The organism is Ruegeria sp. HKCCA4633 (assembly GCF_013034605.1).
Taxonomy (GTDB): domain Bacteria; phylum Pseudomonadota; class Alphaproteobacteria; order Rhodobacterales; family Rhodobacteraceae; genus Ruegeria.
The window spans coordinates 1-54,373 of record NZ_WQGJ01000009.1; the positions used below are offsets into that span (position 1 = coordinate 1).

Below are 54,373 nucleotides of genomic sequence, written 5' to 3' on the forward strand. Positions count from 1 at the left end.
CAATCGTGCCGATGTTGACGTGCGGTTTTGTACGCTCAAACTTTTCCTTTGCCATTCCTCAGGCGCCCTTTTGCGATTTGGGGGACCCTTGGTCCCGTGGTTACATCTGCGCGCGCGAGATATTTGGTTCACGGGGGAAAATCAAGCACATCCTGAAGGAAATGCGGCAATCACGCAGGATTTTGCGTGACCTCGGTGGATTCCAGCGGTTGGATCAGGCTCGGACGCTTGTCGAACCAGCCATTCTCTTCATGTTCTTCGGCCAACCATTCTTCGACTCGGTCCGCGACCTTCAGGGCCAGACCGCTCATCTGTTCTTCTTTGGTTCGGGTATTGCCTGAGCCAGTAAGGGCACTTTCACCGGTCGTGTCTTCCAGCACTTGAAACTGTTTCCCCTTGGCCAGAAACTCTTTTTTCTTAACGTCATACACGTTGACCAGCACAATCGCGGTGCTTTTGGGATTGTAAATCACAGGTATCCCAGGGGGTGCCAGCATATACCCCTCAAGGCTGATGCCGATGTCATATTCCTGCGCGCCTTCGTAACGGCCTAATCGAATATCAACCGCGTTCTGAATGGCTTTGGTCCATTCATCTGGTGTGGCGTCGCGCGACACCGGACCCTGCACGGCTTTGTCCGCAAAGGCATAGTTTACGCGCAGTTTGAATTCCCCCAACGACTCAGGCGGTTCATAAACCTGGGTCTGCGTACATGCGCCCATCAGGGCCAATCCGGTAATCAGGGTCAGAATTCGCAACATGTGTCTCTTCTCGATAGGCCTGTTTTACGGGATGTAGCGCACCAACACGGCCTGTGCAAAGTCGTATCAGCAGAAATTGATCGCAGTGGCAGCAGAGTCACGAAAACTTATAGTCCCGAGGGAAGCCGTAAGGTGGTTTTTTCCCAACGCTCGCGCGCTTGGCCAACCATTGGGACATGTCCGCCTCGTGTCGGGTCTTCTCACCGCCCATGGACCATTTCAGCCCTTCTTCCCAGTTGAAGGTGGTGATGTCCGACAACCCGCCATCCAGTTCCAGCGTGCCCTGCCGTCCACGCGCCATGTTGTACTTCTGCAGGCGCACACCCTTGCCACGGGTCATTTCAGGCAGTTCTTCTGTCGGGAAAACCAAGAACTTACCGTTCTGGGATACAACGGCCACGTGGTCGCCATCGACCGGCTTACAGATCATCGCCGTCTCGTCGCCTTTGACGTTCAGCACCTGTTTTCCGTTGCGGGTCTGGGCCAGCACGTCATCTTCGGGAACCATAAACCCATTGCCTGCATCCGAGGCCACCAGCAATTTACGCCCCGGCTTGTGGATTAGGATGTCGATGATCTGGGCCTCGTTCGGCAGATCAACCATCAGGCGCAGCGGCTCGCCCATTCCCCGTCCACCGGGCAGATTGGCCGCACTGACAGTGTAGAATCGCCCATTCGAAGCAAACACCAGTAGGCGATCCGTAGTTTCCGCGTGGAAAATGAAACGCGGGCCGTCGCCATCTTTAAACTTCAGCTCTCGTTTCAGGTCGATATGGCCGGTCATGGCGCGAATCCAGCCCATCTGAGAGCAGACAACCGTGATCGGCTCCTTATCGATCATTGCCTCAAGCGGAACTTCTTCGACTTGTCCGGCCTCGGCGAACTGCGTGCGACGCGCGCCGCCGTCGTAGTCTTTGCCGAAGGTCTTCTTCGTCTCTTTCAACTGCTCGGCTATTTTCGCCCATTGCAGGGCCGGATCGGCCAGCAGGTCTTCGAGATTGGCGCGCTCCAGCATCAACTCGTCACGTTCGCGGACCAACTCCATCTCTTCCAGACGGCGCAAGCTGCGCAGGCGCATGTTCAGAATGGCGTCGACCTGAACCTCGGACAGTTCGCCCTCACCCGGCTTGGGCGTGACGTAATCAGACTCGTCGGTGGCACGAACGTGGTCGATGCCCCAATCCTCGCGCATAAGCGCGGCTTTGGGGTCGTCGTCATAGCGGATGATGTCGATCACACGATCAAGGTTCAGGAAGGCGACGATAAAGCCCTCCAAGACCTCCAACCGATGGTCGATCTTCGCCATACGGTGACGCGAGCGTCGGATCAGCACCTCTTGCCGGTGATCGAGGAAGGCGCGCAGCACTTCCTTCATCGAACAGACCTTGGGCGTTACCCCATCGATCAGCACGTTCATGTTCAGGCTGAACCGCACTTCAAGGTCCGAGTTGCGATAGAGCATGCCCATCAACACCTCGGGATCCACGTTTTTAGATCGAGGTTCAAGAATCAGTCGGATGTCATCGGCGGATTCGTCGCGCACATCGGCGAGAATCGGGATTTTCTTGGTCTGGATCAGTTCCGCAATCTTTTCGATCAGCTTGGATTTCTGAACCTGATACGGAATTTCGGTGACAATGATCTGCCACTGGCCACGGCCCAGATCTTCGACCTTATATTTACAACGCAACCGGAACGAACCGCGCCCAGTGCGGTAAGCTTGAGCGATATTCTCCGCCGGCTCGACAATCACGCCGCCGGTTGGGAAATCGGGGCCGGGCACATAATTCAGCAGCGTATCGTCGCGGGCATCCGGCGTCTTGATCAGATGCAGGCAGGCATCGCACAGCTCGGCGATATTGTGCGGCGGAATGTTCGTCGCCATACCCACAGCGATACCGCTGGCACCATTGGCCAGCAGGTTCGGGAATTGCGCAGGCAGCACCACCGGCTCGGTTAGTGTGCCGTCATAGTTGTCGCGGAAATCGACAGCGTCCTCGTTCAGGCCCTCAAGCAGCGCCTCGGCCACGATGGTCATCCGCGCCTCAGTGTAACGAGAGGCAGCAGGGTTATCGCCATCGATATTGCCGAAGTTCCCTTGCCCGTCGACCAACGGGTAACGGACGTTGAAGTCCTGCGCCAATCGCGCCATCGCGTCGTAAATAGCGGCGTCACCGTGCGGGTGATAGTTACCCATCACATCGCCCGAGATCTTGGCGGACTTTCGAAAACCTCCGGTTGCACTGAGTCGCAGTTCCCTCATCGCATAGAGGATTCGCCGGTGTACCGGCTTCAACCCGTCCCGCGCATCAGGCAGAGCACGGTGCATGATGGTGGACAGCGCATAGGTCAGATAGCGCTCACCTATCGCGCGGCGCAGTGGTTCAGCAACCTCGCCCCCATTGTCAGGGGCCTCCATATTGGGGTCGTCGATCGTGTCATTCATACATGATGTGATACGACGCTAGGCTGCCCGGGTAAAGCAAGCAGAGTACATTTTACTGGGGACAAGTCGCGCTTTTTGCAACAGGGGGAGGCAAGTGAGTGTTTTCCCCGAATTTTCGACTCGGCCTCACAATTATGCTACCATTCCAACAATTGAATGATTGCTGCCTATTATTGTTGTTACGATTACCTTGGGGGATGGCCTCTATGCGCCTGATACTTGTTACTTTCGCCGCTCTCGGCTGGACGTTTTACGTGATGAGCGGAGGTCCCGACTTTGAACCGCGCGGTGTGCGCGACGCTAAGCCGGAACGCGTTGCTGTTGCAGCCAAACCGGCGACACCGGTCGTCGAACCCACACCAATTGTCAAACCTGAACCGGTTGAGAAACTGGTGATACGGACCTCTGCCGCGTCAGAAAAAGTGGTGCCGACGCCCGTCGAATCCGATGCTCAGCTGGGCGAAGAGGAGACCAAAGCCTTGCTTTCGCAAGTGGCTGCGGGCCTCAAGGCAAACCCGTCGCTGTTCAGCGACGAAAACGTCACTCTGACCCTGGCGTCGCTTGAGCAAGGTTTGGGGTCACTGGAACAAGTCGCAACGGATGCCGAACTGCCAACGGTTGATCTGGCTGCACCAGTTGAACCACCCAAAGATATCCGCGAAATTTCGGGTACCCGTGTCAATATGCGCGACGGGCCCGGAACCATTTATCCAATCATCGGCAAGGCCCGCATTGGCCAACAGGTCGAAGTCTTAAGCGAATCGGGCACAGGCTGGTTGCGCCTGCGCGTGTTGCCGGGGCAACAGGTTGGATGGATTTCGGCATCACTTGTCCGGAAAACAACAAACTGACGCCGGAGCGTCATTGCCCTGCCGCAAACCCCGCCATAGCTATTGGCGGGGTTCATGTTCGGAAGGCTCATGCAGAAATCGATACTCATTACGGGATGCTCTTCGGGTATAGGCCTGGATGCAGCACACGGTATGCGTGCACGCGGCTGGCGTGTTTTTGCATCCTGCCGCCAGCAACGCGATTGCGACCGTCTGCGCGCACAAGGCTTTGAAAGCCCCAAAATCGACTATACCGACACCAAGAGCATTACGTCGGGATTATCTTCTGTGCTCGAGGCAACGGGCGGCACTCTGGATGCCTTGTTCAACAACGGCGCCCATGGACTGCCTGGCGCGGTCGAGGACGTGCCTACGGACGGATTACGCCATATCTTTGAAACCAATGTCTTCGGATGGCATGAGCTGACACGCCAGGTGATTCCCGTTATGCGGGAACAGGGTTATGGACGAATAGTTCAGTGTTCTTCGGTTCTGGGCCTTGTCGCCTTCCCCTGGCGTGGGGCCTATGTCGCCACCAAATACGCCATCGAGGGTTTGACCGACACAATGCGGCTTGAACTGCGGGATACCGGAATTCACGTTGTTCTGATCGAACCCGGACCAATCACCTCGAAACTCAGGGAAAAAGCGATCCCGATGTTCGAAAGATTCATTGATTGGGAAAGCTCGGCGTTACGAGAAAAATATGAAGCCTCGCTGTTGAAAAGGCTTTATGAAAGCAGCGGCCCGGATCGTTTCGAACTGCCAGCTTCGGCTGTGACCGACAAACTCGCCCACGCGGCTGAAGCGCGGCGGCCGAAGGCGCGATACTATGTGACGACGCCCACATATGTGGCCGGGATATTGCGCCGAATCTTGCCCACAAAAGCGACCGATCGCATCCTGTCGGACATCTGAGGCGAAATTTCCCGTTCGCTTTTTGACGTCCCAACGCTAGATGGGTCATAATCGAAAAAACCGGACGGTGACTTGAAATGGACCTTTTAATGGTCGTTCTGCTTTTGGCCATGGCGGCAGTTGTCGTAGTGCTGACCCTTGGCATTGCGAATTTCGGCAAAAGCGGCATGGAAGCTGCAAAGAAAAGCAACAAGATGATGCGGCTTCGCATCCTCTTTCAGTTCATTGCCGTGGTGCTGATCGTGCTATTCGTTTACCTGCGCGGACAAGGGGTGCAATAAATGGTCGTTCTCAACAAGATTTACACACGCACAGGTGACGACGGCAAAACCGCTCTGGGCAATGGCGAACGCGTGGCCAAATACGCGGGGCGCGTTGCCGCGTACGGAACGGTAGATGAGTTGAACGCATTTGTCGGTGTGGCCCGAACCGAGGCCCAAGGTGAAACAGATGCAGCATTGTCGCGCATTCAGAATGACCTTTTCGACCTGGGCGCAGATTTTTGTCGCCCCGATATGGATAAGGATTCCGAGGCCGACTATCCACCCCTGCGTATCGTACCCTCTCAGATCGACCGTCTTGAAGCCGAGATTGATGCGATGAACGAAAATCTGGAACCACTGCGCAGTTTCATCCTACCCGGTGGATCACGTCTGGCAGCGCATCTGCACGTGTGTCGTACGGTGTCTCGTCGGGCAGAACGGCTGGCGGTCGAATTGACGAATATGGAGCCGGTCAACGATGTGGCTGTCAAATACCTCAACCGGCTCAGCGACTGGTTCTTTGTCGCGGCTCGCTGCGCGAACGCCAACGGCAAAGACGACGTTTTGTGGGTTCCGGGCGCGAACCGCTGAAAGCGGCGCGGTGGGAAGGCGGCTGTCAAATTTGTGCGCGCCGCAGTCCTTAAAATGCAGAGGCTTCAAACGGCAATCTTTCGCCCTTGTTTGAAAAAAACCGCAAAACGCGACGTCCCGACGCTATGACGTGACGATTTTGCTCTGTTGTGCCACTGCTGCAGGCGCTATCTAGTCCGTCGAGAGCATTGGCAGAGTCGCCTTCGCGGCTTGCCGTTTTTTTGAGGAGCGTACGCAAAAATGAAGGTACTGGTGCCTGTCAAACGCGTGATTGACTACAACGTTAAGGTTCGCGTGAAAGCGGATGGAAGCGGTGTTGATCTCGCCAATGTCAAAATGTCGATGAACCCGTTCGACGAAATTGCTGTTGAAGAGGCGATCCGTCTGAAAGAAGCTGGCAAGGCCGACGAAGTTGTCGCCGTTTCGATCGGCGTCAAGCAGGCGCAGGAAACCCTGCGGACTGCGCTGGCCATGGGCGCCGACCGCGCGATCCTTGTTGTGGCGGCAGACGACGTTCACACCGACATTGAGCCGCTGGCCGTTGCAAAGATCTTGGCCAAAGTGGTCGAGGAAGAGCAGCCTGGCATCGTTCTGGCGGGCAAACAGGCAATCGACAATGACATGAACGCCACCGGCCAAATGTTGTCGGCCCTGCTGGGCTGGTCGCAGGGTACCTTTGCCTCGGAACTGGACATCGAAGGCGACAGCGCCAAGATCACCCGTGAAGTGGACGGCGGCCTGCAGACCATCAGCGTCAAGATGCCGACCATCGTGACAGTTGACCTGCGCCTGAACGAACCGCGTTACGCGTCACTGCCCAATATCATGAAGGCGAAGAAAAAGCCGCTGGATGAGAAAACCGCCGCCGATTACGGCGTGGATGTCAGCCCGCGTCTGGAGATTGTCAAAACCGACGAGCCGCCAGCGCGCGCCGCTGGTATCGTTGTAGGCTCGGTCGACGAGCTGGTCGAGAAACTTAAAGAAGCGGGGGCTGTGTAATGGCTGTACTTCTGCTTGCCGAAGTCAACAATGGTGAACTGGCGCTGGACGCGACTGCAAAAGCCGTCAACGCTGCAAAAACTCTGGGCGATGTGACCGTTCTTGCCGCAGGTGGGTCTGCCGCCGCTGCTGGTGAGGCTGCTGCAAAGATCGACGGCGTGTCCAAGGTTCTGGTTGCCGAAGATGCCTCGCTGGGTCACCGCCTGGCGGAAACGACCGCGGCGCTGATCGTGTCGCTGGCCGACGGGTACGAGCACATCGTTGCCCCTGCAACCACCGACGCCAAAAACGTGATGCCGCGCGTTGCTGCGCTGCTGGACGTGATGGTGATCTCGGATGCGTCCGGTGTAGTTGACGGCTCGACCTTCGAGCGTCCGATCTATGCGGGCAACGCGATCCAGACCGTGAAATCGAACGACGCCAAGAAAGTTGTCACCCTGCGGACCGCCAGCTTTGATGCTGCGGGCGAAGGTGGCTCGGCCCCGGTTGAGACCATTTCTGTCGGTGAAAACCCCGGTCTGTCGTCGTGGGTCGAGGACAAGGTTGCCGAGAGCGACCGTCCGGAACTGACCTCGGCAGGCGTTGTTGTCTCCGGTGGCCGTGGCGTCGGCTCGGAAGAGGACTTCAAACTGATCGAAACCCTGGCCGACAAGCTGGGCGCTGCAGTTGGCGCGTCGCGCGCCGCCGTTGACTCGGGCTATGCCCCGAACGACTGGCAGGTGGGTCAGACCGGTAAAGTTGTTGCCCCCGATCTGTATGTCGCTGTCGGCATCTCGGGCGCGATCCAGCACCTGGCCGGTATGAAAGACTCCAAGGTCATCGTTGCGATCAACAAGGACGAAGAAGCCCCGATCTTCCAAGTCGCCGACTTCGGACTGGTCGCAGACCTGTTCCAGGCCGTACCAGAACTGACCGAAAAACTCGGCTGATCAAACAGCGTAAGTTTTCGTCGAAAAACCTTACTGGGCCCGCCTTCTGGCGGGCCTTTTCAGTTTTGGTCCCGCAAAACAGGTAGCAATTTCCCGGCAATCTCACGGTGCGCAGATGGGCCTATCACATGCTCTGCCATTGGCTGTTGCAAGGTTCCAAACAACACATCTTCCAAAGATTCCGATTGCCCTGTCACGCGCACCGAACATTCAACGATACCCGTACACAAGGGCCGAAGCTGATTGATCATTTCGACATTTGGCAAAACGAGGTCGCTGTGCATCCCCTCCTGCCTGTGCACCTCTAGCCAAAGCAAAATGACCGGCGGTTTGATTTGGCGTAGAACCTTGGACGTAGTGCGCACCCAAGCCTCGCGCAGTTCTTGAGCAATGACTTCAAATCGCGCGTCTTGCACTGCGTGCAGCCGCGTTAGCAGATGCCGTACGAAATGGATTTCCGTGAAGTCGACCTCGGGAAAAAGCTGTTCCAGATCGTGCGAAGGGGCCAGAAACCGATCATTGCGGCGCGGATGAACCCGGTAAAACCTGTTCGACAAGCACGGCAAGTCGGGTGTTTGCAACACGCAAATTTCGGCCCTGTTTGCCAACTCTAACACTGCCGGATCAGCAAGTAACGCGTCAGCACCACAAAAAAGGCTACCAAAATTGACACAAGGTCGTCCCAAAAGTTTGGTAAGCTCGGCAGGAAAAGGCTGTTCCACAAAACGGCCAAAGGTCTCCTCTCCGCCCAAACACGCAACGAAAGGGTCGCTCAGGTCACTCGGCGGGCCGCGAAACCAGAGTTTGGAGCCCTTGTATTGACAGACGGAGTCCCCGCCCCTGTTCATCTCATGAAAGCTCATCCCAAGCCCCCCACATTTCACCCGGTTGCCATCTTGCGGCCTCAGATGTTGAGAAATTCCTAATGCGCGCATTTGAAGCAAAATTGACTGGTTCGATCCCCTTGCCGCATGCCCCGGTCTGCCGATACTGTCGCGGTATCCTTCAGGGCAAAGGCAGCTGTACATGGAAGTAAAATCAGTCGGAGTGATTGGCGCAGGTCAGATGGGCAATGGGATTGCCCATGTTCTGGCATTGGCGGAATACGAGGTCTTGCTGAACGATGTCAGCCAGGACGCACTGAATAACGCTGTGTCCACAATTGAAGGGAACATGGCGCGCCAAGCCTCTCGCGGGAAGATCACCGACGCAGAGATGCAGGCCGCGTTGAACCGGATCTCGACCACTTTGGAGTTGCCCCGCCTTGGACAGACCGATCTGGTGATCGAGGCTGCGACCGAACGGGAAACGATCAAGCAGGCGATTTTCGAAGACCTGCAACCACATCTTCTGCCGCATACGATTTTGACGTCCAACACATCGTCTATCTCGATCACACGTCTGGCCAGCCGCACCGACCGGCCAGAGCGTTTCATGGGGTTTCATTTCATGAACCCAGTGCCGGTCATGCAGCTGGTGGAACTGATCCGGGGCATTGCGACGGACGAAGACACATTCAGCGCCTGCAAAGCTGTTGTCGACCGCCTGGGCAAAACGGCTGCTAGTGCCGAAGATTTCCCGGCCTTCATCGTTAACCGCATCCTGATGCCGATGATCAACGAGGCCGTGTACACGCTGTATGAAGGCGTCGGCAGCGTTCAATCCATCGACCAGTCGATGAAGCTGGGCGCGAATCATCCGATGGGCCCGCTGGAATTGGCGGACTTCATCGGGCTGGACACCTGTCTGGCAATCATGAATGTCTTGCACGACGGTCTGGCAGACACCAAGTACCGCCCCTGCCCGCTGTTGACTAAATATGTCGAGGCTGGCTGGCTGGGTCGCAAGACCGAGCGCGGGTTCTATGACTATCGCGGAGAGGTTCCGGTACCGACACGATAAAAGGGGGCCAGCCCCCTCGCCCGGATTTCATCCGGGCTCACCCCCGAGGTACTTTTGGCCAGATGAATACGCGGATTAGGCTTTGTTTGATTGGCCCAAGGACATTGTGCGATCCCGTAGCCATGCCATGAAGCCGCGCGGGTCGCGCTCGAGCAGTTCCATGTCTTCATCGCCGATCGGCTCGCCGATAACCGGCGACTGCGGTTTGTTGCAGGATCGTACGATCTCGTGCAGCAGCAAACCCTGACGCAGAATCGGCGACAGTTTATTGGCAATCTGGTACCAGCGCGAGTTGCTGCCCGGGAAGAAAATCGGCAGCACCTGCGCACCCGAGCGGCGGATCATCTTGGCCGTGAAAACGTTCCATTCCCGCTCGATAGCTGGACCAAACCAGTCGTCCGAAGACATCACCACGCCTGACGGGAACAGTGCAACAACGCCGCCGTTCTTTAGGTGCTCCATCGCCTTGCCACGCATCTCGAGCATTTTGGCCTGCGCCTCGGGGTCGTGCGGGAAGGGCACCGGGATCATGAAAGATGTCGCCGCCTCATCAAGTCCGGTCAGGACCGAGCGAGTCAGAATGCGGTAATCGCTGCGGACCCGTCCAATCAGCTCGGCCAGGATCATACCATCGACCATACCGTGCGGATGGTTGGCGACCACAACGACGGGACCGGTTTTGGGAATCCGGGCAATCTGTTCCTGCGGTGTGGTCAGGTCGATACCCATAGTCGTAAGGGCACCACCCCAGAACCTCTGGCCGCGATAGTATTCGTTCTTTTTCTCGAATTTGTTGACCATTCGCAAAATGGTCAGCTTGCCGGTGCACCATTCGATGGCCCGAATGGCGGTTGAGGTCCAGGCATCATCGAACGAGTTCGCATATGTCAGGGTTCTACGGTCGTAGATTTCGCCCTCATCCGCGGTCCCATCCACCACTGGGCTTGTCTTGGTCTCGTGCGTCGTTTCCGCCAATTCCTGGTCTTCCCGTTTTCATGTCGCGGCGGGGCGGATTAAAACCCCTCTCCGAACTTGTCGTTCACAAGCGCTTCCAGAGCTTCCGCCAATGCCTCAGCATCCGGCCCGGACGTCTCGACGTCAATAGTTGTTCCGCGCGAGGCTGCCAACATCAAAAGACCCATAATACTGTCACCTGAAGCAGAAAGTCCGTCTTTTGACACCTCGGCACGGGCATCGAACCCTTCCACGACCTCGACCAGCTTTGCCGAGGCGCGGGCGTGAAGGCCCTTTTCATTGATAATTTTAAGGCTTCGGTTGGTCATAGTCGTCAATCCGGTTTTATTCTAATGTCACATTTTGTGCATTTATGTATTTCCGTCCAGCCTCCATCGCCTGACGCACAGCATCGCCGATGGGCAGGTGGCGGCTTTTGGCCAATTTGATCAACATAGGCAGATTGGCACCATAAAGAATCCGCCGATCCTGAGGTGCGCAGGCTCTTAAGCTGAGATTCGATGGGCTTCCGCCAAACAAATCTGTGACGACCACGACGCCATCGCCCATGTCTACGCTGTCGGCCGCCTGGCAGATCTCGGCTTGTTTCTTGTCGCGGTCGTGTTCAGCTTCGATCGCAATAGCCACCAGGCCGGGTTGCGGCCCGACCACATGCTGTGTGGCGGCCAGATATTCCTGAGCCAACCCCCCATGCGCAACGATCACAATCCCGATCAATCCGACCTCACATTCAACGTCCGGCGTTCCATCTCGCGATGCCTAATTGCCACTTGCTGACCGCCTTCGGCAAGGGCCTTTGCGACTGCTTCGGCCATTGCAACGGATCGGTGTTGCCCCCCAGTACACCCAAAGGCCACGGACAGGTGCGCTTTGCCTTCTGCCCGAAATGCGGGCAGCAGCAAAGTAAGCAGGTCCATGACTCGTTCAAAAAACGGCAAATAGGTCGTGTCCGATTGCACGTAGTGCGCGACATCAGGATGTCGACCATCGGCCGCCCGCAATTCGGGACGCCAATACGGGTTGGCAAGAAACCGGCAGTCGAACACCATGTCCAACCCGCGCGGTAGCCCGCGTTTATACGAGAAAGACTCGATCGATACCGCAAGGTGCCGCCCGCCTTTAGGCGCAAACCAGGTCTCGACCTCTTCGCGCAGCTGATGGACGTTGAGAAGACTGGTGTCGATCAGGGTATCCGCAATCTCGCGGATCGGGGCCAACAGTTCTTTTTCACGCTGGATGCCCGTTTCGGGGCTGGCATTTCTGGCAACGGGGTGACGGCGGCGGGTTTCCGAAAACCGACGCAACAGAACGTCATCGCTGCAATCCAGGTACAATACCGTTAGATCGACCTGCGCCATTCGGCCCAGCTTTTCTGCAAGCTCGATAAACCTGATTGTCGAAAAGTCCCGATTGCGAGCATCAACACCCAACGCCATCGGGCGGTCGCTGTCCGCGCTATCGAGCAGGCGCATCAGCAGCCCCATGGGCAGATTGTCGATGGCTTCAAAACCAAGGTCTTCGAGAACATGAATTGCGGTAGACCGACCAGCCCCCGAAGGGCCTGTGACCAATACGATCCGCCGTTGTGAAATCATGTGTTCGGCCATTCCGGATTTACACGCCCATTTTTTAGCAGCTGCATCAACGCTGCAGCCAAATTGGGGACGCCGGCACCGCGAAGCAAGGGAACAGTTTGCCTCAGGACCTGAACAGTGAATTGTTCGGGTAGGCGTTGTGGTTCGCTCTGGTCCAGATCGACGACGTAATCGATCGGAACTGGCCCGGTTGCTTCGGCCCTGAGCAGGCCGATGTAACGCGCCTCGATCAAGTTACGGATTTGTGAAACAGCGGACGCAACGATCTGTTCATCGTGCATCTGTAGAATCACACGGTCATCTGCAACCAGGTCAGCCCCATAGGCCATCAGCTGCAACGCCAACTCAGATTTCCCAGCACCAGAAGCCCCGATGATCAACACGCCACGCTGTTCTACCGATACACAAGACGCATGAACGCACGCCCTGTCACGGTTGTTGGCCTCTGACAGTAAGAAGATTTGCATTTCTCAAACAGGCAGCCCCACGACAAATCGTGCGCCCAGCGGATCAGAGGTGATGTCTGCCTCGGTCGGGCGTATGTTTTCGGCCCAGATCACGCCGCCATGGGCTTCTATAATCTGCTTTGAGATCGCCAGCCCAAGACCTGAGTTATTGCCAAAGTGCTCTGCAGGACGCTGCGAATAGAATCGCTTGAACACTTTCGTTAGCGCTTGTTCGGGGATGCCTGGGCCCGTGTCCTCGACCACAACCAGCACTCGGTTGTCGCGCTGACGGACCCAAACACGAATAGCATCGTTTTCTTCGCAGAATGAAATCGCGTTTGTGATGAGGTTTACAAATACCTGCGCCAACCTTGCTTCGAGCCCGTTGATGACAATGGGTTCGGACGGCAGGTCAGTTATATAGTCGATACCTTTGGACCGGGCGTCCTCACCCAAGTATTGGCCAAGGTTGCCCAGCAGTTTGAGCAGATCAAATGGCTGCTCTGCTTCTTTTACCAATTCCGCGTCCAGACGCGATGCGTTCGAGATATCGCTGACCAGGCGATCCAGACGACGGACATCGTGTTCGATCACATCCAGCAGCTTGTCGCGCTGATCCTCTCTTTTAACCATACGCAATGTGCCGACAGCGGATTGCAGACTGGCCAGAGGGTTCTTGATTTCGTGGGCAACATCGGCCGCGAACTGCTCGTTTGCGTCGATCCGATTATAAAGTGCGGTCACCATGCCACGCAGGGCGCGGCTGAGCCGTCCGATTTCGTCCGGCCGAGCGCTAAGGTCCGGGATACGGATACGACCGGGATTAACCCCTGTGCCACGATCCTTGCCCATTTCAGCCGCTGCCGCCAAATCCGCCAATGGGTTGGCGATGGTTGAGGCCAGAACCAAACTTAGCCCTACAGAGACAAGCAGGGCCACCACAAACATCTGAAGGATGCGCTCTTGTTCGCGGCGGGCAAGCGCGTCAATTTCCCCTGCCGGACCTGTGATGGCAACCGCGCCCGCTGGGTTGCCTTCGTACAGGATCGGAGCAGCGGCAACAATCACTGTGTCACCCGCGCTATCCTGCACCGCCTGAACCTGTGTTTGCCCGGTAAGAGCCTGCGGAATAATTGTTTGGACTCGCTGCGCCAAGGTCGGAGATTCAGTTTCGGTCGACCAGTTGAATATGTTCGACAGCCCAATCCAAACCGCATTCAATGTGTCGCTGATGACGGTGCCGCCAGTCTGTACTTCGGTGCTTGTACGCAGAAGCACGGGCATATCGGACGCTTGTGGCACGCCGCGTGTCCACCCGATCAAGGTGCCGCTGGCGTCGTACACAAAAACCTCGCCGCCTTCGGGCAGCGTCAGCCCTGAAAGCGTGTCCTTGACGTCCAGGTTTCCGGCATTTTGCGCAGATATCTGCGCCCCCTGCCGCAGCTGGGTTTCAAAAACGTTGCTGACCAGCTGCGCATCACCCAGCAGATTGCGGGCGGTTTGCTGCACCTTTTCTTTGCGCGAATCGTCCAGATACAGCAGCCCTGTGACCAAAATCACCAAGGCGATCAGGTTGAAAGTGATAATTTTGCGCGCCAAGGGTGAACCGCGCAGAGAAAACAGGTTTCTCCGGGACCGCTTCTCTCTCAGCTCGGCGGATTCGAAATCCTGTGGGATGACCCAGTCATCCCCAAGAACGACATCACCGTCGCGCAGTTCTCTGGTTTCTTCGGTGTCGCGCACGAGAGCCCATTACCTCTTGCAGGCGTCGCGCCTATTCTTCGTTGTAACGATAACCGATACCATACAGGGTTTCGATCGCCGAGAACTCTGGGTCGGCTGCGCGCATTTTCTTACGTAGGCGTTTAATGTGGCTGTCGATTGTCCGATCGTCCACATAAACCTGATCATCATAAGCCACATCCATCAACTGATCGCGGCTTTTGACAAATCCCGGACGCTGGGCAAGCGCTTGCAACAACAAGAACTCGGTCACAGTGAGGGATACATCATTCCCCTTCCAGCTTACAGCATGGCGCAACGGATCCATCCGCAAGTCGCCGCGCTCCATAACCTTCGTGTCAGCGCTGTTGGCGGCGACTGCATCTCCGCTTGTCGCCTCTTGTCGGCGCAACAAAGCACGGATGCGTTCAACCAGCAAACGTTGCGAAAAAGGCTTTTTCACGTAGTCATCTGCGCCCATGCGCAGACCCAGAACCTCGTCGATCTCGTCATCTTTCGAGGTCAGGAAAATCACCGGCATCTGCGTTTTCTGGCGCAGCCGCTGCAGCAGATCCATGCCGTCCATACGCGGCATTTTTATATCGAGCACAGCCATATCCGGCAGCTTTTTGTTGAACGCATCCAACGCGGCCTGGCCATCATTATAAGTTTCAACCTCGAAACCTTCGGCTTCAAGTGTCATGGATACGGACGTTAGAATGTTTCTATCGTCATCCACCAGTGCAATCTTTGACATCGGGCTCACCCCTATTCCTGCTCACTCGCGCAATAATTCGCTTATTTGTAAGGCATTGTTGGCGGTTTTAAGACGCCGAATCAATCCGTAACCGCGAATCGTGCCTTTGTTGCGGCAGGTCTGCGGCAAATTTGCCTTGATGCCCGCAAAAATCTGCCCGCTTTTCGAACATTGAATTGGTGGTGGCGCTAAACTCGGACTTGGTTGCGCTAACTGCGTCAACCCGCCTGTTCATGTCCCAAACGACCGTGATAAGAGGCGCCCAGCCGCCGGTTTTTACCGGCTCACTGCCCCAATGGCGCACACGGCCAAAGCCTTCGCGCCGCCACAGGAGAAGACAAACATGACATCTGGACGGGTTAACCCGCAATTCCGCCTCGAAGATCAGGGCATCGAGGGTCTGGGCAATGTCTATTACAACTTCATGGAACCAGCGTTGATCGAAGAAGCGCTGAAGCGCGGCGAAGGTACACTTGGCAACGGTGGTGCGTTTCTGGTCACCACCGGTAAGTTCACTGGTCGCTCGCCGAAGGACAAGCACGTCGTTAAAACAGATAGTGTGGCGGACACCATCTGGTGGGAAAACAACGCCGAAATGAGCCCCGAAGGCTTTGACGCGCTGTACGAAGACATGCTGGCCCATATGAAAGGTCGCGACTATTTCGTTCAGGATCTCGTTGGCGGCGCTGACCCCGCATACGCGATCAACGTGCGCATGGTCACCGAGCTGGCATGGCACAATCTGTTCATCCGCCACCTGCTGCGCCGACCGGATCGCGAGGATCTGGATGACTTCACAGCCGACTTTACCATTATCAACTGCCCGAGTTTCCAGGCCGACCCGGCCAAGCACGGCTGCCGCAGCGAGACTGTGATCGCGCTGAACTTTGATCGTAAACTGATTTTGATCGGCGGAACTGAATACGCAGGTGAGAACAAGAAGTCCGTCTTCACACTGCTGAACTACATGCTGCCGGAAAAAGGCGTGATGCCGATGCACTGCTCGGCCAACCACGCTGTTGGCAACCCGGTCGACACCGCCGTGTTCTTCGGCCTGTCGGGGACCGGCAAAACAACTCTGTCCGCTGACCCCGCCCGAGTGTTGATCGGCGACGACGAACATGGCTGGTCGGATCGCGGCACCTTCAACTTTGAAGGCGGTTGTTATGCCAAAACAATCAACCTGAACGCCGAGGCCGAGCCAGAAATCTACGCGACCACCAGCAAGTTCGGCACCGTGATTGAGAACATGGTATTCGACCCCGAAACCAAAGAGCTGGATTTCGACGACGATTCGCTGACCGCAAATATGCGCTGTGCCTACCCGCTGGAGTACATATCCAACGCCTCCAACAGCGCCTTGGGGGGCCATCCCAAGAACATTATTATGCTGACCTGCGATGCGTTTGGCGTGCTTCCTCCGATCGCGCGACTGACCCCGGCGCAGGCGATGTATCACTTCCTGTCTGGTTTCACGTCGAAAGTTGCAGGTACGGAACGCGGCGTCACCGAACCCCAGCCCACATTCTCGACCTGCTTTGGCGCGCCTTTCATGCCGCGTCGGCCGGAAGAATACGGCAACCTTCTGCGCGACAAGATAGCCCAGCATGGCGCGACCTGCTGGCTGGTGAACACCGGCTGGACCGGCGGCGCTTATGGCGTAGGCAGCCGGATGCCCATCAAGGCGACCCGCGCTCTGTTGACTGCGGCCCTGGATGGGTCACTGCGCGATGCTGAATTCCGCAAGGATGCCAATTTCGGTTTTGACGTGCCTGTCTCGGTGCCGGGAGTGGCCGAGGTTCTGCTGGACCCGCGCCGCACATGGGACGATCAGGCGGCGTTCGACAAACAGGCGGAAAAACTGGTTCAGATGTTTGCCGAGAACTTCGAGCAGTACCTGCCGTTCATCGATGACGACATCAAAGCCGTTGCAATCGGCTAGCAAGTAAAGGGGCCTACGGGCCCCTTTTTCTTGCGCGGCGTCATTCTTTGATATCAACCTTTGATTGTATGTCACAAAAAGCACATACAAGTGCGTTGTTTCAAATTGCGATCTGCGGTACCCATAGGGTTCGAAGGGACGAAAAAGCCCGGCACGTCAGCGCCGGGCATTGACTGAAAGGACTTTGTGGCAGCTCAAACGCGCACACTCACAATGCAGAATTGAGCAACCTAATCAGGTGCCTAGTCTATGTAAATGGGGATGAGTGTCAATATGGGACTACCTGGTTTGTATTGAAACCGGGGTGTCCCAAATGGTCGCAGACTGGCGATCGTTGGCACAGGAAATTGCAGGTAAGAACATGACAGAAATCTCGAAACTCACCGAACTTCGCAAACTGATGCAAAGCATGGAGCGGACGCTGGGTCTGGAAAAACTATCTCCGGTTGAGCGCGACATCTATTACGCCGCAGAAGAGCTTTCCAAGTCCGATCAGGAAGTGCGCACGTTTGGTTTGATCGAGCATACATTGGTTCAAAGCGTATCGCGCCCGACTTTTTTCCGCGCCCTGAAATCCTTGGTGGAAAAAGGCTATCTTTCACAAAGCGGCAGCGCCAACCGGGGGCGGTATATCGTTAATGCTCCCAGATGACGCCTGCAACATATGCGCGATGCGGTGATCGCAGTGCGCGCCTGGGCGATTGATACGTTTGCGGCCTCATTGGCCTATGTCGTGGCGTCATTCCTGACCTTCGCCGTTCTGATGCCGCTCCAGAACATGTATTTTCCCGAATACCCAAGCCGGGCCAGCCTGCTGTTTTTGCCACATGGCGTGCGGGTTCTTTCTGCTTGGCTACTAGGGTGGCGCGCGATTTTTGCCTTGTTGCCAGGCGTCTTCATCGTTTTTGCTTATTTGGGGGGTACGGACGTTTTCCTGTCCAGTCGCCTGCTGGCCATTGCCATTGCAGTCACCACGGTTCCAGCAGTGTTTTATCTGTTAAAGGCTGTGGGGTGGGATTTGTTCCCGCGCCCTGATCGCAAACCATGTTGGGTTTGCATCATGGGAGTGGGTGTAATCACGTCCTTTCTTGTCTCAGGGCTGACAAATCTGGCCTTTGGCAGTGAAACCGTCGAATATATTGCCTTTTTGATCGGGGATATCTCGGGCTTGTTCTTCTTAATGCTGGGGCTCTATTTCGCATTCCGCTTTGCCGATAGACGTACGGGTTGAGACATCACCCCAACAGACCGCGCCGCAGCAGGTTCAACCCAGCCACCAGCAATACAAGTAAAGTCGCTTTGCGAAAGCTGGCCTGGTCAATCCGGTCCTACAGTTTGAAGCCGACCCACATTCCAGCCATAGCCGGTAAGATCAGTATCGCGGAAAACGAAATTGTTTCCGTCCGCAAGATGCCGGATCCTAAATGAGCGGCTACAAGTAGCAGCGCACCTAGTCCATAAATAACACCCTGAATGCGGATCTGTTCCGACTTGGGTGTATTCAAGGCCATCAGGTAAGCCACTGTTGGCGGCCCCCAAACACCAGACATACCGCCCGCAAAACCCGCTTACCCTCTCATGGCAGCCTCAATTCTAGGCGACGGTTGGTTCAGTACCAGACGGACCCCCAGAACTTGAAACAGGCAGAAAACGGAAACAAGACCGCCAATCAAAAGCAACGAAACGGAACTGGGCACCATGGTGACTAGTTGCGCGCTCAGAACCAACATGAGGCCACCGACGATCAGGAACACGCGAAAGTTCAAGACCGAGGAATAAGCGGCGACCGCGCCTCCGCGCAATGCCTGAAGTCCATTCGTCACAAGCGTTGGCAGGATAAGCCCAGCCAAGGTCAACTCCGGGGTAAGAAAAGAATTCAACCCGGACACCATGACCATGGGCATGGCGAAACCAACAATACCCTTTATCCACCCCGCGGCAAAAGCAATGGCCATGGCAAGCATCAGGTCCTGCGGGGAAAGAATGGAAAACAAGGTCATTCCCCCTAGATACCATCTGGAATTTCTTCTGCATTGCAAAAATGATCAGGTAATTTTTGAACTTTTTCGCAGCGTAATAAGTATTTTTGTTGCGCTGCACGTGCAGCATGATATGACCAGACGACCCAGGAAAGGACGCGATTCATGGCCCACGACGGACAGGATATGACCGAGATGACAACTGCTGCAGTTTTGCCCGATCTTCTGGATTTAACCCGAGCCGCTGTGCCTGCGGTGGAGGCAGTATTTGAAAAAGCCCGCGAGTCTGTGCGCGGCATGGTCACTGCGGATGGCCGCGTGTCTGGCTCCCTTATTGAAGCGAACCAGACTGCTGCGCACGGCTTGGCTTGGCTCGCCACTTACACCCAATCGCTGCAACAGATGCAACGTTGGGCAGAAGCGCTGCAAGCCGAGGGAAAATTCGGCGAGCTTGAGCAGCTGCTGCACCAGATCGCCTTTGGCGAATATCTGCATCAGGTCGCAGGTGGCATCCCGATGAATCAAGGCGAAGTCGTCCGCCTTCAGGATATGGGCCTTGGCTGGGACGCGCTGTCGGGCTTTCAGTCTAGCGAAGTTCAAACTCTGATGGCGCAGGCCAACTCTCAGGCGGCGCGCAGCCGTTTGGTCGAACTGATGCAGGATCAGGCGGGTGCCACCATGTTCGGCAACTCTGGTCTGGACGAAGAGCTTGAGATGATCCGCGACCAATTCCGACGCTACGCGCAGGAGAAGGTCGAGCCCCACGCCCATGAATGGCACCTGAAGGATGAGCTGATCCCGCTGGAAATCATCGAAGAGCTGGCGGAAATGGGCGTGTTCGGCCTGACCATCCCAGAGGAATTCGGCGGATTTGGCCTGTCCAAGGCGTCGATGTGCGTAGTTTCAGAAGAACTGTCGCGCGGCTATATCGGCGTCGGTTCGTTGGGCACCCGGTCCGAAATTGCAGCCGAGCTGATCATCGCCGGCGGCACGGACGAGCAGAAAGCCAACTGGCTGCCAAAACTGGCCAGCGCCGAAATCCTGCCCACCGCCGTGTTCACCGAGCCCAACACCGGGTCGGATCTTGGCAGCCTGCGCACGCGTGCTGTGAAGGATGAAAACGGCGACTATAAGATCACCGGCAACAAGACCTGGATTACCCACGCGGCACGCACCCATGTGATGACCTTGCTGGCGCGGACAAACCCCGACAGCACCGACCACCGAGGCCTGTCGATGTTCCTGGCCGAAAAGACCCCGGGCACAGACGAGAATCCCTTCCCAACCCCCGGCATGACTGGCGGCGAGATCGAAGTTCTGGGCTATCGCGGTATGAAAGAATACGAGCTGGGCTTTGACGGCTTCCACGTCAAAGGTGAAAACCTGCTGGGCGGCGAAGAAGGCAAGGGTTTCAAGCAGTTGATGGAAACCTTCGAATCTGCCCGCATCCAGACCGCTGCACGCGCCATCGGTGTGGCGCAAAGCGCGCTGGATATCGCAATGCAGTACGCGATCGACCGCAAACAGTTCGGCAAATCACTGATCAACTTCCCACGCGTGTCCGGCAAGCTGGCAATGATGGCGGTCGAGATCATGATTGCACGTCAGCTGACCTATTTCAGCGCGTGGGAGAAAGACCACGGCCAGCGCTGTGACCTTGAAGCCGGTATGGCCAAGTTGCTGGGCGCCCGTGTGGCTTGGGCCGCTGCCGATAACGGGCTACAGATTCACGGCGGCAACGGTTTTGCGCTGGAATACAAGATCAGCCGCGTCCTGTGTGACGCGCGCATTCTCAACATTTTCGAAGGGGCCGCTGAAATTCAGGCGCAGGTTATCGCACGCCGACTGCTTGGGTAACTGCTTTCAGCATCCCGTTTCCCCAACTGACCCGGCCTTTGCGCCGGGTCTTTTTCTTGACGCAATGGCATTGCAAGGGCAGCCACTGATGTACTTTCAGTAAACAGAGAACATCCGGCGCACTTCCGCTGTGCGGCGCTGAACTCTGCAAACTTCCCCTTTGCATCTGTTTGGAACCCCGGTACAGCACCCAGCGAAACAGGCCCAGTCAACGGAATGGTGAGCATAAAATGATCCGACGACTCTTTGCGCTTTGGGCGATACTTGCTGCACTTGTGCTGGGCGGCTGCTCCGTCAGTCAACCGAACGCGACCCAAAGCGACATCGATGCGCTGACACAGGCCATCCGGTCGCTCGGGCCCGAGGTTGATCCCGTCGAGGCGCAACAGGCTGCCACGATCTCCTACACCTATTCTCAGCAATTGGCGCGGGAATGGAACATCACCGATCCAGCCATCATCCACAATGCCAAGATCGCTAACGGATTTCGCGAGTTTGGTCTGTGCAACGATTGGGCACAGGCCATGACCGCACGGCTACGGCAGGAAAACTTCCGCACGCTCGACTTGCATTGGGTCACGTCTCCACCAACGCAGTTTCGGATCATCCATCATTCCGCGCTGATCAGCGCCAAAGGGGATTCGATGTATGACGGTATCATTCTGGACCCGTGGCGGAATAGCGGCGCATTGTACTGGGCACCCGTGCGCGAGGACACCAAATACAACTGGAGGCCACGCCTTGAAGTGCGCCGGGACTTGCTGAGCGGCACGATCCCCTATTGAGTTTTCCCTACAGCCTAATTGGGTTAAGACCCTGAAATGACCCGCCTGATCCTGACTCTGCCCCTGCTGGGCCTGTTCCAATGTGAAAAAGACGAAACCGTCGCCGCCTATGGCGCTGCGGACCGGACATGGGTGTTGCAGGAAATCGATGGCCAACCTTACGAGGCCAGCGCCCTGCTGCGCTTTCCAGAAGAGGGTAAGATTGCAGGAAACGCCCCCTGCAACAGCTACACAGGCACTCTGAATGCGCCCTACCCCTGGTTTGAGATACAAGACCTGAGCGCAACACGAGCCGCTTGTGCGGGACTCGAGGCAGAGGGGTTCTATTTCGCCGCCCTCATGGCCATGACCCAATCCGAAGTGTCCGGCGACGTGCTGATCCTGCGCAATGAGGATGAGCACGAGATGGTGTTCACAGCCGCCGAGTAACCTGATCCACAAACCGCGCACGTGCTTCTGGCAGCGGGTTATGCCCCAAAGACGGGGCGACACGGTGTTCCAAGAAATACCCGGTCGTACGCAAGGCCTCGGCGATCTCGGTGTCCGGCGCGGTACCTTGGCCGCGCAGGCACGGCGGCAACGGCAACAGCTTGTCCGCCCATTCCCCGGCACCTTTTGCACTGACGGCGCGACCCGTTTTGGGTGACACGTAAACAAGCCCTTCCGTCACTCCGGTCACGGCGCAAGTGGTCAGGTCAAGACCAAAGCCCAGCTCATCCAGCAAAGCAAGCTCCCAACGCAAATACGCCAGCGGCCAGATTTCATCCTGACCCAGCAGATCCATCAATTGTTCGGTCCGCTTGTAAAGCGCGGGATGCGGTTCGCGTTCGGGCAGGCAGAAGGATAGCAACGCCACAACGGCATTGAGCCCGGACAATGCCAGCCGCCCCGAAAACGCGGCCGCCGCGCGGGACCTCAGCGGTTCAACCTGAAACGTGCCCAGATGCTCTTCCAGCCGCGCGCGCCACAGCACGTCCAGCTGCGCGCCTGGTTGCAGAATGGGCGCGACCTTACGGCTGGTTCCACCGCGTACAACACCGGCGTGACGCCCGTGGGCCTCGGTGAAGACCTCTATTATCGCCGCAGTCTCACCGTGGTTGCGAGAGGTCAGAAGTATGCCGTGATCACGCCAGTCCAAAACTCGACCTTGTTGCTGCTTGGGTTAAACCGCAGAAAATCCCAAGCCGAGTTGGCACGCAAGTGCAGAACCTGCCCCGCATGTACCGTTCAAGGTTCTTTTCAGAAACAGCCATAGTTTTGTGACTTCCTGCCAGCCATCTTGCACAGCCTCACAAGCTCGCCCACCTGCGCTTCAAATGGAAGGGGTCAAGTAATGATCGATGACGAACCGCAACCTGGGGCTTACTACGACGCACGAAACATCTGGACGCATGATCCAACGGCTGCTGACATGCAGGTGTATGAGAGGTTCGCTTCGACCGTTGTCGATCTGGTGCAGGTGCTGGACGACAACAAACCCATGCTATCAAGGGATGTTTACGCGCGCTTGTTCTCATCACTGCTACAGATGTCCAGAGTGTTGGGCGCGTACGAAGACGGCTGGAGTGGTCAAAACAACATGTGAGATTTGCCCACACAGAATAGCAAGCCAAAACCCTGCCCTTTTGAACATAGGGCCGTGTAAGGCGAGTCTGTCGCAATTCCCTTCAGTCCCAGCAAAGGCAGCCTTCAACACGGATCTAGGTCACTTCCAGCGTGGTATTACATCACGGTCCGAAGTCACGGTTTCGCGGGGATCGGGCTGACCACAGTGCAAGAATCGCATTGCACGAATGCAATTCCGCCATTAATGTTCCCTTTATGTTCTAAATTTAGGGATTTCAGAAATGTCACTCAACTATGTCATGATCGGTTCAAACGACGTTGTTAAGGCGCGCACATACTATGATGCGGTTGTGTCAACAATGGGCGGAAAAGTCGTCGCCGAGTACATGCCGCATGCAGTATGCTATGAGCTGCGCGGTGGCGGGTGCATATGGGTCGCGACGCCGTTCGATAAGGAAGTTGCGACAATCGGAAATGGCAACATGGTTGGCTTGCTTTGCCAAAGCGAAAAAGAAGTGAGAGATGCACACGAAACAGCGCTGGCCCATGGCGGCACAAACGAGGGCGACCCGGGTGATCGCCCCCAATACGGTCCGAACTTCTTTGGCGCCTATGCCCGCGACCCGGATGGGAATAAGATGAGCTTTGTTTACTTCAGCGATGCAGGTTGAAAGCGTCGTGAATGATTTTCCGGGGCGATGTTGATAAGAATTCCAAGGACGTCGGAAGATCAGAACGTCACACCGGCATGAATCAGAATACCCACGACCATCAGCAGATTCAGCACCGTTGAGATTCCGTTGCCCACATAGATGGGCAACTTGCCGACCACCAGCCCATAGGCAAACCACAGAAAAGACAGCCCCGCATAAAGCGACCAGGATAGCAGCGACTGACCTGAGGCGTGATCGGAATGGGTAAAGTAGAGCTTGACCAGTTGCGGAAGCGTGGCGAATGGGCCGACGACACCGACAAAGACCATGAAGTTCTCGAACCGCTGCATCCAGTGGCCAAGTTCCGATTTTTCCAGTTTCTCAGCAAGTGTTTCAGTCACGAGAACACCTCATCGTTTTGCATTGATCCAAGGGGCAATCAGCCCTGAACGGCCAGATGTCATTTGAAAATAGTCACTTTGATCCACGCGTCAAAGCGCGATCTGTGCAGAGGTTACTCCAAACCCTCTTCGCCAAGCAGATGTCGCCCTTGTCGGTCCTCAACTTCAATCACCCAAAGGTCAGGGTCAAAGCTGCGCTGTTTGGTGATGGCGGCGTCCACATCCATCTCAGTGCCGCTGGAAAGCTCGACCCATTTTCGCTCACCACTCATCAGGTCAAAGCTGCGTTGGAATGCGGCGGCCTTTCCGTCCAGCGTATTGAGCTTAACCAGAACCGCCCCAGCAGTGTCATCGCCATGGGCCACAACAAAGGCCGGGATTTCCTGAAACCGAAGCCGTGCCAAATAGGCATGGACCCAGAATTCGGCCGTCAGGCGGGTCATGCGTTGCCGTCTTTGAAATCCAAACCCATTTCCGAATACCGCTCGGATTCCTCCAGCCAGTTGGGCCGGACTTTCACTTGCAGAAACAGGTGAATCTTACGGTCAAGGAACTCTTCCAATTCGGCCCGCGCCGCCTGACTGACAGCCTTGATCGTCTCGCCGCGTTTGCCCAGTACGATGCCTTTGTGGCCGTCGCGCATGACATAGATGACCTGATCGATTTTGGCAGAGCCATCTTTGCGCTCTTCCCAGTTTTCGGTCTCAACGGTCAGCTGATAAGGCAGTTCCTGATGCAGGCGGAGGGTCAGTTTCTCGCGCGTCATTTCAGCCGCGATCATGCGCAAAGGCAAATCAGCGATCTGATCTTCAGGATAGAGCCACGGGCCTTCTGGCAGTTCCCCGGCCAACCATTTGCGCAGATCGTCTACACCATGTCCCTTTTCGGCCGAGATCATGAAAGTTTCTGCAAACGGATAGCGGGCGTTCAGGTCGCTGGTCAGCGCCAGCAACTTCTCGGACGGCACCTTGTCGATCTTGTTGATCGCCAGCGCGATGGTCCGACCCTGCCCGATCTCTTCCAGCCCCTCAAGGATGCGTTCAACCCCTTCGGTGATGCCGCGATGCGCCTCAACCATCAGGACAACGACATCGGCATCCGCTGCCCCACCCCACGCGGCAGCGACCATGGCGCGGTCCAGGCGGCGGCGGGGCTTAAACAGGCCCGGCGTGTCAACAAAGACCAGCTGCGCGTCACCCTCCATCGCCACACCCCGAATGCGGGCGCGTGTGGTCTGTACCTTGTGCGTCACGATCGAGACCTTGGCCCCAACCATGCGGTTCAGAAGGGTGGATTTGCCTGCGTTGGGCTCTCCGATCAAGGCGATAAATCCGGCGCGTGTGGTCATATATCTGGCGTTCCTGTTTGCAATTGCGCTCTGCTATAGCAGAAAGGACCTTTGGGCCAGAGGGATTTGTCGCATTGCAGCTATGCGCGGGCCAAGGCAGGTCAGGCACAGACGCCCAGCCGTTCCCAGCCCGGCGACACATCCCTACAGAGAGGTCGCAATGAAACGTCGCAAGTTTATTCTTGGAAGCGGTGCCGCTGCTGGTGCCATGGGTTTGGGTGGTTTGTCTTTGGCGGCAAGCGATGCCACGCAAGACCTCGTGTTGCAGACCGCCAGCTACAGGTTGCGCAATCGGTTGACCACGGGGATGGTCAGCCTTTACCCCGACGCACCACCACCGGTTCTGTATGGACGGCAAGGCGACGTCATGCGGCTTACGGTGCGCAATACCCTTCCCGATTACACCGCAATGCACTGGCACGGGCTGCGCATCGCCAACGAGATGGACGGGGTGCCTTATCTGACCCAGATGCCAATCGGCGAGGATGACAGCTTTACCTATGAATTCACACCACCGGACGCCGGCACATATTGGTATCACCCCCACTGCATGACAATGGATCAAATGGCCCACGGGTTGACCGGCGTCATGGTGATTGCCGAGCGGGAAGACCCCGGTTTCGACAGCGAGCAAGTGATCAATCTGCGTGATTTCCGACTGGACGAAGAAGACGCGTTTTTGCCCGCTTATACGGCGCGTGGTGCTGCGCGCGCAGGTACGTTTGGCAATGTCCAGACTGCAAACTGGTTGACAGAAGCAGTGTATGATCACGCGGCAGGCAGCCTTGTGCGGCTGCGCGTCGTCAATACGGACACAACCCGCATCTACAAGCTGCATCTTGAAGGGGCTGAGGCGCAGATCATTGCGTGGGACGGGCATCCGGTTGAGATCGACCTGACCTTACCCACACCCGATGCACCGCTTTTGCTGGGCCCGGGTCAGCGGGCGGATTTTGCCGTACTGATGCCAGACGATGAAGGGCAGTCGGTGGCACTTGTCGCCAAATTTCCTGGACAGAAACACCGCGCGATGGCGCGGTTGCGCGCGACCGGACAATCCAAAGCGCGCGATATGAGGGAATTGCGCCCTTTGCGCAGAAACCCTGTTCTGCGCCCTGAACTGAACCAAGCCGAGCTGCATGAGTTCGTGTTCGGCTGGACGCCTGAAGGTGGCCCTCCGAATGACGGGTTCTGCGGATCACTGGGGTATAGTTTCTGGTCGATCAACCGCACGCCGTGGCCCGGAGATGCAGCAGAGGGAACCGGTCCGCTGGCCGTTCTGGAACAAGGCAAGAGCTATGTTTTGCGCCTCCGTAACGAATCTCCTAACTTGCACCCGATCCACCTGCACGGACTGGCTTTCGTGCCGCTGAAATCGAACCTGCGCGCCCTGCCGCCCTTGATGACCGACACGATGCTTTTGTTGAAAGACGAGACCATTGATATCGCGCTGGTCGCTGACAACCCCGGCGACTGGGCCTTTCATTGCCACGTGATAGAGCATCAGAAAACCGGGCTGGCAGGGTTCATTCGGGTGGTTTGACCCTAGCCCAGCGTCGCTACGTCCAGCGCCAGAACATGGTTCGGATAGGCTTGGTCGCCGATCCGAAAGTCCGAAACGCCAACCTGCCTGAACCCTTTGGACAGGTAGAAATCGATAGCGGGTGCGTTTTCGGAATTTGTTGTCAGCCAGATCTCGCCCTGCCCTTTATCTCGGCAGTGGTCGGTCGCTAATTGCAGCAAGGCTGACCCAATACCCTTACCATGATGCCGCGGCTGGACATAAAATGTCACGATCTCAAGATCGGACAGCCCGTCGACAGGAGCTGCGCGACCTTCTGAAACCCGAATATAGCCATCAATACCATCCCGGTTTTCCAAGACCACCAAAAGGTCCGAACCTTCCTCGATAAGTGCTTCAAACCGCGCCGCTGTAAACTCAGCCAGTACAAACTCGGCGAACAAAGAACTCACGCCATGACGCAGGTAGGTGCCCACCCAGACTTCAATCGACAAAGCAGCCAGGCTGGCAGCATCCGCCTTTACGGCTGGCCTGAAATTCATTTCCCTAAGAGGAACTGGGCGGGCTCAACCTCTCAAGCAGCGCCTTCGCAGCTGCCTGCTCGGCTTGCCGTTTGGATCCCGCAGTGGCCTGTGCCTCGGTTCCGTCCTGAAGGCGGGCGGCAATGGTAAAGATCGGCGCGTGATCCGGACCGCTGCGCTTGATCTCGACATATGAGGGCGGTCTTTGGCCGCGGGCCTGCGCCCACTCCTGAAGCGAGGTCTTGGCATCGCGGGCGTCGGCCTCGACTTTGTGAATACGGTCCCCCCACAGGGCTAAGATGACATCGCGGGCGGCCTCAAACCCGGCATCGCGATAGATGGCTGCAATGACAGCCTCCATCGCATCACCCAGCAGCGCCTGTTTGCGGCGACCTCCGGACAACATCTCGGACCGGCCCAGCTTCAGCACCGCGCCCAGATCGATCTGACGCGCAACATCGGCACAAGCCTCTTTGCGGACCAATGCGTTGAATCGAGGGGCCAGCTGACCTTCGGAGGCTTTCTTATCGGCCTCTAGCAGCGCCGTGGCCATAACAAGGCCCAACACTCGGTCGCCCAGAAACTCCAGCCGCTGATTGTCGGGCCGGGTAGACGACGACACCGAGCCGTGGGTCAACGCGCGCACCAGCAGTTCGGGGTTGGTGAAATCGTACCCCAAACGCTGCTGGAACGCTTTTATTTCAGCCGATAGCTTCAATTGACCGCCTTGAAGAACCGATCACCGCGCCAGGTCCAGAAAAACAACATCGATCGGCCCGCAGACGAGAACATGATCCGATCAGCGCGACCGATCAGGTTTTCGTACGGCACATAGCCCACCCCACCTGCAGATTGCGGCAGGCGGCTGTCGCTGGAATTGTCGCGGTTGTCGCCCATGAAGAAATAGTGGCCCTCGGGCACGGTATAGATGCCGGTATTGTCCGACCCCTGATTGCCGATGTTCAGCACGTCATAAGACACCCCATTTGGCAGGGTTTCGATCAGGCGTGATTTTTCACAAGCACCACCAATGCCAACAGCTCCATTTTCACAACGGGGACGCAGACGCTGAGGCCCCTGAGGTTCAGCGACTTCGGTAAAGACGCCGTCGGGCTGCTGTGGAACCGGCGTACCATTGAGGATGATCTGACCTTCACGGATCTGGATGCGATCCCCCGGCAAGCCGATCAGACGCTTGATATAATCGCGGCCCGTGACGGGGTGGCGGAAGACGATGACATCGCCGCGCTCAGGCTCACCGCCCCAGATGCGCGTATCACCATCGCCCTGCATCCAGCCGCAGATATCTTCGGCATCAACATTCAAACCGACGCTTGGAATGATCAGACTGGGGCAAGACGCGTATGAGTACCCATAGGCCATCTTGTTGACGAAAAGGAAATCGCCGATCAGCAAGGTCTGCTTCATCGAGCCCGAGGGAATCCAGAACGGCTGAAAGAAGAGGGTGCGGAACACGCCTGCAATCAGCAGCGCATAGACGATGGTTTTGATCGTCTCCCAAACGGGATTTCCGGTTTTGGCTTCCTCGGCCATACTGCTCTCTCCAGTTCTGTGCTTGGCTGGGCTGCTACATGCGGGGGGGATGGGGGCAAGTCAAGGCTGCGTGGCGTGATCTTGAAGCGGACGCGCCTCGATCACCACAAATGCCTGGGCCCAGGGATGGTCATCCGTCAGGGTGACATGGATGATGGCCTCATATCCTTCGGGTGTCATTTCCCTGAGGCGCTCGGAGGCCCAGCCAGTGACATGCATGACAGGCTGGCCGGTTTTCAGATTGGTAACGGCCATGTCCTTCCACGCTATGCCCATGCGCAGCCCAGTGCCCAGCGCCTTAGAGCATGCCTCTTTCGCCGCCCACCGCTTGGCATAGGTGCCAGCGGTGTCGTGGCGGCGTTCGGCTTTGCGCTGTTCGATGTCAGTAAAGACACGATTGCGGAACCGATCGCCAAAGCGGTCAAGCGTGCCTTGGATGCGGTCGATGTTTGCGAGGTCTGTGCCGATACCGAGGATCATGACAACCGCACCGTCAGGATCTTGTAACTCGCCAAGCCAAAGAACCCGGCAAAGGCAAAATCGAACAAGCGGCGGGCGCGGCGGTAGGTTCGGACCATACGCTCGGACGAAAACAGAAACGCATAGCCGATGAAGATCATCAGTGACCCCGCATACAACATGGCAAAATAGCTCAATAGCATGGACAGGCTGGCGTCATTTGGGGCGACGATGGCGTAGATCGAGCCCCAGCTGAGGATCGCTTTGGGGTTGGTCAGGTGGATCGCCGCGCCTTTGGCAAAGATCGTCGGCAGCGAACCAGTGACAGGTTTGCCCAAGGCGACTTCGTCCGAGGTCATCGCACGGCGCAACGCCTTGAGGGCCAGCCAGCCCAGATAGGCCACACCGATGTAGCGGATCGCCTCGAACACCCAGACATTGGCCAGCATGATCGCCGACAAACCCAGTGCAGCTGCTATGCCCCAAGCGGCGGATCCGGCACAGATGCCCAGCGCAAAGACCAGACCGGCACGGCGGCCTTCGTTCATCGCAGTTCCGGCAATACCCATCGTTGCAGGCCCCGGAGAGCCGCCAGCCATCAGCCAGGCCAGCCAGATGGCGACAAAGCCGGGCGTGATCACGTGCGCGCCTCGTCCATCAGGCGGCGCATTTCCTGAATGGCGGGGGTGAGGCCCAGAAAAATCGATTCACCAATCAGGAAATGGCCGATATTTAGCTCTTTCACCTCAGGGAAGGCCGCAACCGGCTTGACCGTGTCATAGGTCAGACCATGCCCCGCGTGCACCTCAAGCCCCAGCGAGTGGGCAAACGCAGACATCTGGCGCAGCGATTCAAGTTCTTGCGTGGCATCTCCCATGCGGCTCTCTGCGTGGGCGTCGCAATAGGCACCGGTGTGCAATTCGATCACTTCGGCGCCAATACGGTGGGCCGCCTCGATCTGGCGCTGGTCAGCGGCGATGAAGATCGACACGCGGCAGCCGACATCGCGCAGCGGCGCGATAAAATGAGCCAGCTTGTTTTCTTCACGCGCGACTTCAAGCCCGCCTTCGGTGGTACGTTCCTCGCGCTTTTCAGGCACGATGCAGACCGCGTGCGGTTTGTGCCGCAGGGCGATTTTCTGCATCTCTTCCGTGGCGGCCATTTCAAAGTTCAATGGCACCGACAGAACTTCCATCAACCCGTCGATATCAGCGTCCGATATATGGCGGCGGTCTTCGCGCAAATGCGCCGTGATGCCATCAGCACCAGCCTCTTCCGCCAGTTTGGCGGCGCGTAGCGGATTGGGATAAGCCCCGCCCCGCGCATTGCGCACAGTGGCAACGTGATCAATGTTCACACCAAGCCGCAGATGGTTCTCAGACATCCCTCGATTCCTTTTGAGTCGTTTGGCCCGAGCCTAGTGGCTCTGCCGGATAAACGGCAGTCGATTCTTCGGCCAAGCGCTTGATTTCCTCAAACTTCGCCTTGATCTTGGCGCGACGTCGCTGCTGATAGGTTAGGATCAATGGCAGGCTGAGGTAATAACAGACCACACCCGCCACAATGCCGGGGATGATGCCACCAATCATATAGGGGTAGAAGACGTCATCGTAGAACTGCGCCAACCCATGCCAATCTGCCACGCGGTCTGTAAACAAGGCCACAAAGTTATTCTTGAGATCACCGATGGCGTCAGCGAACTTTCCCATCAGCCCCTGTGTGTCACCCTCTTCATATTCGGTTCCCAACAGAAAGTGCCCGGTCTGCAGGCAGATCACACCGATCGGCACATAGGTCAGAGGGTTACCGAAAAATGTGCCACTCAGCGCGGCCAGAATGTTTCCCTTGATCAGCCTTGCGCCAACAGCCGCGACCAGAAAATGCAATCCGTAGAACGGGGTGAACGCCGCAAAAACCCCTGCCCCAATTCCACGCGCAATTCGGTCAGGCGAATCTGGAAGACGGCGAACTCGGTGTTTTACATAGTGAAAAGCGCGGGTCCACCCACCACGCGGATAGACAAACTCCGACGCGACTTGGACAGCAGAGCGTCGGTCTCGGCGCTTGAATACCACGCGTGCTCACCCTTCCTCAGCCAGCCGCAACCGCAGCTTTGGTCTGATCCCGATACCGTTCGACGGCCGCAACATCGCTTTCCGCCTCAAGCATCAGCATAAGCGAATGCAACTGTTCAAGGTCGCGCAGTTCGACATTGATCAGCAGACGGTAAAAATCCGGTTTGCGGTCAACAAATTCCAAGTTTGAGATATTGGCCTTTTTCTCGCCGATCAATGTGCAAATACGACCCAGAACTCCTGCATCGTTGCCGATGGTCAGATCCAATGTCGCACCATAGACGGCAGGGTGGGTTCCCGAATGCCAGTGCAGATCGACCCAGCGGTCGGGTTCGCCTTCAAACTCACTCAGCCGGTTGCAGTCGATGGCGTGTACCACCACGCCCTTGCCCCGGTACGTGATGCCGACAATACGTTCTCCCGGCAATGGCTGGCAGCATGGGGCGCGATCGAATTTCTGACCTGGTTCAAGGCCGATCACGGCGCGACGCAGCGGAATGGCGTCACCATCGTCCTTAGCCAGTTCAGGATAAACAGCCTCGACCACTTCATGCGCCGTCAGTTCCGCGCTGCCCAGACGGGCCAGCAATTCATGCCGATCTTTCAGGCGCAGGTGCTTGGCAGCAGTGTCCAGCGCCTTGTCTGTTGCCTTGCGCCCAACATGTTCGAAACCGGAACGCGCCAGCTCCTTGCCCAGCTTGATGAACCGCTCTCGGTCGACCTCGCGCAAGGCGCGACGGATGGCGGTGCGGGCCTTGCCGGTGACGGCGATCTCAAGCCACGTGACCTGGGGCGTCTGACCGTCGGCGGTGATGATATCCACCGATTGCCCATTCTTCAGTCGAGTCCAGAGCGGCACGCGAATGCCGTCCACCTTGGCCCCGACACAGGCATGGCCGATCCGGGTGTGGATAGCATAGGCAAAATCAATCGGCGTCGCCCCGCGCGGCAGCTTCACCACATCCCCTTTGGGCGTGAAGCAGAACACCTGGTCGGAATACATCTCGAGCTTGACGGCCTCGAGGAAGTCTTCGTGATCTTCTTCGTTGTCGAACTGCTCAGTCAGGTTGGAAATCCACTTGGCCGGGTCAACGGCAAAGGGGTTCTCGGTCCGTACACCGTCACGATAGGACCAATGCGCCGCAACGCCGGTTTCAGCCACGTCATGCATCTGGCGGGTGCGGATCTGAACCTCGACCCGTTTTCCGTCGCGCCCTGAAACAGTGGTGTGGATCGAGCGGTAGCCGTTCGATTTCGGCTGACTGATGTAATCTTTGAACCGCCCCGGCACCGCGCGCCAGCGTTGGTGGATGGCACCAAGTGTGCGATAGCAGTCCTCTTCGGTCTGGGTGATGATGCGAAAGCCGTAAATGTCCGACAGGCGTGAGAAGCCCTGATCCTTTTCCTGCATCTTTCGCCAGATCGAATAGGGTTTTTTGGCGCGGCCAAACACTTCAGCCTCGATCCCCGCCTTTTCCAGCTCGTGCCGCATGTCGCCGGTGATGCGATGGATCACGTCACCGGTTTCGCGTTGCAGCGTGATAAAACGCCGGATGATCGATTGACGGCCTTCGGGGTTCAGGACACGGAAAGCGAGGTCTTCCAGTTCTTCGCGCATCCATTGCATACCCATCCGGCCTGCAAGCGGCGCATAGATGTCCATCGTCTCGCGCGCTTTGATCACCTGCTTTTCGGGGCGCATTGCCTTGATCGTGCGCATATTGTGCAGACGGTCGGCCAGCTTGACCAGAATAACCCGCAAGTCCTTGGACATGGCCATAAACAGCTTGCGGAAGTTCTCGGCCTGCTTGGTTTCGCGACTGGACAATTGCAGGTTGGTCAGCTTGGTCACGCCATCGACCAGCTTGGCGACCTCATCCCCAAACAGCTCGGCCACCTTGCCGTAATTGGCTTTGGTGTCTTCGATCGTGTCATGAAGCAGCGCCGTAATGATGGTCGCATCATCCAAACGCTGTTCGGTCAGGATGGCGGCAACGGCAACGGGATGGGTAAAATAGGGCTCGCCAGAATGGCGGAACTGCCCCTCATGCATCTGCTGACCGAATTCGTAAGCCAGAGTGATGCGTTCAGCATTCGTCTTGGGATTGTAGTTGCGGACCAGCGCAATCAGGTCGTTAGCAGAAATCATCCGGTCCGCACCTTCGTCTTTGGGGCTTACCCCTGTCCCTGTGCCTCCATCAGAGCGCGCAGGAGTTTTTCTTCAGACATGTCGTCCATGGCAGGTTTGTCCGATTCGGCACCCATCAGCAGCGCCATCTGATCTTCTTCCGGCTCATCAACCTCGATCTGGGTTTGGTTGGCTTCGATCAGGCGCTCGCGCAGTTCATCCGCACTTTGGGTTTCGTCGGCGATTTCACGCAGGGACACGACAGGGTTCTTGTCGTTGTCGCGGTCAACGGTAATCGCTGCACCGGCGGAAATCTCACGCGCCCGATGGGCGGCAAGCATCACCAGCTCGAACCGGTTTGGAACCTTATCTACGCAATCTTCAACCGTCACGCGGGCCATGGGGCGCTCTCCGTTTCTGAATCCATGTCAGGAAGAGGTTTATCTAAGCGCGAATCCGCGCCTTGACAAGCAGGAAATACCCCAATTGCAAGGATCACAGTGGTGTGACCGCTGCAATATCGTCCGCAGGCAAATCGGTGACCATCTGCGATACCGTGCGATCCAGAACAGGATGACGCCAGTCGGGGGCGATATCGGCCATCGGCACCAGCACAAAAGCGCGGTCCTGCAGACGCGGATGAGGCAGGATCAGTTGATCCGGGGCCTCTTGCCGCTGCGCCTCTGGTGGCAACGTCAGCCAGCGATCGAACTGGGCGCGATCAGGCAGCACCTGTTCATCAAAACACACCAGGTCCAGATCCAGAGTTCGCATTCCCCAACGTTGTATCCGTTCGCGCCCAAACTCATGTTCCACGGCGTGCAGCACACTTAACAACTCGGTCGCAGGTTTTTCGGTGGCGATCAAAGCCGCAGCGTTCACATAGTCCGGACCCGCCCCGGCGGGGAAGCAAGGCGTCGCGAAAAACCGGCTGACCGCGCGAATCACTACACCTTGACGCGAAATAGCGTCAAGTGCGTTCCGCAGCGTAACTTCGGGCCCTTTTCCTCTCAAGCTGAGATTTGCGCCCAGCGCAACAACGGCATTTGACAACGAATTGCTCATATAGCACCCTATATTCGACACATTGCATACTTGCGATAACCAGCAAAAGTTCTAATTATAGACCGACAGATCGCGCCAAATCATCACTCACTCACTCACTCACCATGCGGGGCGGTCTGGATTATACCGGAAGGGACTATTTATGTTTTATAAAGACGAACGGCTAGCGCTGTTCATCGACGGCTCGAACCTTTATGCCGCGGCAAAAGCACTCGGTTTCGATATAGACTACAAACTTCTGCGGCAGGAATTCATGCGCCGTGGCAAGTTGCTTCGGGCTTTCTATTACACAGCGCTCCTGGAAAATGACGAGTATTCGCCGATCCGCCCATTGGTTGACTGGCTGCACTACAACGGCTTCACCATGGTCACGAAACCCGCCAAGGAATACACCGACAGCATCGGGCGTCGGAAAGTCAAAGGAAACATGGATATCGAACTTACCGTCGATGCCATGGAGCTTGCACCACGCGTGGATCATATCGTGCTGTTCTCGGGCGATGGGGATTTCCGCCCGTTGATTGCCAGCCTGCAACGTCAAGGCGTGCGCGTTTCGGTCGTGTCGACGATCCGCAGCCAGCCGCCGATGATCTCGGACGAACTGCGCCGCCAGGCTGACAACTTCATCGAACTGGAAGATTTGCGTGACGTAATCGGGCGCCCGCCGCGTGAAATGCCGGCTGAGCCGCGCAACGTCGCCATGGCCAGCAACAGCTGATCCGGCACTCTCTTTCTGATGGGGTAAATTTCGCGCGGTCAGGACCGAGGTCCTGGCCGCGCTTCTTTAACTATAAACAGGTGCTGAAACAAAACCTGACTAGCATCGATTCGTGTCAGTTGAATGACGATCTCCTGTCTGGACCAAGGCCGTGAAAAGACTTACCTGTGCCTTAAGGAGACAACTCAATGACAAAGCCACCACTGACACTTTACCTTGCCGCTCCCCGGGGTTTCTGCGCCGGTGTGGATCGTGCCATCAAGATCGTAGAAATGGCCCTGCAAAAATGGGGACCTCCGGTCTATGTGCGCCATGAGATCGTGCACAATAAATTTGTCGTCGACGGATTGCGAGACAAGGGCGCGGTCTTTGTCGAGGAGCTACATGAATGCCCTGATGATCGTCCGGTGATATTTTCCGCTCATGGCGTCCCGAAGTCAGTGCCCGCAGAGGCCTCAAAGCGCGAGATGATCTATGTGGACGCGACCTGCCCGTTGGTCTCGAAAGTGCATGTCGAGGCACAGCGCCATGCGGATGCGGGGTTGCAGATGATCATGATCGGCCACAAGGGCCATCCCGAGACCGTTGGCACCATGGGACAATTGCCCGAGGGCGATGTTCTGTTGGTTGAAACCGTCGAAGATGTGGCCACGGTTGATGTTCGCGATCCGAAGAAACTTGCTTTTGTAACCCAGACCACCCTGTCGGTTGATGACACCAAAGACATCATAGCCGCGCTTCAGGCCCGGTTCCCGGCCATTGTCGGACCACACAAGGAAGACATTTGCTATGCCACGACGAACCGGCAAGAGGCCGTCAAGGCCGTGGCGCCTAAGGCAGACGCTCTGCTGGTTGTGGGTGCGCCGAACTCATCGAACTCGCGCCGTCTGGTCGAGGTCGCCTCGCGCGAGGGCTGCAAATACGCGCAACTGGTGCAGCGCGCCACCGAGATCGATTGGCGCGCGTTGGATGGGATCTCATCCGTGGCCGTCACCGCAGGCGCATCGGCCCCAGAGCTTTTGGTGAACGAAGTGATCGACGCCTTCCGCGCGCATTATGATGTCACCGTCGAATTGGTCGAGACAGCCGTCGAGAACGTCGAATTCAAAGTCCCCCGCGTCCTGAGGCAACCAGCGTGATCGGAGTACCAAAGGCGCCGCTTTTTCTGGGGCTCGCGGGGCTGATCCCGTTTGTTTGGGGTGCGCTGACCTACCTGAGCGGCGACCTGAATGCCTGGGGCGCACAAAACCTTGGCGCGCGTTTTGTGGGACCGTACGTGCAGTTGTTTTATGGCTCGGTCATCTTGAGTTTCATGTCAGGTGTTCTTTGGGGCTTTGCAACTAAAACCTCGGGCAGCAAGGCAGGTTTGTGCTACACTCTGTCGGTCCTGCCCGCGCTTTGGGCCTTTTTCATGACAGGCGGCGGACCGGTTCAAGCAGGTACAAACCTGATTTACGGGTTTGCCGGTTTGTTGATTCTTGATGCCCTGTTCACTTTTTGGCGGCTGACGCCGGTCTGGTGGATGCGGTTGCGCGTCCTGCTGACCGCCGTCGTTGTCGCCAGCCTTGCCGTCGGAGTTTATATGTGACCGACAAACGCACGATCAGCGCCTACACCAACCGATTGGCCGAGTATCTGAATATCCCGTTGCCGCCGGAACAGCTTGAGGCGCGCCAGGCATTTGCTGATGCAGTCGACACTGGGGGCTATGTGCTGGACCTGGGGTCCGGGCCCGGATCAGACAGCAGCTTTCTGATGCGTCAAGGGCTGACGGTACGGGCGCTGGACGTAACGCCTGCCTTTGTTGACCACGCCCGCGACAACGGCGTGGATGCGCATTTGGGCACGTTCAACGACGTCACGGAGACGTCCGTCTATGATGGTGTTTATGCCAGCTTCTCCTTGCTTCATGCGCCGCGCACAGATTTCCCCGGCCACCTTCGGGCAATTCATGAAGCCCTAAAGCCCAAAGGTCAGTTGTTTTTGGGCATGAAACTGGGCACGGGCGAACACAGGGACGCGCTTGATCGTTACTTTACCTATTATACCGAAGCCGAGATCGAAGACGCTCTGACCCAGGCTGGGTTCACGATTGACCGCACCGTCAAAGGGATGGGCAAAGGTCTGGCCGGGTCTTACGAAGGATACATGCTGGTGTTTGCTCATGCCTGACTTGTTTGCCTATACCGACGGTGCCTGTTCCGGCAATCCAGGCCCCGGAGGCTGGGGCGTGCTTTTGCGTGCAATGGACGGGGACACTGTCTTGAAAGAGCGTGAGTTAAACGGGGGCGAGGCCGAGACAACCAACAACCGGATGGAGTTGCTGGCCGCCATCTCGGCCTTGGAAACGCTTGAGCGTTCCTCGAAAATCACCATCGTGACTGACAGCGCCTATGTTAAGAACGGCGTCACCGGCTGGATCTTTGGCTGGAAGCGCAATGGCTGGAAGACCTCGAACAAGAAGCCAGTAAAGAATGTCGATCTGTGGCAACGCCTGGACGAAGCGCAAGAACGGCATGATGTGACCTGGGAATGGGTCAAGGGTCATGCGGGCCACCCAGAGAATGAAAAGGCCGACGAACTGGCCCGCGCGGGCATGGCCCCATTCAAACCTAAGAAGGCGCAGGTGTGACCGCGCTTTCGTTGCTGGATTACGCCTCGGTCCTGATATTTGCTCTGACCGGGGCTTTGGTGGCAAGCCGTGCCCAGCTGGATCTTGTTGGGTTTGCTTTCATGGCTTGCTTGACCGCAGTCGGCGGCGGCACAGTGCGTGATCTGTTGTTGGACCGACATCCGATCTTTTGGGTCGGTCAGCCGGATTACATCCTGATCGCCGTTGCCGCTTCAGTGCTGGTGTTCTTTACCGCACACCTGATGGAAAGCCGCTACAACTGGCTGATCTGGCTGGACAGTTTCGCTCTGTCGGTTGCCGTCGCTGCCGGTACAGGCGCTGCGCTGTCATTGGACCAATCCGGCGTCATCGTCGTGTTGATGGGCGTAACAACCGGGTGTCTGGGCGGGCTGATGCGCGACGTGGTCTGCAACGAGGTGCCGCTGGTGCTGAAGCAGGGCGAGCTTTATGTTTCATGTGCTTTTGCGGGGTCATTGACGGCAGTTCTGGCCGTTCAGGCCGGAACGGAGCCCGCGCTTGCACTGGCTTTGTGCGCGTTGGTCTGCTGGGCCTTGCGGGCCGGGTCACTGGTGTTTGGCTGGCAATTGCCCGTCTACAAAAGCCGCCCACCGCGCAACTGAGCCTGTCGATGGACGTCAAAGCAATGTGCTGATACCTCTGTGAACATTGCAGCCCGGAGGCCAGCGTGATCTTTAGACTAACATCATTTGCAGCCTGTCTGACCCTGCTAGCCTCATGCGGGGAATACTACACACCAGTCAGTTTCGTTGCGCAGGGCGACCAGATCATTGCCTCCGGCACAATTGATGAAACAACGTTATCCGCTTTTGAGGAGGTCATCGCAAAAAACCCCGAAGCCCGAATTTTGGTTCTTCAATACATCGAAGGATCAGTGGACGATGATGCCAATGTCATCTTCAGCCGCGAAGTGCGCAGGGCCGGTTTCGATACGGTCGTTCCTTCAAACGGTCTGGTCGCCAGCGGCGGCACCGATCTGTTTCTGGCTGGAAACCGCCGCACCCTGCAGCCGGGGGCCTGTGTCGGCGTTCACAGCTGGGCCGGATCGGGATTGGTGGCGACAGAATTGCCCGAGGACGACCCGGAACATGACCGGTACCTGGACTATTTCAAAGACATCGGAGTGGATGCGGAGTTTTACTGGTATACCCTGTTCGCTGCCCCAGCCGACAGCATGCACTGGATGACCGCCGCTGAGGCGAACCAATACGACATGACCACGCGGGGTGCTCCGGCGCTTGGATCGGCCACGGTCTGCGACGAGCGGTAAATCACCCCGTCAGCAAGCGCGCACCGATTTCCTTGATGAATTTTGCGGCCACCATTGCGGTCATACCGTAAGGGTCGCGATGCGGATTGAGCTCGACAATGTCTGCCCCGACCAACTGACCTTCGAACCGGTGGATCAGGTCGATGACCTCGCGCGTGCTCAGCCCTCCGGGTTCGTGATGCGAGACACCAGGGGCAAAAGCAGGATCCAGCGCATCCAGATCCAGTGACAAATAGACAGGGCCATCAAAGGAAATCTGCAGGTCGGGGCTCCAGTTTCGCATGTCGATCACCTCGACCCCGAATTTATCAGCCTGTTCGCGCTGATGGGCGTTCATGGTGCGGATGCCGACCTGCACCAATCGGTTGATCGGGCAATTCTCCATCACCCGCGCAAAGGGACAGCCATGGCCCAGTGGGCCGATGTCTTGCTGGTCGTACAGATCAGGATGGCTGTCGATATGCAGGATGTTCAACCCTTGGTAACGATCCGCATGGGCTTTGATCAGCGGATAGGCTACGGAATGATCCCCGCCCAGAGACAACAGGCGCGCGCCAGTTGCGATCCGCTTGGCTGCTTCGGCTTCGATCCGGTCAATCGGTTCCTGTCCGCGCATTTCGAACACGTCAAGATCTCCGGCATCGCAAAATCGCATGCTTGCACCCAGATCAGTGCCATCCTCAGCAGTCAGGTTGGCGGCGCCGGAATGCAGCGCCTCGCGGATGCGTCCGGGGGCAAAGGCCGGGCCTTGCAGGAACGAGGAATGCAGATCCAGAGGCACCCCCATCAGGGCTACATCCCCAGGCTTCAGATCGTACTGCATCAAGATCCTCCAAATCGTTTAGACACGATCTGGCCGGGCAAAAGGTACTAGGTCAAGGGGTTAGCGGCGCAGGTAAGTCTGCCAGATCCAGATCACCAGCAACGCACCAAGGATCGCCCCGACAAAGCCAGACATCCAGCCCATTACCGTCGCCAAAAACCGCAGCAGAAGCCCGCCGATCAGAGCCCCAATAATGCCGATCAACATGGTTGTCGGGATATCCGCCTCGATCCGCATCAGTCGGGTGGCCAGAAATCCGGCGGCAGCACCGATGACGATCAGGGCGACAATGGGCATCTCATTTCCTCCAGTGGGTCGGCACAATGATCAGGGCACCAACGGATGAGATCACCGCATCCAGACCCGGAGGACCAAAGCTGATGCCGAACATGATGCGCAAGAAATAGAACAAAAATGCCCCGCCTACACAGATGATGATCGATTGCAAATAGCCGTTATGGGTAAAACCGGTCTGTTCGGACAGGTAGCCCACGATCCCCGCAATCACGACGGTGCCCATCAACACCATGAACATATGGCTCTACTCCGAAGATAACCGAGCGCCAGTTGGTATTGCCCAGCCCCGCAGAAACGTTTCCCTATCCTGCGCGCCTTTGCCTGCCCTTTGCAAGCGCAGCAGTTCAACGGCCCCCTGCCCACAAGCCACATGCAGATCCTGGTTCAGAACCTCACCCGGTGCGCCATGCCCCTCTGCAAGGCGCGACGCCAGCAGCTTGATGCGTTCACCATCCATTTCGGTCCAAGCCCCGGGAAAAGGCGAAAGGCCCCGGATTTTCCGGTCAACCTCGACCGACGGGCGGCTCCAGTCGATGCGCGCCTCAGACTTGTCGATCTTAGCGGCATAGGTCACACCGCTCTCAGGTTGCGGGTCGGGCACCAGGTCCGGCAGCTTGGCAAGTGCGTCGACGATCAACACGGCCCCAAGGATCGAAAGCCGGTCATGCAGTTGCGCGGTGGTTTCTTCGGATTCAATTTCAGTTGCCTGCCGCAGCAAAACCGGACCAGTGTCCAGACCAGCCTCCATCTGCATGATGCAAATCCCGGTCTCGGCATCGCCGGACATGATCGCCCGATGAATCGGCGCAGCCCCGCGCCAACGCGGCAGCAGGCTGGCGTGGATGTTCAGGCACCCATGCTTGGGCGCATCCAGAACGGTTTGCGGTAGGATCAGGCCGTAAGCCACCACAACGGCCACATCCGCGTTCAGCGCGGCAAAGGCGTCTTGCTCCTCGGCTGATTTCAGCGAAACGGGATGGCGCACGAGCAAGCCCAGAGCCTCGGCCCGGGCGTGAACGGGCGTTGGGCGGTCTTTCTTGCCGCGACCAGCGGGGCGCGGAGGCTGACAATAGACAGCAGCAATTTCGTGCCCGGCCTCGACCAGCGCATCCAGCACCGGAACTGAGAAATCCGGGGTTCCCATGAAGATAACGCGCATCTTTACCCCTGCTTTTTGGCTTTGCGCAGCAGTATGTCGCGTTTGACCTTGCTGAGACGGTCGAAAAACATCTTCCCGTTCAGGTGATCGATCTGATGCTGCACGCTGGTAGCGTCGATCCCGACAAAGTCACGACGGTCCACCATACCCTGTTCGTTCAGGAACTTTACGGTCACTGCACGCGGGCGTTTGATCTTGGCCGAAACGCCGGGCAAGTTCGGGCTGGCCTCTTCATGTTCGCGAAGTTCGATCGAGCTGTGCAGGATTTCCGGGTTCGCCAGACACACGGCCTTGCCACGTTCTGCTGAAGCATCAACCACGGCCAGACGCAGCATCACACCGATCTGTGGCGCGGCCAGACCAACACCGGGCATCGCTTCCATCGTGTCAATCATGTCATCCCACACGGCGCGAATTTCATCGGTGATTTCAGCCACCTCATCCGCTTTGGTGCGCAGACGTTTGTCCGGCCAGGGCAAGCAGGTGCGCACGGTCATGAGCGCGCTTTCTCGCGTTTCAGCTTTTGCATCTTGCGCGTGATCATTTGTCGTTTCAGCGGTTTGAGATAGTCGATGAAGAGCTTGCCGTTCAGATGGTCAATCTCATGCTGCACGCAGGTGGCCCAAAGCCCATCAAAGGTTTCCTGCTGCAGATTGCCGTTTTGATCCATCCAGGTGACATCCACCACCTTAGGGCGGGTCACTTCGGCGTATTGATCGGGGATCGACAGGCAACCTTCCTCATAGACATTGGTTTCATCCGATGATGCGATGACCTCGGGGTTGAACATGATCAGGGGGCGCGGGGTTTCACCTTCTTCTTTGACACAATCCAGAACAATCAACCGATCCAGCACACCGATCTGCGGCGCGGCCAGGCCGATGCCGGGCGCGTCATACATGGTTTCCAGCATGTCATCAGCCAGTTTGCGCAGCTCGTCCGTTAGGTCGCCCACGGGCGCGCAGACCTTCTTCAGGCGGGGATCGGGATGGATCAGGATATTGCGTTTCATGAGGCTGATTTAGGCCATCCCGCCTCGCGCCGCAACGCCCCCCTTGCACCTGCCTGATTTGCGGTTAGCTTTCGTCCAACAGAACGGAGCAGACATGACTTTCAACGACCTGATCGATCGCCGGGGCACCAACAGTTCCAAATGGGATAAGATGGAGATGCTCTATGGTGTCTCACCCGAGGATGGGCTGGCCATGTGGACGGCCGATTCCGACTACCAAACAGCGCCTTGCGTGATCGACGCTTTGCGTAAAGCCGCAGATCAAGGCGTTTTCGGGTATTCGTGGACGCACCCGGATTATCTCGCTTCGATCCAATGGTGGATGAAAAGCCGTCATGACTGGGAAATCGACACGGATTGGATCCTGACGACCCAAGGTCTGGGCAATGCAATCGCGCTGTCGCTGGATGTTTGGACCGAGCCGGGCGATGGCATCGTGATCTTCACCCCGGTCTACCACGAGTTTGCCCATAAAGTGAACAAATCGGGCCGCCGTGTCGTGGAATGCCCGCTGGTGCGTGATGGCGACAGCTATGGGCTTGATTTGGACGACGCGCAGTCGCGGCTGGACGGGTCCGAAACGATGCTGCTGTGGTGTTCGCCGCAAAACCCATCGGGTCGGGTCTGGACGCCAGAGGAACTGTGCGCTGTGGCCGCGTTTGCCGAACGCAACGGCTTGATCCTGGTGTCCGATGAGATCCACCACGATCTGGTTTACCCCGGCACCAAATTTGTGCCGATGGATGTGGCAGCGCCTGATGCACGGCCTTGGACCGTGACCCTGACCGCGGCGTCAAAGACCTTCAACATCGCGGGTCAGCGCACTGGCAACATGATCATCCCCGACCCAAAACTACGCACAGCTATGAAGAACCGGCTTCAGGCGCTGGATTACGATCCCGGTGCATTGGGCGTGGAAATGATCACCGCCGCTTACAGCCCGGAAGGGGCCGAATGGGTGGATGCCCAGGTCGCACATCTGGAAGGCAACAAGCGTTTGTTTGATCAGACCATTGCCGGGATTCCGGGCCTGTGGTCGATGCCTTTGCAGGCAACTTATCTGGCCTGGGTCGATTTCTCGGGCACCGGTATGGATCACGACGAATTTGTCCGCCGCCTGCGTGAGGACGCAAAAATTGCAACCTCCTCAGGCCCCGGTTTCGGAACGGGTGGCGAGACGTTTGAGCGGTTCAACCTCGCCACCCAGCGCGCGCGGGTCGAAGAAGCCTGTACGCGGTTGAAACGGGCCTTCGGTGATTTGCAGTAAGACATGATTTGGCTGGGATTGATTTGCCTGGCCCTGTTGATCGTAGGTGCCAGCCAGCTTGGCTGGCACTTTTTGTGCCTCGCCGATCCGCGCCCGTGGTTACGCCCCGAACTTAACGTTTCGATCCTAACCTGATCGAGAAAACCGCCCGAAGACCGGACATGAGGCCAGATTGCATCGTCGAACGCCTGAATGGCCATCATTGGAGCCTGACTAAAACCGGTACAACGAAAGAAATCAGGCCTTAATCTTCGTGCCCCAACAAAGCAATCGGCGCGTCCGGCACGCGATAGAAATCCAGCGGAGCCCTGTCATGCGCCGCCGTGCTGCGTTTGAATTCATACCGCATCTCACCACCCTCATCTTCGTCCGCGACGATCAGACATTGGTAGAGATGGTTGGCCCCATCATAGATATCGACCAGACCGCGCAAACGCGGCGTAGTTTCAGCCTCAACTGTGAATCCATCCTTCCACAGTTTGAGGATTTTGTAGGTATTGTTGCCCATTTCCACCCTTAGACGGCTGGCTTTCTTCAGCGTGGCGATTCGGGCAGCGTCCAACTCGGCGCGTATTTCCTTTGAAACATAAGTACTCATTAATCCGTTCCCCCGTGAATGACTTCTATTGTGCGGGAAAGGTTGTAAAAATCCAGTGAAGGAGATCACGGAAATCGAAGCCGGTACAAATTGTTGCCCGGATATCCCAACCGCGACTGTGCGCTAACGCAGGGATTTTGCGCGGCCATTCGCATAGGAACGGGTCCTGCTTGGGCTTATCTTTGACGAAACGCTCTTGCGGAGGAAAAGGTATGGGCCTGCTGGTCGACGGAACATGGCACGACACTTGGTATGACACGAAATCGACAGGCGGCGCATTCAAACGCAGCGCGGCGCAATTTCGCAATTGGCTGACAGCCGACGGCAACGCGGGGCCGTCCGGCAAGGGCGGTTTCAAGGCGGAGGCCGGGCGCTATCACCTCTATGTCAGCTATGCCTGCCCATGGGCACATCGCACGCTGATCTTTCGCGAGCTGAAAGGGTTGAGCGATCTGATTTCAGTCTCTGTTGTGTACCCCGACATGTTGGGCAAGGGCTGGACTTTTGAAAAAGACGATCATGGCGCGACGGGCGATGACCTCTATGGGTTCAGCTACGCGCATCAGATCTACACCAAGGCTGACCCCTCCTATTCCGGGCGCGTGACGGTGCCGATCCTGTGGGACAAGCAGCAAGAGACCATTGTCTCGAATGAAAGCTCGGAAATTATCCGCATGTTCAATTCCGCCTTCAACGGGATCACGGGCAACACCGATGACTACTGGCCCGAGGCGATGCGGGACGAAATCGAAGAGGTCAACGCCCGCATCTATTCAGACGTGAACAACGGCGTCTACAAGTCCGGTTTCGCCACTTCACAAGAAGCATATGACGCCGCTGTGGGCCCGCTGTTCGAGACACTGGACTGGCTTGAAGAGCGCCTGTCCCGCAATCGGTATTTGATAGGGGGTCGGATCACCGAGGCTGACTGGCGACTGTTCACAACACTGATCCGTTTTGATCCGGTCTATCACTTGCATTTCAAGTGCAACAAGCGCCGTCTGATCGACTACCCCAACCTTTGGGCCTATACGCGTGAGTTGTATCAGTGGCCGGGTGTCGCGCCCACGGTGAACATGAACCATATCGTGCGCCACTATCACTTTAGCCACAACAGCATCAATCCACACCGGATCATCCCGACGAACCCTGTGCTGGACTATATGGAACCGCACCGACGCGATCAGCGCCCCGCTGCGTAATGTTCAACCATCGCCGCCAGGTCCTCTGGCGGTGTTTCGCTTTGCACATAGGCACAGGCATTCGGGCTGTGGGCAAAGATCGAACCGTCCGAGAAAAAGGTGGTGTTGGTGACAAAGATCACCCGCGCCTCGGGGCGGCGATAGCTTGCGAAATCGGCCACGGCTAATGCGCTGCCGGTTTCCAGAACCAGATCCAGCACGATGATTTCGAAATCCGTGCCGTAAAGCGCCAGAATGGCGGCCTCCTGCGTCTCGACCAGCGTGACCTCGGCGCCTTGCCGTTCCAGATGCCTTTTCCAGACCCGACCAAGGTCGGGGTTACTCTCAACAATCAGAACTTTCATTTGCAACAACCTCGGCACTTGATATGGTGAGTGGTGCCGACCCCCGTGATCCGTGATCTCGTTATTTCCTTAACAAAGTGTTAACAGCGCCCCCACAGCTCCGTGATCTAGCGGATTTGCTTGTAAAAGAGGCGAAAATCCGCTTGAAACGCGCCAAAACCGGTCATTTCCCGCAGAGAGAGCAGATGAGCACATTGGATCACGGTCTGGACCCACGCGCGGTGCGCGACCACGGCGGCGGGCTGGACAGAGCGATCATCAGATATGGCGGTCAACGTGGCGACTGGATTGATCTGTCGACCGGCATCAACCCACATCCCTATGAGATTACAGGACTGACCGCAGGGGATTGGACTGAGCTGCCGGATCATGGTGCTTTTGAACGACTTAGCAATGCCGCGCGCCGGTTCTGGAACGTGCCGGATGGGGTAGCGATCCTTCCCGCACCCGGGGCATCAGCCATTATCGCCCGAATCCCAGCCCTGGCTAAATCCGGCACGGTTCAAATCACGCCACCCACCTATAACGAACACGCGGCCGCCTTTACATCTCAGGGGTGGAGTGTTCAGGCAAACACGCCCGGAGACGCCCGAGTGATCGTGCACCCGAACAATCCCGACGGGCGTATCTGGCTGGAAAGCGATGTCTCTGCCCCGCTGACCGTAATTGATGAAAGCTTTTGCGACGTCACGCCCGACGCCTCTCTGATCCATCTGGCAGACCGCCCCGGCGTGATCGTGTTGAAGAGCTTTGGCAAGTTCTGGGGATTGGCCGGAATGCGACTTGGTTTTGCGATCGGGCGGCCAGATGTGATTGGCCAGCTGAATGCTCTGACTGGCCCCTGGTCGGTGTCAGGCCCTGCCCTGCGGGTCGGAACTCAGGCCCTGTCAGACACCGGCTGGGCGGACTCTATGCGTGCGCGGCTGGCAGATGAGGCATCTCGACTGGATACGCTGCTGACAACCAAAGGTGCCGAGGTCGTTGGCGGCACAAGCCTGTTCCGTCTTTATCAGGTTGATGATGCCGAGAAATGGCGGGATCGGCTTGCTAAGACCCATATCTGGAGCCGCATCTTTCCTTATTCGACCACCTACCTGCGCCTCGGGCTGCCGCCTACAAACGGGTGGGATCGGCTGGAGGCCGCGCTGTGAGCCTTGGCCTGATGCTGGTCTGTGCCATGTGTCTGGACGCAGCGCTGGGAGAGCCCGACTGGCTATGGTCGCGCGTCAAACACCCGGCAGTGATGATCGGAAATTTGATTGCCTGGCTGGATAATCGCTTAAACCACGGGGCATCACGACGATTGAAAGGTGCGGGCGTGCTTGCCGTACTGGTCGGCGGTGCATGTGGACTTGGATGGGCAATGTCCATGCTGGGGCCTGTGGCCGAGATCCTGCTTTGCACGATCCTGCTGGCACAGAAATCGCTGGTTGAACATGTGCGAGCAGTGGGCGACGGTCTGCTGACCTCAGTGGACGAGGGGCGGGCACAGGTGGCCATGATCGTCTCACGCGATACGCGGGACATGACCGAGGCGCAGGTGGCGCGTTCGGCCATCGAAAGCGCGGCGGAAAACCTCAGCGACGGGGTCATTGCGCCTGCTTTCTGGTTTCTTGTCGCAGGGTTGCCGGGGTTACTGATTTACAAGGCCGTGAATACCGCCGACAGCATGATCGGTTATCGCAATGAAAAGTACAGCGAGTTTGGATGGGCCTCGGCCCGGTTCGATGACCTGCTAAACCTGATCCCTGCCCGCCTGACCTGTGTGCTGATCGTGGCGCTCTCGGGGCAGCGGTCGCGCTGGCGCGAAATTGTGGGGGATGCGCGCCGCCATATCTCGCCCAATGCAGGCTGGCCCGAGGCCGCGATGGCTCGCGCGCTGAACGTCGCCCTGGCAGGGCCACGCAGCTACGATGGAAAGCTGCGGGACCTGGCCTGGGTCAATGGCGACGCGCCGCGCGAGATCGGGGCGGCGGAGGTTTTCCGCGCATGTCACATGTTGTGGAGCGTTTGGGGGCTTGCGCTTGGGCTCGTGTCGGTGTGGGTTGGGGTCAATCTGATTTTCTGACGGGTCTCTTCATGCGTTTACTCTCTGGGCTGATTGCAGCCGCGTTGTTTGCCTCTCCTGCCTTTGCCCAATGTGGGGGTGGGTTCAATTCCTTTGTCAAAGGGCTGAAGACCGAAGCGGTACAACAAGGCTTTGACAAATCCACCGTGAACGCGTTTTTCAAAGGGGTGCAGCAAGACAATGCCGTACTCAGGGCCGACAGGGCGCAAGGGGTGTTTCAGAAACCGTTCATCGAGTTTTCGCGCCGTCTGATTTCAGCCAACCGGATAGAGCGCGGGCAGGCCATGTCGCGCAAATATGATGCGGTCTTTGATCGGATCGAGCGTGAATACGGCATCTCTCGCGGCGTGCTGCTGGCATTCTGGGCGTTCGAGACCGACTATGGGTCATTCCAGGGCGACTTCAACACCCGCAACGCGCTGGTGACTTTGGCGCATGATTGTCGCCGGCCAGAACTCTTCCGCCCACAAATCTTCGCCGCCATCGAACTGTATCAGAACGGCGATTTCGACCCGGCCCGAACAACAGGCGCATGGGCCGGAGAGATTGGAATGGTCCAGATGCTGCCGCGCGACATTTTGGAAAACGGCGTCGACGGTGATGGCGACGGGCATGTCCGCCTGAAAACCTCTGCCGCTGATGCGCTGATGTCCGGGGGCAAAATGCTGTCGCATCTGGGCTGGCGCGCAGGCGAGCCTTGGCTGCAAGAGGTCACGGTGCCCGCACAGATGGACTGGTCCCTGTCCGGCCCCGGCAAACCGCGTTCGGTGGCCGACTGGCAAGCCATGGGCGTGCAGGCGCGCAGCGGGTCGTTGGCCAACTTGCCTGCCTCGCTGATCCTGCCGCAAGGGCGCAATGGTCCGGCCTTTTTGGCCTACCCGAATTTCGACGTCTATTTCGAATGGAATCAGAGCTTTGTCTACGTTCTGACCGCGGCTTATTTTGGTACACGACTGGAAGGGGCACAAATCTATGATGCGGGCAACCCGGCGCAAGGTTTGAATGGCGCGCAAATGAAGCAATTGCAAACCAAACTGCAAGCCAAAGGGTATGACGTGGGCAAGATCGACGGGATTCTTGGGGCCGGCACACGTGCCGCGGTGCAGGCTGAACAGGCCCGCTTGGGCCTGCCTGCAGATGCCTGGCCAACGGTCGACTTGCTGAACCGGCTTTGACTTGGCACGCCGCGTTTAACTGTCGTCGAACACAGGGCGCGGCGCACCGTTGTCGTCCAAAGCGACGAATACGAACTCGGCTTCCGTAACCTTTTTTCCATTCTGCGATTGCCTCGGGCGTGCCCAGACATCCACGTGAACACGAATGGATGTGCGCCCGACATGCGTCAGCGCCGCATACAGTGTCACTTCGTCCCCAACTTTGACCGGTTGCAAGAATTGCATGGCCTCAACGGAAACGGTCGCGGCGCGTCCTTGCGCCACACGCGCCGCCATATTACCCGCCGCCAGATCCATTTGTGACATCAGCCACCCGCCAAAAATATCACCAGCCGGGTTGGTATCCGCGGGCATTGCAATCGTTCGAATGACCAGAACACCTTCGTCCTGCTGACGACCATGTGAGCCGCGTTGCTTTCCTAAAGCGAGCCGGTCGTCGGTGTCTTCTGCCACAGGTTCAATCCCTTCCTAAGCCATAGACTGGCATGGTCCTCCGTTCAGTCTGGCAAGGTTTCCTACCAAAATGAAGAGAGCACCAGCTTTGCGCTCAGGTCGAGCGCCTCAATTTCGAAAAGCATTAATCAGACCGGACGGGATAGCGATCTCCTTTCTGATCAATCAGAATCAGCCGTTCACCGCTTCGTACATAAAGATCACACCGGCTGAATCCGTTTCGATAGGCGATACAAACGCTGCCGTCCTTGGAGATGGAATAGGTGCCGAAAGCCGAGTCTCCGCTGGCATAGGTATAGGAATAAGCCCCACCAGCCGAGAATTTGGCCTGACCATCATCGTAGAAGGTGATCGTTTGGCCTGCCAAAGCGTCAAGCTCTGCTGATGTCAGAGGAGTGTCCCCGGACTTTAAAGGCCAGTCTGCAGCATAAGCAAAGCTTGCTACGAACAGGGCGGGGATCAGAAATCGTGTCATGCGCCCAAGCTAGCGCGATCCGAACGCAAACGTTGTAAACTTGCAGTGAACGGTCACGCGACCATCTGTTCGGCCTTTTTCAGATCAACCGAGACCAGCTGGCTCACGCCTTGTTCCTGCATCGTGACGCCGAACAATCGGTCCATCCGTGCCATTGTCACTGCGTGGTGGGTGATGATCAGAAAGCGTGTGTCGGTTTGGCGGCACATCTCGTCCAGCAAGTCGCAAAAGCGCGTGACGTTGGCGTCGTCCAGCGGCGCGTCGACCTCGTCCAACACACAGATCGGTGCGGGATTGGCGAGGAAGACACCAAAAATCAGCGCGGTCGCAGTAAGGGTTTGTTCCCCGCCCGACAACAGGCTGAGGGTCGACAGTTTCTTGCCCGGCGGCTGGCACATGATCTCAAGCCCCGCATCGAGCGGATCGTCGCTTTCAACCATGACCAAGTTGGCCTCGCCACCCCCAAACAGGTGCTTGAAAAGCATCGCGAAGTTCGAGTTCACCTGTTCAAACGCGGTCAGCAGACGTTCGCGCCCTTCGCGGTTGAGGCTTGCGATACCGCTGCGCAGGGCCTTGATCGCCTCTTCCAAATCGGCCTTTTCGCTGCTGAGCGTGTCGAACTCTTCCTGAACTTCTTTGCTGTCTTCTTCCGCCCGCAGGTTCACCGCACCCATGGCGTCGCGTTGACGCTTGTGGCGGTTCACCTCAGATTCCAGAACATCCGCCGCAGGCATCTGGTCGGGGTTCACATCCAACTGGTTCAGCAACTGGTTCGGGGTCAGTTGTTGATCCTCAGCGATCCGTTCTGCCGCAGCGACCACACTTTCCTTTGCCGCATCACAGCGCGCCTCAGCCGCCGCGCGGCTTTCGCGCGCTTCCGACGCCAGGCGTTCCGCTTCACGTTCTGCCAGAACAACCTCACGCTGCTGGGCCTCAGCCTCGGCCAGCTTGTCCGCAGCCTCTGCCCGGCGCGCTTCGGCAGCTTCGATCAATTCGTTCAGCTCTTCCCGCGCTTCGGCGATTTCTGCCGGTGCGGCCATGGCCTCGGTCAGTTCCTCTTCCGAACTTTCCTTGCGCTCAGCCAATTCCGAAATCCGCTTTTCAGCGGTTTCCAATCGGTGCCGCCACCCGCTGAGATCCTTAGTGACCTCTTGCGAGCGGCGGGTGCGTGCGTCCCCCTCACGACGCAGCTCATCATGGGTCGAACGGTGGGTCAGCATCGTGATCCGCGCCGCCTCGACAGTTTGTTTGATGTCTTCGACCTCGGCACGTGCACTGTCGAGATCGCCCAAGCCATTCAATGCGCCCTCGGCTTCGCGCAGTTGCGCGCGGGCCGCCATAGCGTCTTCCTTGTGGCGATCTACGGCAAGGGTCAAAGTCTCCAGCTTGCCCTGCGCCAGATTACGATCCGCTTCGGCGCGGCTGAGCAAGCGCGCAGTTTCGGCCATGCGCTGATCCGCAGCACGGCGGGCTTCTCGCGCACGGCGGTCGGCCTCAGTCACATCCGCCAATTGCCGCGACAGCGCCTCATGCGCGGCGCGCGCACCTTCTGCCTGCGCCTCGGTGCGGGCAAGTTCCTGTTTCAACGCTTCCAGCTTGTTGAGCTGCTCTAACCGTAGCGCTGCCGCGCTTGGGGCATCCTCGGCCCACGCCCGGAACCCATCCCAACGCCACAGGTCGCCTGAGCGGGATACAAGCCGCTGCCCCGGTTTCAAAGACGCCTGCAAGCGTGCGCCTTGATCAGCATCTATAACACCGATCTGCGCAATCCGACGGCTGAGACGATCCGGGCCGGAGACGTGCAGCGCCAGCGGTTCAACCCCATCCGGCAAAGGCTGATCCCCGTCATAGCCCGCCACCTGCACCCAGCCAGAGGGGCCATCGCCGTCGACCAGCGGCGCGCGCAGATCATCGGCCAACGCGGCGCCCAGAGCCTTTTCAAAGCCCGGCTCGACGCGCAACAAATCCAGCACTTGACCACCTTCAGCGGTGTCGCGTTCCACCAGCTTGGCCAGCGCCGTGGTTTCGGCCCGGATCGCACCAAGCTCACCTTCGGCCTCAGAACGCTGTGCGCGCGCTTCGGCCTCGCGGGCTTGCGTTTCGTTGCGCAGCTCATCTGCAGCAGCCAGAGCCTCTTCTGCGGCTTCCGCTGCTTCTCGGGCTTCCTCTTCGCCCTCAAGGGCTGCTTCGAACGCTTCGCTGGCGCGGGTCAGGGCTGTCTTGGCCTCATCCACAGCCTGTCGTGCCTTTTCCTCTTCGCCCTCAGACCGGGCCAATGTCTTGCGACTGTCTTCTACCAATCGCTGTGCCGATTGATGCCGTGCAACAAGGCGAGCCATATCTTCGGTCTGTTGCGACAGGTGGTCTTCACGGTCCTGCAGAATCGAGGCTGCTTCGCGTGCGATTTCTGCCGCTTCGGCCACTTTCTCGTCATGACCCTCGGCTGCTTTCGCCAGCTCGCGCGCTTCCCATTCCAGGCGCTCGATCATCTGGCCCGCGTCGCGGTTCAGACCGGTTTCTCGTTCAATATCATTGCCAAGCTGCTGGATACGGTTGGTCAGTGTCTCAATGGTTTGCCGCGCGCGGGTTTCCTGATCCGCAAGCTGATCGCGCTGCACCTGCTGGCGTTGCAAGACAGCCGCAGCAATGGCCTCTTCTTCCCGCAAAGGCGGCAAAGTTTCCTCGATTTCAGCCCGTTTTGCAGCAGCGGCGCGCGCCTCAGCTTCGGCACGAGAGGCGACGGCGATACGTTCACGCAGCTTATCTTCAGCCTGCTGGCGGGCCATATCGGCCTCTTTCCAGCGCCGATAGAGCAGCATCCCTTCGGCCTGACGCAGTTGCTCGCCAATCTCGCGGTATCGTGCAGCTTGGCGGGCCTGGCGCGCCAGTTGAGCCAATTGCCCACCAAGCTGCTCCAGAACGTCATCGACGCGGGTCAGGTTCGCCTCGGTGCCCTTCAGCTTCAATTCGGCTTCGTGACGACGCTGATACAGACCCGAGATCCCAGCAGCTTCTTCCAGAATGCGGCGGCGCGCGCGGGGTTTGGCGTTGATCAATTCGGCGATGCGGTTCTGCCCGACCAGCGCAGGCGAATGCGCCCCGGTCGAGGCATCGGCGAACAGCATCTGTACATCGCGCGCGCGCACATCCTTGCCGTTGGTTTTGTAAGCGCTGCCAACATCGCGGGTGATGCGCCGCACGATCTCCAACTGATCGCTGTCGTTGAACCCGGATGGCGCGAGGCGTTCCGAGTTGTCCATGGTCAGGACAACCTCGGCAAAATTGCGCGCGGGCCGCGTGGCTGCACCGGCAAAAATCACATCCTCCATCGCACCGCCACGCATGGATTTGGGGCGATTCTCGCCCATCACCCATCGCAAAGCTTCCAGAAGGTTGGACTTGCCGCAGCCATTTGGCCCCACCACACCTGTCAACCCGTCCGCGATGATCAGATCGGTCGGATCAACAAAGCTTTTGAAGCCGGTCAGTTTGAGCTTGCTGAAACGCAATGGCAGCGTGTCCCATGATTCCTATGAGTTGAAAGTCTGCGCAAGGGATAGGGTCCGAGTCAACGGAGTTGCGCAGGATATGGGATATCATTTTGAGTTATCCACAATATCTTGCCGGAATACCCGAAAATACGCGTATATCAATATGGTGTGCACTCAAAGACCTGATAGCCGTAGTCATCCCCAACGTTTTCGTAGATGCCATAGTCGATGCATTCATAATTGGGCGTAGAAACAGCGGTCAGCAGCAACCGCTCGCCAGCGTCTCGATCGCAGCCCAAAACACCAACCGTTACCGCCGCATCGCCCAGCACATCCAGAATCGGACAACCCGAAACCTGAGCCATCGCAAGGGCAGCCCGGT

64 protein-coding genes and 1 pseudogene (1 of these 65 cut by a window edge) are annotated in these 54,373 nt (G+C 57.5%); 28 read left to right on the forward strand and 37 right to left on the reverse strand.

The genetic code is table 11. From position 1 onward, the window contains the following. Positions 1-170: 170 nt before the first annotated feature. Together GOV85_RS17985 and parC are read right to left on the reverse strand one after the other, a co-directional pair. Positions 171-761, reverse strand: coding sequence for a hypothetical protein (locus GOV85_RS17985; protein ID WP_171180722.1), 591 nt, complete (start codon positions 759-761; stop codon positions 171-173). Between the two features lie 97 nt (positions 762-858). After that, positions 859-3,207, reverse strand: coding sequence for a DNA topoisomerase IV subunit A (gene parC / locus GOV85_RS17990; protein WP_171180724.1), 2,349 nt, complete (start codon positions 3,205-3,207; stop codon positions 859-861). 206 nt (positions 3,208-3,413) lie between these two features. On the opposite strand from parC, the gene GOV85_RS17995 reads away from it, so the two are divergent. The 6 genes from GOV85_RS17995 (at position 3,414) to GOV85_RS18020 (ending at position 7,737) form a co-directional block, all read left to right on the forward strand. Beyond that, entirely contained in the window at positions 3,414-4,058 is a 645-nt protein-coding gene (locus tag GOV85_RS17995; protein ID WP_245223292.1) for an SH3 domain-containing protein, read from the forward strand. Positions 4,059-4,127: 69 nt separating this feature from the next. Beyond that, positions 4,128-4,955 carry an SDR family NAD(P)-dependent oxidoreductase gene (locus GOV85_RS18000; protein WP_171180726.1) on the forward strand — a complete coding sequence of 276 codons (828 nt, stop codon included), beginning with the start codon at positions 4,128-4,130 and terminating at the stop codon, positions 4,953-4,955. A gap of 77 nt (positions 4,956-5,032) precedes the next feature. Further along, positions 5,033-5,236 (forward strand): twin transmembrane helix small protein, encoded by a 204-nt coding sequence (locus GOV85_RS18005; protein ID WP_171180728.1) that lies wholly within the window; start codon positions 5,033-5,035, stop codon positions 5,234-5,236. Beyond that, positions 5,237-5,809 (forward strand): cob(I)yrinic acid a,c-diamide adenosyltransferase, encoded by a 573-nt coding sequence (locus tag GOV85_RS18010; RefSeq protein ID WP_171180731.1) that lies wholly within the window; start codon positions 5,237-5,239, stop codon positions 5,807-5,809. Between the two features lie 240 nt (positions 5,810-6,049). Beyond that, the gene (locus tag GOV85_RS18015) at positions 6,050-6,808 is read left to right on the forward strand and encodes an electron transfer flavoprotein subunit beta/FixA family protein (RefSeq protein WP_171180733.1); all 759 of its coding nucleotides are present in this window, start codon (positions 6,050-6,052) and stop codon (positions 6,806-6,808) included. After that, the gene (locus GOV85_RS18020; RefSeq protein WP_171180735.1) at positions 6,808-7,737 is read left to right on the forward strand and encodes an electron transfer flavoprotein subunit alpha/FixB family protein; all 930 of its coding nucleotides are present in this window, start codon (positions 6,808-6,810) and stop codon (positions 7,735-7,737) included. The genes GOV85_RS18015 and GOV85_RS18020 overlap by 1 nt, the downstream gene beginning before the upstream one ends. Before the next feature lie 59 nt (positions 7,738-7,796). Here GOV85_RS18020 and GOV85_RS18025 read toward each other — a convergent pair whose 3' ends face one another. Continuing rightward, positions 7,797-8,765: a DUF6473 family protein gene (locus GOV85_RS18025; protein ID WP_348540233.1), complete on the reverse strand. Its 969-nt coding sequence runs from the start codon at positions 8,763-8,765 to the stop codon at positions 7,797-7,799. Between GOV85_RS18025 and GOV85_RS18030 the strand changes: the two genes are divergently transcribed. Next, a complete protein-coding gene (locus GOV85_RS18030) occupies positions 8,764-9,639 on the forward strand; it encodes a 3-hydroxybutyryl-CoA dehydrogenase (RefSeq protein WP_171180737.1) in 876 nt (291 codons plus the stop codon). The genes GOV85_RS18025 and GOV85_RS18030 overlap by 2 nt on opposite strands. A gap of 75 nt (positions 9,640-9,714) precedes the next feature. On the opposite strand, the gene GOV85_RS18035 is transcribed toward GOV85_RS18030, so the two are convergent. The 7 genes from GOV85_RS18035 to GOV85_RS18065 are packed head-to-tail and all read right to left on the reverse strand — an operon-like array spanning position 9,715 to position 15,134. Further along, positions 9,715-10,614, reverse strand: coding sequence for a lysophospholipid acyltransferase family protein (locus GOV85_RS18035; RefSeq protein ID WP_171180739.1), 900 nt, complete (start codon positions 10,612-10,614; stop codon positions 9,715-9,717). Positions 10,615-10,652: 38 nt separating this feature from the next. Beyond that, entirely contained in the window at positions 10,653-10,922 is a 270-nt protein-coding gene (locus tag GOV85_RS18040) for an HPr family phosphocarrier protein (protein ID WP_171096062.1), read from the reverse strand. 16 nt (positions 10,923-10,938) lie between these two features. Beyond that, a complete protein-coding gene (locus GOV85_RS18045) occupies positions 10,939-11,331 on the reverse strand; it encodes a PTS sugar transporter subunit IIA (protein ID WP_171180741.1) in 393 nt (130 codons plus the stop codon). Next, entirely contained in the window at positions 11,328-12,209 is an 882-nt protein-coding gene (gene rapZ, locus GOV85_RS18050) for an RNase adapter RapZ (RefSeq protein WP_245223293.1), read from the reverse strand. Before rapZ ends, GOV85_RS18045 begins: the two co-directional genes overlap by 4 nt. Further along, positions 12,206-12,676, reverse strand: coding sequence for an HPr kinase/phosphorylase (locus GOV85_RS18055; protein ID WP_171180744.1), 471 nt, complete (start codon positions 12,674-12,676; stop codon positions 12,206-12,208). The genes rapZ and GOV85_RS18055 overlap by 4 nt, the downstream gene beginning before the upstream one ends. A gap of 3 nt (positions 12,677-12,679) precedes the next feature. Beyond that, positions 12,680-14,398, reverse strand: a complete 1,719-nt coding sequence (locus GOV85_RS18060; protein WP_171180746.1) for a sensor histidine kinase — start codon at positions 14,396-14,398, stop codon at positions 12,680-12,682. Positions 14,399-14,429: 31 nt separating this feature from the next. Then, complete coding sequence (locus tag GOV85_RS18065; RefSeq protein ID WP_171180748.1) at positions 14,430-15,134, reverse strand: response regulator transcription factor; 705 nt, start codon at positions 15,132-15,134, stop codon at positions 14,430-14,432. A 343-nt stretch (positions 15,135-15,477) separates the two neighbouring features. Between GOV85_RS18065 and GOV85_RS18070 the strand changes: the two genes are divergently transcribed. From GOV85_RS18070 to GOV85_RS18080, 3 genes are all read left to right on the forward strand, one after another. Beyond that, entirely contained in the window at positions 15,478-17,076 is a 1,599-nt protein-coding gene (locus GOV85_RS18070) for a phosphoenolpyruvate carboxykinase (protein WP_171180750.1), read from the forward strand. Between the two features lie 313 nt (positions 17,077-17,389). Beyond that, positions 17,390-17,728 carry a hypothetical protein gene (locus GOV85_RS18075; RefSeq protein WP_245223295.1) on the forward strand — a complete coding sequence of 113 codons (339 nt, stop codon included), beginning with the start codon at positions 17,390-17,392 and terminating at the stop codon, positions 17,726-17,728. Positions 17,729-17,740: 12 nt separating this feature from the next. Further along, positions 17,741-18,307: a hypothetical protein gene (locus tag GOV85_RS18080; RefSeq protein WP_245223296.1), complete on the forward strand. Its 567-nt coding sequence runs from the start codon at positions 17,741-17,743 to the stop codon at positions 18,305-18,307. A 4-nt stretch (positions 18,308-18,311) separates the two neighbouring features. Here the strand turns inward: GOV85_RS18080 and GOV85_RS18085 are convergent. After that, a pseudogene (locus GOV85_RS18085) lies at positions 18,312-19,076 on the reverse strand (TSUP family transporter). A 144-nt stretch (positions 19,077-19,220) separates the two neighbouring features. Here GOV85_RS18085 and GOV85_RS18090 point away from each other — a divergent pair. The 3 genes from GOV85_RS18090 to GOV85_RS18100 all read left to right on the forward strand — a co-directional run bounded on the left by GOV85_RS18090 (position 19,221) and on the right by GOV85_RS18100 (position 22,126). After that, positions 19,221-20,912: an acyl-CoA dehydrogenase family protein gene (locus GOV85_RS18090; RefSeq protein WP_171180752.1), complete on the forward strand. Its 1,692-nt coding sequence runs from the start codon at positions 19,221-19,223 to the stop codon at positions 20,910-20,912. A gap of 230 nt (positions 20,913-21,142) precedes the next feature. Continuing rightward, positions 21,143-21,697, forward strand: a complete 555-nt coding sequence (locus tag GOV85_RS18095; protein ID WP_171180754.1) for a hypothetical protein — start codon at positions 21,143-21,145, stop codon at positions 21,695-21,697. Between the two features lie 36 nt (positions 21,698-21,733). Further along, entirely contained in the window at positions 21,734-22,126 is a 393-nt protein-coding gene (locus GOV85_RS18100) for an META domain-containing protein (RefSeq protein ID WP_171180756.1), read from the forward strand. Here GOV85_RS18100 and recO read toward each other — a convergent pair. Further along, a complete protein-coding gene (recO, locus tag GOV85_RS18105) occupies positions 22,110-22,835 on the reverse strand; it encodes a DNA repair protein RecO (protein WP_171180758.1) in 726 nt (241 codons plus the stop codon). The genes GOV85_RS18100 and recO overlap by 17 nt on opposite strands. Positions 22,836-23,030: 195 nt before the next feature. Between recO and GOV85_RS18110 the strand changes: the two genes are divergently transcribed. Beyond that, the gene (locus tag GOV85_RS18110) at positions 23,031-23,282 is read left to right on the forward strand and encodes a hypothetical protein (RefSeq protein ID WP_171180760.1); all 252 of its coding nucleotides are present in this window, start codon (positions 23,031-23,033) and stop codon (positions 23,280-23,282) included. Between the two features lie 262 nt (positions 23,283-23,544). Beyond that, positions 23,545-23,934 carry a VOC family protein gene (locus tag GOV85_RS18115; RefSeq protein WP_171180762.1) on the forward strand — a complete coding sequence of 130 codons (390 nt, stop codon included), beginning with the start codon at positions 23,545-23,547 and terminating at the stop codon, positions 23,932-23,934. A 59-nt stretch (positions 23,935-23,993) separates the two neighbouring features. On the opposite strand, the gene GOV85_RS18120 is transcribed toward GOV85_RS18115, so the two are convergent. The 3 genes from GOV85_RS18120 to era all read right to left on the reverse strand — a co-directional run bounded on the left by GOV85_RS18120 (position 23,994) and on the right by era (position 25,665). Beyond that, positions 23,994-24,317: a SemiSWEET transporter gene (locus tag GOV85_RS18120; RefSeq protein WP_171180764.1), complete on the reverse strand. Its 324-nt coding sequence runs from the start codon at positions 24,315-24,317 to the stop codon at positions 23,994-23,996. Positions 24,318-24,430: 113 nt separating this feature from the next. Then, positions 24,431-24,760 carry a DUF1491 family protein gene (locus GOV85_RS18125; protein ID WP_171180765.1) on the reverse strand — a complete coding sequence of 110 codons (330 nt, stop codon included), beginning with the start codon at positions 24,758-24,760 and terminating at the stop codon, positions 24,431-24,433. Further along, positions 24,757-25,665, reverse strand: a complete 909-nt coding sequence (era, locus tag GOV85_RS18130) for a GTPase Era (protein WP_171180767.1) — start codon at positions 25,663-25,665, stop codon at positions 24,757-24,759. The genes GOV85_RS18125 and era overlap by 4 nt, the downstream gene beginning before the upstream one ends. 160 nt (positions 25,666-25,825) lie before the next feature. Here era and GOV85_RS18135 point away from each other — a divergent pair, with 160 nt between their 5' ends. Further along, the gene (locus tag GOV85_RS18135; protein ID WP_171180769.1) at positions 25,826-27,208 is read left to right on the forward strand and encodes a multicopper oxidase family protein; all 1,383 of its coding nucleotides are present in this window, start codon (positions 25,826-25,828) and stop codon (positions 27,206-27,208) included. Between the two features lie 2 nt (positions 27,209-27,210). Here GOV85_RS18135 and GOV85_RS18140 read toward each other — a convergent pair whose 3' ends face one another. The 10 genes from GOV85_RS18140 to folK form a co-directional block, all read right to left on the reverse strand. Continuing rightward, the gene (locus GOV85_RS18140) at positions 27,211-27,729 is read right to left on the reverse strand and encodes a GNAT family N-acetyltransferase (protein WP_171180771.1); all 519 of its coding nucleotides are present in this window, start codon (positions 27,727-27,729) and stop codon (positions 27,211-27,213) included. 4 nt (positions 27,730-27,733) lie between these two features. Beyond that, positions 27,734-28,426: a ribonuclease III gene (gene rnc / locus GOV85_RS18145; protein ID WP_171180774.1), complete on the reverse strand. Its 693-nt coding sequence runs from the start codon at positions 28,424-28,426 to the stop codon at positions 27,734-27,736. Continuing rightward, on the reverse strand, positions 28,423-29,262 hold the full coding sequence (lepB, locus tag GOV85_RS18150; RefSeq protein WP_171180776.1) for a signal peptidase I: 840 nt from the start codon (positions 29,260-29,262) through the stop codon (positions 28,423-28,425). The genes rnc and lepB overlap by 4 nt, the downstream gene beginning before the upstream one ends. A gap of 60 nt (positions 29,263-29,322) precedes the next feature. Continuing rightward, a complete protein-coding gene (acpS, locus tag GOV85_RS18155) occupies positions 29,323-29,742 on the reverse strand; it encodes a holo-ACP synthase (protein WP_171180778.1) in 420 nt (139 codons plus the stop codon). After that, entirely contained in the window at positions 29,739-30,362 is a 624-nt protein-coding gene (locus GOV85_RS18160) for a LysE family translocator (protein ID WP_171180780.1), read from the reverse strand. The genes acpS and GOV85_RS18160 overlap by 4 nt, the downstream gene beginning before the upstream one ends. After that, entirely contained in the window at positions 30,359-31,105 is a 747-nt protein-coding gene (locus tag GOV85_RS18165) for a pyridoxine 5'-phosphate synthase (RefSeq protein ID WP_171180782.1), read from the reverse strand. The genes GOV85_RS18160 and GOV85_RS18165 overlap by 4 nt, the downstream gene beginning before the upstream one ends. After that, complete coding sequence (locus tag GOV85_RS18170) at positions 31,098-31,796, reverse strand: DUF2062 domain-containing protein (RefSeq protein ID WP_171180784.1); 699 nt, start codon at positions 31,794-31,796, stop codon at positions 31,098-31,100. The genes GOV85_RS18165 and GOV85_RS18170 overlap by 8 nt, the downstream gene beginning before the upstream one ends. A 16-nt stretch (positions 31,797-31,812) precedes the next feature. Further along, positions 31,813-33,945, reverse strand: coding sequence for a bifunctional (p)ppGpp synthetase/guanosine-3',5'-bis(diphosphate) 3'-pyrophosphohydrolase (locus tag GOV85_RS18175; RefSeq protein ID WP_171180786.1), 2,133 nt, complete (start codon positions 33,943-33,945; stop codon positions 31,813-31,815). Between the two features lie 26 nt (positions 33,946-33,971). Further along, positions 33,972-34,325, reverse strand: coding sequence for a DNA-directed RNA polymerase subunit omega (gene rpoZ, locus GOV85_RS18180; RefSeq protein ID WP_171180788.1), 354 nt, complete (start codon positions 34,323-34,325; stop codon positions 33,972-33,974). A 94-nt stretch (positions 34,326-34,419) separates the two neighbouring features. Then, positions 34,420-34,989: a 2-amino-4-hydroxy-6-hydroxymethyldihydropteridine diphosphokinase gene (gene folK / locus GOV85_RS18185; RefSeq protein ID WP_171180790.1), complete on the reverse strand. Its 570-nt coding sequence runs from the start codon at positions 34,987-34,989 to the stop codon at positions 34,420-34,422. Positions 34,990-35,131: 142 nt separating this feature from the next. Between folK and GOV85_RS18190 the strand changes: the two genes are divergently transcribed. The 7 genes from GOV85_RS18190 (at position 35,132) to GOV85_RS18220 (ending at position 39,627) form a co-directional block, all read left to right on the forward strand. Then, positions 35,132-35,707 (forward strand): NYN domain-containing protein, encoded by a 576-nt coding sequence (locus tag GOV85_RS18190; protein ID WP_171180792.1) that lies wholly within the window; start codon positions 35,132-35,134, stop codon positions 35,705-35,707. A gap of 188 nt (positions 35,708-35,895) precedes the next feature. Beyond that, positions 35,896-36,846: a 4-hydroxy-3-methylbut-2-enyl diphosphate reductase gene (gene ispH, locus GOV85_RS18195; RefSeq protein ID WP_171180794.1), complete on the forward strand. Its 951-nt coding sequence runs from the start codon at positions 35,896-35,898 to the stop codon at positions 36,844-36,846. Next, complete coding sequence (locus GOV85_RS18200) at positions 36,843-37,295, forward strand: DUF3429 domain-containing protein (protein ID WP_171180796.1); 453 nt, start codon at positions 36,843-36,845, stop codon at positions 37,293-37,295. Before ispH ends, GOV85_RS18200 begins: the two co-directional genes overlap by 4 nt. Continuing rightward, positions 37,292-37,879 (forward strand): class I SAM-dependent methyltransferase, encoded by a 588-nt coding sequence (locus tag GOV85_RS18205; protein ID WP_171180798.1) that lies wholly within the window; start codon positions 37,292-37,294, stop codon positions 37,877-37,879. Before GOV85_RS18200 ends, GOV85_RS18205 begins: the two co-directional genes overlap by 4 nt. Then, positions 37,872-38,339 (forward strand): ribonuclease HI, encoded by a 468-nt coding sequence (gene rnhA, locus GOV85_RS18210; protein WP_171180800.1) that lies wholly within the window; start codon positions 37,872-37,874, stop codon positions 38,337-38,339. Before GOV85_RS18205 ends, rnhA begins: the two co-directional genes overlap by 8 nt. Next, on the forward strand, positions 38,336-38,959 hold the full coding sequence (locus tag GOV85_RS18215) for a trimeric intracellular cation channel family protein (RefSeq protein WP_171180802.1): 624 nt from the start codon (positions 38,336-38,338) through the stop codon (positions 38,957-38,959). Before rnhA ends, GOV85_RS18215 begins: the two co-directional genes overlap by 4 nt. Positions 38,960-39,024: 65 nt before the next feature. Beyond that, positions 39,025-39,627 (forward strand): alpha/beta hydrolase, encoded by a 603-nt coding sequence (locus GOV85_RS18220; protein ID WP_371732328.1) that lies wholly within the window; start codon positions 39,025-39,027, stop codon positions 39,625-39,627. 1 nt (position 39,628) lies between these two features. On the opposite strand, the gene speB is transcribed toward GOV85_RS18220, so the two are convergent. The 6 genes from speB to def (GOV85_RS18250) are packed head-to-tail and all read right to left on the reverse strand — an operon-like array spanning position 39,629 to position 42,918. Then, on the reverse strand, positions 39,629-40,450 hold the full coding sequence (gene speB, locus GOV85_RS18225) for an agmatinase (protein ID WP_171180804.1): 822 nt from the start codon (positions 40,448-40,450) through the stop codon (positions 39,629-39,631). Between the two features lie 60 nt (positions 40,451-40,510). Further along, positions 40,511-40,747: a GlsB/YeaQ/YmgE family stress response membrane protein gene (locus GOV85_RS18230; protein ID WP_171180806.1), complete on the reverse strand. Its 237-nt coding sequence runs from the start codon at positions 40,745-40,747 to the stop codon at positions 40,511-40,513. A gap of 1 nt (position 40,748) precedes the next feature. Beyond that, positions 40,749-40,985: a hypothetical protein gene (locus tag GOV85_RS18235; protein WP_171180808.1), complete on the reverse strand. Its 237-nt coding sequence runs from the start codon at positions 40,983-40,985 to the stop codon at positions 40,749-40,751. Positions 40,986-40,991: 6 nt separating this feature from the next. Next, positions 40,992-41,906, reverse strand: a complete 915-nt coding sequence (gene fmt, locus GOV85_RS18240; protein ID WP_171180810.1) for a methionyl-tRNA formyltransferase — start codon at positions 41,904-41,906, stop codon at positions 40,992-40,994. Between the two features lie 2 nt (positions 41,907-41,908). Continuing rightward, positions 41,909-42,403, reverse strand: a complete 495-nt coding sequence (gene def, locus GOV85_RS18245) for a peptide deformylase (protein WP_171180812.1) — start codon at positions 42,401-42,403, stop codon at positions 41,909-41,911. After that, entirely contained in the window at positions 42,400-42,918 is a 519-nt protein-coding gene (gene def, locus GOV85_RS18250) for a peptide deformylase (RefSeq protein WP_171096140.1), read from the reverse strand. Before def (GOV85_RS18250) ends, def (GOV85_RS18245) begins: the two co-directional genes overlap by 4 nt. A 94-nt stretch (positions 42,919-43,012) precedes the next feature. Here def (GOV85_RS18250) and GOV85_RS18255 point away from each other — a divergent pair, with 94 nt between their 5' ends. Further along, positions 43,013-44,185 (forward strand): MalY/PatB family protein, encoded by a 1,173-nt coding sequence (locus tag GOV85_RS18255; protein ID WP_171180814.1) that lies wholly within the window; start codon positions 43,013-43,015, stop codon positions 44,183-44,185. Between the two features lie 244 nt (positions 44,186-44,429). On the opposite strand, the gene GOV85_RS18260 is transcribed toward GOV85_RS18255, so the two are convergent. Then, positions 44,430-44,783, reverse strand: a complete 354-nt coding sequence (locus GOV85_RS18260) for a hypothetical protein (protein WP_171180816.1) — start codon at positions 44,781-44,783, stop codon at positions 44,430-44,432. Between the two features lie 212 nt (positions 44,784-44,995). On the opposite strand from GOV85_RS18260, the gene GOV85_RS18265 reads away from it, so the two are divergent. Then, entirely contained in the window at positions 44,996-45,985 is a 990-nt protein-coding gene (locus tag GOV85_RS18265; protein WP_171180818.1) for a glutathione S-transferase family protein, read from the forward strand. Here the strand turns inward: GOV85_RS18265 and GOV85_RS18270 are convergent. Further along, positions 45,967-46,329, reverse strand: a complete 363-nt coding sequence (locus GOV85_RS18270; protein WP_171180820.1) for a response regulator transcription factor — start codon at positions 46,327-46,329, stop codon at positions 45,967-45,969. The genes GOV85_RS18265 and GOV85_RS18270 overlap by 19 nt on opposite strands. Positions 46,330-46,514: 185 nt before the next feature. Here GOV85_RS18270 and GOV85_RS18275 point away from each other — a divergent pair, with 185 nt between their 5' ends. The 3 genes from GOV85_RS18275 to GOV85_RS18285 are packed head-to-tail and all read left to right on the forward strand — an operon-like array spanning position 46,515 to position 49,572. Further along, entirely contained in the window at positions 46,515-47,480 is a 966-nt protein-coding gene (locus GOV85_RS18275; protein WP_171180980.1) for a threonine-phosphate decarboxylase, read from the forward strand. Then, positions 47,477-48,397 carry an adenosylcobinamide-phosphate synthase CbiB gene (gene cbiB, locus GOV85_RS18280; RefSeq protein ID WP_171180822.1) on the forward strand — a complete coding sequence of 307 codons (921 nt, stop codon included), beginning with the start codon at positions 47,477-47,479 and terminating at the stop codon, positions 48,395-48,397. Before GOV85_RS18275 ends, cbiB begins: the two co-directional genes overlap by 4 nt. 11 nt (positions 48,398-48,408) lie before the next feature. Beyond that, positions 48,409-49,572, forward strand: coding sequence for a lytic murein transglycosylase (locus tag GOV85_RS18285; RefSeq protein ID WP_171180981.1), 1,164 nt, complete (start codon positions 48,409-48,411; stop codon positions 49,570-49,572). A gap of 15 nt (positions 49,573-49,587) precedes the next feature. Here the strand turns inward: GOV85_RS18285 and GOV85_RS18290 are convergent, their stop codons facing one another. The 4 genes from GOV85_RS18290 to GOV85_RS18305 all read right to left on the reverse strand — a co-directional run. Then, complete coding sequence (locus tag GOV85_RS18290) at positions 49,588-49,926, reverse strand: acyl-CoA thioesterase (protein WP_171180982.1); 339 nt, start codon at positions 49,924-49,926, stop codon at positions 49,588-49,590. 223 nt (positions 49,927-50,149) lie between these two features. Further along, a complete protein-coding gene (locus GOV85_RS18295; protein WP_171180824.1) occupies positions 50,150-50,500 on the reverse strand; it encodes a hypothetical protein in 351 nt (116 codons plus the stop codon). A gap of 53 nt (positions 50,501-50,553) precedes the next feature. Beyond that, positions 50,554-54,009 carry a chromosome segregation SMC family protein gene (locus tag GOV85_RS18300; protein WP_171180826.1) on the reverse strand — a complete coding sequence of 1,152 codons (3,456 nt, stop codon included), beginning with the start codon at positions 54,007-54,009 and terminating at the stop codon, positions 50,554-50,556. A gap of 140 nt (positions 54,010-54,149) precedes the next feature. Continuing rightward, positions 54,150-54,373 carry the 3' portion of a hypothetical protein gene (locus tag GOV85_RS18305; RefSeq protein WP_171180829.1) on the reverse strand. 184 nt of this gene lie beyond the right edge of the window, so the window shows 224 of its 408 coding nt (coding positions 185-408); the start codon falls outside the window, past its right edge — the gene reads right to left on this strand; its stop codon occupies positions 54,150-54,152.

What these genes read in the sequence shown, in the direction of transcription:
- GOV85_RS18190 (WP_171180792.1), top strand. Translation starts at nt 35,132, where the DNA reads ATGTTTTATAAAGACGAACGGCTAGCGCTGTTCATCGACGGCTCGAAC.
- GOV85_RS18005 (WP_171180728.1), top strand. Translation starts at nt 5,033, where the DNA reads ATGGACCTTTTAATGGTCGTTCTGCTTTTGGCCATGGCGGCAGTTGTC.
- GOV85_RS18265 (WP_171180818.1), top strand. Translation starts at nt 44,996, where the DNA reads ATGGGCCTGCTGGTCGACGGAACATGGCACGACACTTGGTATGACACG.
- rpoZ (WP_171180788.1), bottom strand. Translation starts at nt 34,325, where the DNA reads ATGGCCCGCGTGACGGTTGAAGATTGCGTAGATAAGGTTCCAAACCGG.
- GOV85_RS18040 (WP_171096062.1), bottom strand. Translation starts at nt 10,922, where the DNA reads ATGACCAACCGAAGCCTTAAAATTATCAATGAAAAGGGCCTTCACGCC.
- GOV85_RS18285 (WP_171180981.1), top strand. Translation starts at nt 48,409, where the DNA reads ATGCGTTTACTCTCTGGGCTGATTGCAGCCGCGTTGTTTGCCTCTCCT.
- speB (WP_171180804.1), bottom strand. Translation starts at nt 40,450, where the DNA reads ATGCAGTACGATCTGAAGCCTGGGGATGTAGCCCTGATGGGGGTGCCT.
- GOV85_RS18235 (WP_171180808.1), bottom strand. Translation starts at nt 40,985, where the DNA reads ATGTTCATGGTGTTGATGGGCACCGTCGTGATTGCGGGGATCGTGGGC.
- folK (WP_171180790.1), bottom strand. Translation starts at nt 34,989, where the DNA reads ATGAGCAATTCGTTGTCAAATGCCGTTGTTGCGCTGGGCGCAAATCTC.
- def (WP_171180812.1), bottom strand. Translation starts at nt 42,403, where the DNA reads ATGACCGTGCGCACCTGCTTGCCCTGGCCGGACAAACGTCTGCGCACC.
- rapZ (WP_245223293.1), bottom strand. Translation starts at nt 12,209, where the DNA reads ATGATTTCACAACGGCGGATCGTATTGGTCACAGGCCCTTCGGGGGCT.
- GOV85_RS18095 (WP_171180754.1), top strand. Translation starts at nt 21,143, where the DNA reads ATGATCCGACGACTCTTTGCGCTTTGGGCGATACTTGCTGCACTTGTG.
- GOV85_RS18140 (WP_171180771.1), bottom strand. Translation starts at nt 27,729, where the DNA reads ATGAATTTCAGGCCAGCCGTAAAGGCGGATGCTGCCAGCCTGGCTGCT.
- GOV85_RS18275 (WP_171180980.1), top strand. Translation starts at nt 46,515, where the DNA reads ATGAGCACATTGGATCACGGTCTGGACCCACGCGCGGTGCGCGACCAC.
- GOV85_RS18110 (WP_171180760.1), top strand. Translation starts at nt 23,031, where the DNA reads ATGATCGATGACGAACCGCAACCTGGGGCTTACTACGACGCACGAAAC.
- GOV85_RS18175 (WP_171180786.1), bottom strand. Translation starts at nt 33,945, where the DNA reads ATGATTTCTGCTAACGACCTGATTGCGCTGGTCCGCAACTACAATCCC.
- GOV85_RS18230 (WP_171180806.1), bottom strand. Translation starts at nt 40,747, where the DNA reads ATGCCCATTGTCGCCCTGATCGTCATCGGTGCTGCCGCCGGATTTCTG.
- GOV85_RS18015 (WP_171180733.1), top strand. Translation starts at nt 6,050, where the DNA reads ATGAAGGTACTGGTGCCTGTCAAACGCGTGATTGACTACAACGTTAAG.
- def (WP_171096140.1), bottom strand. Translation starts at nt 42,918, where the DNA reads ATGAAACGCAATATCCTGATCCATCCCGATCCCCGCCTGAAGAAGGTC.
- GOV85_RS18295 (WP_171180824.1), bottom strand. Translation starts at nt 50,500, where the DNA reads ATGACACGATTTCTGATCCCCGCCCTGTTCGTAGCAAGCTTTGCTTAT.
- ispH (WP_171180794.1), top strand. Translation starts at nt 35,896, where the DNA reads ATGACAAAGCCACCACTGACACTTTACCTTGCCGCTCCCCGGGGTTTC.
- GOV85_RS18100 (WP_171180756.1), top strand. Translation starts at nt 21,734, where the DNA reads ATGACCCGCCTGATCCTGACTCTGCCCCTGCTGGGCCTGTTCCAATGT.
- GOV85_RS18000 (WP_171180726.1), top strand. Translation starts at nt 4,128, where the DNA reads ATGCAGAAATCGATACTCATTACGGGATGCTCTTCGGGTATAGGCCTG.
- GOV85_RS17995 (WP_245223292.1), top strand. Translation starts at nt 3,414, where the DNA reads ATGCGCCTGATACTTGTTACTTTCGCCGCTCTCGGCTGGACGTTTTAC.
- GOV85_RS18125 (WP_171180765.1), bottom strand. Translation starts at nt 24,760, where the DNA reads ATGACCCGCCTGACGGCCGAATTCTGGGTCCATGCCTATTTGGCACGG.
- GOV85_RS18080 (WP_245223296.1), top strand. Translation starts at nt 17,741, where the DNA reads ATGCGCGATGCGGTGATCGCAGTGCGCGCCTGGGCGATTGATACGTTT.
- GOV85_RS18055 (WP_171180744.1), bottom strand. Translation starts at nt 12,676, where the DNA reads ATGCAAATCTTCTTACTGTCAGAGGCCAACAACCGTGACAGGGCGTGC.
- GOV85_RS18260 (WP_171180816.1), bottom strand. Translation starts at nt 44,783, where the DNA reads ATGAGTACTTATGTTTCAAAGGAAATACGCGCCGAGTTGGACGCTGCC.
- GOV85_RS18290 (WP_171180982.1), bottom strand. Translation starts at nt 49,926, where the DNA reads ATGCCCGCGGATACCAACCCGGCTGGTGATATTTTTGGCGGGTGGCTG.
- era (WP_171180767.1), bottom strand. Translation starts at nt 25,665, where the DNA reads ATGACCACACGCGCCGGATTTATCGCCTTGATCGGAGAGCCCAACGCA.
- GOV85_RS18020 (WP_171180735.1), top strand. Translation starts at nt 6,808, where the DNA reads ATGGCTGTACTTCTGCTTGCCGAAGTCAACAATGGTGAACTGGCGCTG.
- GOV85_RS18010 (WP_171180731.1), top strand. Translation starts at nt 5,237, where the DNA reads ATGGTCGTTCTCAACAAGATTTACACACGCACAGGTGACGACGGCAAA.
- GOV85_RS18270 (WP_171180820.1), bottom strand. Translation starts at nt 46,329, where the DNA reads ATGAAAGTTCTGATTGTTGAGAGTAACCCCGACCTTGGTCGGGTCTGG.
- GOV85_RS18030 (WP_171180737.1), top strand. Translation starts at nt 8,764, where the DNA reads ATGGAAGTAAAATCAGTCGGAGTGATTGGCGCAGGTCAGATGGGCAAT.
- acpS (WP_171180778.1), bottom strand. Translation starts at nt 29,742, where the DNA reads ATGATCCTCGGTATCGGCACAGACCTCGCAAACATCGACCGCATCCAA.
- GOV85_RS17985 (WP_171180722.1), bottom strand. Translation starts at nt 761, where the DNA reads ATGTTGCGAATTCTGACCCTGATTACCGGATTGGCCCTGATGGGCGCA.
- GOV85_RS18165 (WP_171180782.1), bottom strand. Translation starts at nt 31,105, where the DNA reads ATGTCTGAGAACCATCTGCGGCTTGGTGTGAACATTGATCACGTTGCC.
- GOV85_RS18025 (WP_348540233.1), bottom strand. Translation starts at nt 8,765, where the DNA reads ATGTACAGCTGCCTTTGCCCTGAAGGATACCGCGACAGTATCGGCAGA.
- GOV85_RS18090 (WP_171180752.1), top strand. Translation starts at nt 19,221, where the DNA reads ATGGCCCACGACGGACAGGATATGACCGAGATGACAACTGCTGCAGTT.
- lepB (WP_171180776.1), bottom strand. Translation starts at nt 29,262, where the DNA reads ATGGCCGAGGAAGCCAAAACCGGAAATCCCGTTTGGGAGACGATCAAA.
- GOV85_RS18075 (WP_245223295.1), top strand. Translation starts at nt 17,390, where the DNA reads ATGGTCGCAGACTGGCGATCGTTGGCACAGGAAATTGCAGGTAAGAAC.
- GOV85_RS18255 (WP_171180814.1), top strand. Translation starts at nt 43,013, where the DNA reads ATGACTTTCAACGACCTGATCGATCGCCGGGGCACCAACAGTTCCAAA.
- fmt (WP_171180810.1), bottom strand. Translation starts at nt 41,906, where the DNA reads ATGCGCGTTATCTTCATGGGAACCCCGGATTTCTCAGTTCCGGTGCTG.
- parC (WP_171180724.1), bottom strand. Translation starts at nt 3,207, where the DNA reads ATGAATGACACGATCGACGACCCCAATATGGAGGCCCCTGACAATGGG.
- GOV85_RS18135 (WP_171180769.1), top strand. Translation starts at nt 25,826, where the DNA reads ATGAAACGTCGCAAGTTTATTCTTGGAAGCGGTGCCGCTGCTGGTGCC.
- GOV85_RS18065 (WP_171180748.1), bottom strand. Translation starts at nt 15,134, where the DNA reads ATGTCAAAGATTGCACTGGTGGATGACGATAGAAACATTCTAACGTCC.
- GOV85_RS18070 (WP_171180750.1), top strand. Translation starts at nt 15,478, where the DNA reads ATGACATCTGGACGGGTTAACCCGCAATTCCGCCTCGAAGATCAGGGC.
- GOV85_RS18115 (WP_171180762.1), top strand. Translation starts at nt 23,545, where the DNA reads ATGTCACTCAACTATGTCATGATCGGTTCAAACGACGTTGTTAAGGCG.
- rnhA (WP_171180800.1), top strand. Translation starts at nt 37,872, where the DNA reads ATGCCTGACTTGTTTGCCTATACCGACGGTGCCTGTTCCGGCAATCCA.